Below are 57,671 nucleotides of genomic sequence, written 5' to 3'. Positions count from 1 at the left end.
GGTGCTATATAACATATAAACTAACTTGTAAAAGAGCGATCGCTAATCTGCTAACACGCTACGGCAATAATTTTGTTCCCTTTGTATTGATAGGCTTAGGTGTATTTATTATCTTAGATAGTGCCTCGCTAACTCCAATTACTTTGACAGTTTCTTGTCTATCTTTAATGGGATTTATCAAAATAATTCAAATTTCCAAATTTAGAACTCAAAGTTTGTAAACAAAACAATATGAAAGTCTTTCCTACTTCTCTAGCAATATTAGTACTTTTAATCAACTTAGTAGTTGCATCTCCGTCTTGGGCAGAAACACATCTTTCCTTAGTTAGCAATCCTGAATCCTTTGAAGTTGGACAAAAAGTTATATGGCTCTACAAAGCCCGTGCTGACTCTACTGATGTTCAAAAAATCCCTGCTGAAGTAGTTAAATTAAGCTCTAAGCAAGTACAAATTCAAGTACGCAAGAATAATAACGAATTTATTAATCGATGGGTGAATCCAAGCAGGCTTGAGAATTTTCCCAATCTTAAAGAGCCAAGATTCAAGTAAATGTTAGTCGAGCCAGCTACCAAACTACCTAATAGGTAAAGATTTCAACCTCTTTTCAAAGGTCTTTGGTCAGTTACATCAACCATGTACTTCCAAAATTGAGATATTATCTCAGACAATTAATCAATTATAATTATTTAATCAAAAAATAATCCTATTTGCTTTTATTAATTACTTTGCTTAAAGTAAAGTCATAACAAATGCAGTGAAATTTACACTGACGTTCAGAGACTACAGACTAAATAAACCAATAGCAATATGTAGACAAGCATTAATATGACAATAATTCTGCCTTCATTCTCTCTTACACAACTGATACCAATTCAATTAATGATTGCAACATATCCTTGGGTGAAGACGCGATGAATCGCGCTTCTACAGCATGGTTTATTTGTCAACATTCTTTTTTCAAATTGGTATGACTCATCATATTTCTTGATAGAACGAATGCTAATCTCAAAAAAAGGTAAAAATATGCGGCTTCTCAAATTTTTTCTTGTCGCTCTTGTTTTGCTCGTCAACCTGACAATTGCTCAGCCTTCGTGGGCTAGCAAAAATTTCACCAAGGGGGCTGATTATGCTGAGGTTACTCAGGCGCTCAATGAGCTTCTAATTGTGAAGGATACACCTGAGCAAGCTGGCTATACACCTGAACAATTTCAGCAGCGGCTGGCACAATTGCAGTTTCAGAAGAATGTAATAGAAACTGCTACTAAGCGGGCGCAGTGCCGCAATCAAACTAGAAACACATTGGCTGTCTATGCTAATAAACCAAAAAAATCTCCAACCCAACTCTACTTCTTAGCGGCAGGGCAAATCACAGATGATGATTGGGATTGCGATGGTATCTACTTGCCCGCAGGTACTCAGGTAGTTCTCAGTCCAAATACTCAACCACAAGAGCTGACTGAACCAATCGCTGTGAAGTTTGTTGATGGCACACAGTCTATTGCTAGAGCCAATCCAGCAACTGGTGTGATTGACTTTAATGTTGAACCTGCCAAAGTTTTCAAGGTGGGTGAAACCAACTGGTTACTCCCTAAATTATCTCAAGCAGATATCAATATCCAAACTCCCACCCCACAACTCATTGACTAATCTTTCTTAAGCAATTCAAGTTTTATGCAGTTAACGCATAAAACTTGAATTTTAGCTCTACTCAGTACAACAATTATTCACTTTAAGTATTGTTTAGAGTCGCCTTTCAACTATTAACATCCGTTGATAAGATAACCAACCACCTAAAACCATTAATACAGCGAATACTAATAAAAACCAAAAGTGGAATGCAATTTTATCAATATCATTACCTTTAGCTGAAACTCCTACGAGAGCTTCGTTCATATGATAAATTGGGTTAAATTTAGCAATATTGATTAATGTTTTGGGAAATAGAGAACTCGGCAAAAATGCTCCACCTAAAATTAATAAGGGAACCCCAAAAGCTGCTACTAACGAATTGACATCTTCGATACGACGAGCTAATTGTGTACCTAAAATAAAACCTAAGCCGACATAAGCAATAATACACATTAAAATAATTGTAATTCCTAAGAAAATCGAACCTTGAAAGGTAGCACCCCAAAATGCAGCAATAGTATAAACCAAGAGTGTCTGCCCGATTCCAATGCAACTATGAGCGAGAAAAATCCCCAAAAAATAGGATGCACCACTTAAGGGAGAAAGAAACAAGCGTTTGAGGGTTTGCTGTTCTCTTTCTGCAACTACGGTTGCAACACTACCACCCAAACAGCTAAAAAATAGTGCTGCACCTGCCAAAGTTGAGGGTGCTGCATATTCAAAAGCAACATCTATAGGTAGTTTTGCTCGTTCTGCCAAAATAAATCCGCTGAGAATTAATACTGAAACGGGAAAAATACTCCAAAAAATTAGGCTGCGTCGGCGGCGCAACAGTTCAATTAAAATGCGTTGAGTTACAGCTATGGTTTCACGCCAATATTTCATTAGTCAAGGGTCAATATTTGGACTCTTGTGTAGACGCGATGAATCGCGTCTCTACAATTTTGGACTAATTTCAAAACCTTTGGCCAGTAGTAACTTCAAATCTTACTTCTCCTTGGTCGCTAATTCCGAAGTCACCCCGAATGAGTCCAAAAGGTGAGTTTGCTCGCACTCCTAAGCCGTAACCAAAGCCACTCCCAGGTTTGTCTCGCAGTTCGCCGGGTTCTCCTAGTACTGTTTTACCAGACCCGAAATCTGAGGCGAAGTCAGTAAAGATTACTCCCCCTATTGATTGAAAAACTGGGAAACGATATTCTATAGAAGCCAAACCATAACTCCGACCACTGGCAACTTTACCATAACCGTAGCCTCTTACAGAATCAAGTCCGCCGATATTGAATGCATCAGCTGGCGTAAAATCTCCAATAAATGAGCCAATTTGCAAATTAAAAGCGATCATTTCTGGATTATCTGTTGGGCGACCGTGACCTATCCAGGTGACTGGTAGATATTGGATATAGTCTCCCCGAAGTCTGTTGCTGGAAATATTACCTAGTCCAATAGGAATTGCTTGTTCAGTGCTAAGGGTAAGGATTGATCCTTGCGTTGGATTATCACGGCGATCGCGTTGATCTCTCGATACGGAAAAAGATACTGTAAATAAGTCATCAATGCCAGTACCACTTAAAGAAAGTGGACTTCCTAAACTATCAACTTGTGTAACGTTGTAATCTTTATCCCGAAGGCTAATTCTGGTGTAGTTGAGAGCGATACCTGTATCCCAGTCATCGAAAGACCGTAAAAGTCCCACCGAACCACCAAATCTTCCTTCGCGCACTTTGTCACCGTTGGATAATTTGACATCTTCGTTGAAGGTTGAAGATAAATCTCGACTGCGAAAAGCTCTAATGTTATAGCCTAAACGGTTTGGTTCTCCGGGACGATAAGGGCTAGTAAACTCACCATTAAACTGGACATCTTTACCGCTGATCTGAATATTTGTATCTAGGCGATCGCTCAAACCACTAATATTTGCATCTTTATAGCCTACTTGTCCATAAAGCCCAATATCTTCACTATTGCCACCTCCGAAGTTCAAAGCCGGATAGCGGCGCTCTTGAATATCATAGATAATGTCAACACCAGAAGCATCTTCTTGTTTGAAAACTTCGACTTTATTCAATGACTCTAATCTCCTGAGTCGTTGCAAGTCCGCTTCAAGTGTATCCTCGCGGAATACCTGGCCGGGTTTAAGTCTTAGAAGACCAAGGATAAAATCTCTTTGGGTACGTCCATTAATTGGCTGACCCTGGTCATCGACTGACTTACCTTTGTCATTAACAAAACGAATCTGGATATCTTTGACAACTTGCTGGGAAAACTCAAGAGTTTGGGCGCTTTCTGTTTTCGAGTTCTCTACAAAAGTCGATTCTATATAATCACCGTATTTAGCGTACCCTGATGTCACAACATCACCAGTCTTGTCTTGAGTAGAAGGTTGGGAGTCCGCAAGCGCTTTCTTATTTTCCCCACTCACTAACATCGCCACAATCAAAACTACAGCTATTTGAATACCCATAACTCAAGCTTTGGCATTAGCTAGACTTTGGTAACAGTTAAATTATCCCATTATCATAGTCTGCTGATAATTTAAATCACTGTGAGTAAAAAATATTACTGTGAAATCTTTCCTATTGCTTGAATTATAAGTAATTTACCTGAATCTGAACTGTCATAGTTGGGCCTGCAACGATAAAGACCGAATCGGCAAACTTGGGTGGGCCAGCAACAATAGCTGGATTTCGAGAAAATCCAAAACCTTCGGTCGGGATACCTAAAAAATTAAGATTTGGTTGATTGTCAGTGTTTTCGTCATGCAGAACGCCGATCGCATAGCTTCCTGGTGACAATTGTTCAAATTTAACTTGTAATGGAACATCTGTAATCTTAACGCATTTACTCTGTAATGCATTTGCACTATTACTCGGAAAACCTCGACTATTTAAAAATATACTCAAGCACACCTGCCCTTGACGATTTCTCAATCCATTCACTTCAACAACTAACGTGCTGGATATATCTGCGTTAGCACTCAATGCTGTTGTCAAAATCCCCAGCATGGACAATAGTCCACTCCACATTTGAAAGTGTTGCAGCATGAATTTACCTAAAAGATGACAATTCATTTACCTATCAATTGATAGGTAGGTTTAAATATAGTATAGTTAATCAACAAATTTTGTCTACCTATCAGTTGTTAGTTAAAAAAAGTTTGCTTTAGTGAAGGAAGCATAACTATGAGTCACAGGTCAAGTATCTTCAGTTGTATTATGTCCGCTTATTTTCTTTTATGGCTTGAGTCCATCAAACAGTACAGAAATCATTTCATTCACTATTACTTCTTTGGGTGCAGTATCTGGTCTAGTGGCAACGTAGGGTATACTCTCCATCACATACAAAAAGAATCCAGCCAGTATTTCTGCACGAGTATTGCGGATCTCGCCTCGTTCTTGCGCTTGGACAAATGTCTGTCGAAGTGGCTCAAAGATAGCTTGAGAAAAGCTAGCAGTCAGTCTGTTGATATTTTCTTGATCTAAGGAGGGCATATCTGTATGTACCATGCTTAAAAAATGGATGGGAGGCTGAGAGAGAAACCACTCAGCTGCAACGTGCATTTGCGATCGCAAATCACTACCATTTTCTTGAATTGCCTGCTGTAACCCGATACGATGACGTTCAAATACGCGTTCAGTCACTGCCACAAACAGTTGCTCTTTACTGGGAAAGTGATAGTACAACGATGCCTGACGAATTCCCACTTCAGAAGCAATATCCCTCATTGTCACTGTATTGTAGCCTCGCGCTCTAAATAACCGTTCAGCCTCATCGAGAACGCGATTGCGTCCACTTAAGGACTCTTCGTTGGAAGAGAGGCGATCGCTTGGCATCTCCAAACCTACCTAACGTTTAGTAGTCAATTATTAAATAATATATTACACTGTCAAATAATCTTCTAATTTGTTAACTCAAATTTTACAGCTTGATGTTTTAGTGAATAAAAATGTAGGCTACGAAAGTTGATAGTGTAGTATTTTCAAAAGCTACAGTCAGGTCTTGGCACTAGCTCACGTACTACCAAAATATTTCTGTTTAGGATTAACCTGATATGGGAAAAATCCTCGAAAAAATCTGCTAACTCACAGCCATCATTTCAGGCAATACTTCATTGTGAAGAGTTAATTTTGTAACCAATGAGTCAACTATTTAGTTCATCAGAATCATCTACAATCTCCCGTAGAACTTTGATTAAGTTATTTGGTATTGGTGCGATCGCAGGATTAACAGGTTACTCCCGGCTGATTAAGCCAAAGCCAACAGTTTTTCAAAAAGATACCCTTAATTTGCCAAAAATATTAAATCAAAATAAAAGTGTTGCAGTGATTGGGGGTGGTTTAGCAGGTTTAGCTTGTGCTTATGAATTGAGTCAGCGGGGATTTGCAGTTACTCTTTTAGAAAAGTCCCCACAACTCGGTGGCAAAATTGCTAGCTGGCAAATAAAAGCCGCTGGTGAAACCTTCAAAATGGAACACGGCTTTCATGGTTTTTTTCCGCAGTACTATAACTTGAACAGTTTAGTTAAAGAATTGGAGATTGTTGATAATTTTAAATCGTTAAATTTTTATTCTGTTGTCTACCGTAATCAAAAATATAAACCAGAGGTGTTTCGCCCCAGTCGTTCCGCCTTCCCTTGGAATATTATAGATTTAGCGATCGCTTCTCCCAATCGCTTCCAGTGGGGAATTAATCTGACGAAGTTGAAACATTTACAAGTCTTTCAGGCGATTACTGGTTTTCAAAGAGAAAAGAACTATCAGCGTTTCGATAATATATCTGTTGCTGATTGGGTAAAAACTGAATTTCCTCAAGGTTTATATGACTTGTATTTTCTGCCTTTTGCTAAATCTAGCTTGAATGCACCAGACACGATGAGTGTAGGAGAACTGATGCAGTTCTTTCACTTTTATTTTTTTGGTAACCCTGAAGGACTAGCTTTTAATGGTACGAAAGATGATATGGGAACAAGCCTAGTAGAACCCATAGCTAAGGCAATTCAAAACAATGGTGGTAAAATTATTATCGGTGCAACCGTGAGTGAAATTCCTGCCGAAAAAGGCAAGATTAATGCACTCAAATACTATATAAATGGCAATCAAAATAATGTTCCTTTTTGGGTCAATCGGAATGTAGAGACGTTGCATCCAACGTCTCTACAACATTTCGGTGCGGCTGATGAAGTATTTGCCGTGTCACCTGGAGAAAAAGAAGCAATTTCTCTCACCTGTACGCATCAAGGTTGTACTGTGCAAATAGCGGCAGATGGTAAGTTTCATTGCCCTTGTCATGGAGCAGTGTTTAATGCTGATGGTAAAGTGGTGAAAGGGCCGGCTCAACGAGATTTACCTAAATACCAAATTGTACAAAAGCAAGATGATAAGTTGCAATTGGTAGCAGCAAATCAAGAATCATCATCTCCAGAAATAATTGAAGCAGATTATTATGTATTAGCCACCGATGTACCAGGGGTGCAAAGACTATTTGAACGAGTTACTGGTGATGTAGATCAAAAAGTGCGATCGCAAGTAGCAAAATTAAGTATCGCTGATCCGTTTGCTGTTTGTCGTTTCTGGTTTGACCGCGATTTTGAATGAATACAAAGTAATTTTACTTCTTTATCAGGCTATAAACTTACTGACAGCATTACTCTTTATCATCGCATTCAAGAACAATTTATCGACTGGGCTAAACGCACGGGTGGTAGTGTGGTAGAACTACACGCTTACTGTTACAAAGAAAAAGAATTCCCGACTCAGGAAGCTTTGTTAACGAAGTTTGAGCAAGAACTTTATGAAATTGTCCCAGAGTTAAAGCAAGCAAATCTGTTACATCGAGAATTGGTGAATCAACATAACTTTTCGGGATATCCGCCGAATAGCTATGCACAACGTCCAGAAACTAGCACCAGTATTTCTAACTTATTGTTTGCTGGAGATTGGGTAAAAATGCCCTTTCCTTGCGGGTTGATGGAACGGGCGGTTAGTAGTGGTTTATTAGCTGCCAATGAAATTTTATATCGTGAGGGTTTGCAGAGGCGATCGCTTTTATCGGTGAATCCAGAGGGATTGTTACAAATTTAGTAGTTTGACGATTTGAAATTAGGGAGTTGGGGCTGATGCTTTAGAGATACCAGCAAATTTACATTTTCTATATCCAATTCCCAGCAGCCAGTGTATAAAAAAACTAGCCAAATTGGCTACTCAAGTTAAGTAACCTTTGCTAAAGTATTGGAGATCAATTACTTGTGGGCTTATTTACCAAGGTTTACTATATTTTCAAAGGCATTTAGCAAGGTCTGCTATTTTGTCTAGCTAGCGGAACAACATAAATTGCTGATGTATGCACTGCAACAGCAATAAGCAAAATTAGCAGTTTTAGTTTATTTACCTCGCCTTCATCAAAATCGGCGAGGTATTTTTTATTTTAGGCGATGTCTAACGACAAGCCCTGCTTGTCTATGCTTTCATTTACTTCCCTGAATTTATACCAATTACCCCTGTGATTATTAAAGCGATTGACATGAGCTTTGTTAGCGTTGCAGATTCACTAAACCAAATAATACCAATAATTGCAACTAATACAGTACCCAATCCAGCCCAGACAGAATAAGCCACACTAACTTCAAGCTTTTTTAGACAAAGTGTAAAAAAAGTGAAACAAAGCCCATAAAATATAAATATCAATATCGAAGGAGTTAACTTGGTGAATCCTTGCGATAATTTCATGCAAGTTGTGCCTGAAACCTCAAATATAATTGCTGCGAGCAGGTAAATCCAACTTACTAACATATCTATTATGGTAGGTTAAGAGTCTTTCATTATCTCTATCAAATTAAAAAAATGCAATAAGTTGCATTATTATCATTAAAAATGTTAATGCCTAAATTTAAGTAAGTAGATATAATTAAGCTCAAGATACTTTGTCATTCGTAGTTTACACTAAGTGCAAAGACCGCACAAACTACAAACTTTAAATCATTTGTTTTTTCCTACTTTTTTTTGAGTATCAAAAATATAATAATAAAACATTTAACACTTGTATTAATTAATATAATATACTTTGGGTGTCAGCATTGCAACACTAGCGATGCTATGTAAAATTCCAAATTATTAGATTCGAGCTTAATCATAAAAGCCACATTTTTTGGCACTTAAAGGCATCTCAGCTATCATCAACTAAGTTAAAAACTTTAGCTATTTGTCTATTGCTAAAAAAATTACGCCAGCGCCATAAGGATAGCGGGGCGTAGTTAAATTTAACACTAAATTACTAGACCAATGGTGAGTTTTCGATAATCTTGATTTTATCTAATCTTTCATTCTCTTAATGAGTAGAAATTGCCATCGCACATCATTAGTAAATATGGAAGATTATTTATTAGCTGGATAGAGTTATATTTACATCATTAATAGGTATCTCATCTATTCCTCTTTTATCAAAAAAAAGTTTGAATCATCAAAATAAAGCTATGAAAGAGTGAAATACTGCATACAATCCAAGAGAAGAGTGCAAAACAATTAGTGATGGATCTTTATCCCTCACTTTCTTGTTATGAAGGATTTATTCTGACTTCTGAGTTATTCTTCAATCCTGATGCTGACGAAACTATAAAGAAGACATACATGGCATAACATATTTTACTCTTAAATATAGATGCACTTACCCTGTTTATGTTTTTGCCCAGTATGATTTACTAAGTTTCTGGATCTTTATTCTTCAGCTTCAGCTTGAAGAGAGCGGATTAGCTCCCGAATGACATCAGTTGCTGGTCTACCCGTTGCTGAACAGTATTTTTCAAGCTTCTCTGCTTCACCTGATGTCAAATTGATTGTAAGTCGTTTAACAGCCCATTTCTTATTCATATATTAGCCTAGCTACATATGTAAACTACTTTTCCAATATCAATCATTTAAGCTGTTAAAACAATGGTATAATCAATGACATTTATTTCAAGAGACAATGAAGAATAACGCTATCTTTGACTTAGTAACAGTAAAGAAGTAAAGCATATTCTCAAACATGAAGCTTAGAAATTTTTAGGACAATAATTATAAACATAATGTAAGAGCGGCATTAAACTCTAACTAGATAAAATAAGTAGTCTCACAGAATAGTTATAGCGTTTCCAACTCCAGTGAGGTACAAAATAACCCCTCCCCAACCTTCCCCTTGGTAAGGGGAGGGTGCGCGACAGCGCGGGTGGGGTGTATTTCATATGCCTGGCAATTGCTATAGCAGCAATAATTAACAAGTAAACAATTACAGTAGAATTCAGGTGGCCGCCGAGCGTAGCCGAGGTGAGTCAGAATTGGTAACTAAAACTGGCTTGACGCCAGGATTTGAGACTGGAATCTGATTCCTTTCTACGTATAATAGCTGAGAGATAAGAGTTCAATATAGTTCAAATTAATACTTAGCTCGTACATAATGTGTTAGGTAACTTTAATAGTCCCGATGCTTTACAGAATAGTACCTTAGTGCAATTCAGATATGACTACTTAAAGCAATTTTAGGTTTTGATGCGATCGCTATTGTCAGCTTCGATTTGTTGATCAGTAGCTAGGCTAAATATCAACGGTAAGTAAAAACTCAATACTATAGACCTTGTTATGTAACAGTCCCTACAATAGTTGAATCTCATTTAAAAAAGGTTGTTATGGTAAAGCACTATTTGATTTTCATTCATGGCATAGGTGAACGTAAGCCTAGTGACAAGCCAAATTCAAGCTACGATCAACTTTGGGAGCGATTGATCAAAAAATCGGGAATTAGTAAGGAGGCGTTTGAAAGTAAGTTTGGTCGAATTGATACAAACTGGCACGTCGATCCACTTCAGAAGGCAGCCAATACTATTTTTGATACAGCATTTCCTAACCTACAGAACCAACCTATTAACCCGATGCGTGGCATCCGTGGCTTCATCACCTTTTTTCTTGGAGATGTAGTAGCTTACGTATCTGAGGATGTCAATTTTATTCGTCGTACCGTTTGGAAACAAATTTGGCAAGACCTCGAAAAACCCTTGAAGGAAGGCGCAACCTACAGCATCATCGCTCATTCTTTAGGCACAATAATTGCTTTCGATTATCTATTTCACTTGTTTAAACCCGACCATCCAAATGATTTTTCGTTTATTCCTGAGTCTGACCCCGCTGCTAGACCAGAAGATAGTAACTTAGAGGAGATCAAAATCTCGCCAGAAGAACTTAGGCGTTTGAGGGAACAATTCCGGCACTTCTTTACGATGGGATCTCCTATTGGCTTGTTTATGATGCGTAAAGGCTCGTTATGGATGACAGGAAAGCCATTCACTAAACTTTATAATCCAGTACAAGGTACAGAACGGTCTTGGCATAACTTCTGGGACAGTGAAGATGCAATTGCCTATCCTCTAGCAGAACTATTTAAAATAGATTCAGAAAATCAAAACCAAAAATTAGTTGATGTCCCGGTAGAAACAGGTTTTTTAATCTTGGATTCCCATACTGGTTATTGGACTAATGAAAATGTTGCCCAAAAGATTGCTAATGTTATTGCTTGAAATTTAGTGTATTTGAGAAAGAAGAACCCCGGTTTCTTGAAGAAGCTGGGGTTCTGTGGCTTTCGGATGACCCCGGAATTCTGTTGTAAATAGCAATACCATAGCCAATTTAGGAGGGTTCAACACCTGTAGAAACGGGATGAATACGTCCTTGCATAAGTAAGCTTGGCAAAAATCTGGGCTAATAAAATAGGCTCAGGGATTTCTGGAATTATTTTTAATATTTCACGAACATATCGCAAACCACGATAATACGGATTGGCTGCATGGATTTTACCCAAAATATCGCTAAGGGTGATAGCAAGACGCAAAAAACCAGATAAGGGCATCAGGCAGAAGTCTGGGTGCTTGTGCATCCATTGCTCCAGAGACTCTCCGCCAAAGTCTTCTAAGAGTATCACCAGAGTGCGTTGATAGTTTTGCTAGCTGTATGCCTTGACAACCCCTTCCAAGCTGAGGAAGCGGATGATTTTATATTCCTGTCTGTAGCGAGTTAGTTCTTGAGGTGAGGGATAATCTCGCTTGAGCATTTTTACTATGATCGCTACCCCATCATCTTTGATGCCTCGATATACCAGAGAATTAGAACTTTCGTATATCTTGCTTTGGATAGCAATACTAGGTAGAGCAATTATAGAGCAATTCTTGAGAGTACGATCTGGAATACCCAAACTATACAGCAATTCTCATTCTGAAAATAATTACTTACTATTTGGTAATCGAGAATAAATTTGATGAAATAAAAGATTTAAACTATCTATGATTGAGACTCCAAAACACTTAACAATTTTCTTCCATAGCAGTAAAATAAGCCCGCTTCAGCTTCCTCAGCGATTCCAAAAACCTCTGCACCGACTCCTCCAGCCCACTCGAATTGGTATTTCACTTCTATCAGGCATATCTGGTAAAGCAATACCAACTTCTTTAACCCAATTGATGACTGTAGTATGATGCACTTTTTTGACTCTTTCTATTGCACGGAAACCAGAACCGTTAACGTACATATCGCTTGCACTTGCGCTTGATATCCTCCGTATATCCTTTCTGGTCATAAAACTCAATGAACTGACGTTTGCATTTGACACAAATGTAATGAGAGTTTACCTCGCTGTTGACCATTCTTACGAATGTGAGTTGATGCACACCTTGGACATTTCATGGCGATAGCCGTTCGCGCTAGCGTCTCCATAGGAGAAGGCTTAAGCTTCGCTTATTGCTCTAATTCATATTTATATTCTGCAACGCCGAAATTTTCATTGGTTGACAAGCCATTTTACGTCTAGGCTCATCAAACACAAGAGCAAGAAGTATCCACTTGCCCAACTGCTATCTCAAGTAATCGGTTCTTGGTTGGGTGCTGATGCTCCAATAATCCCTGGACTTGGAGTTAGCAAATTATCAGGATCATAGCGCCGCTTGGCACTTACTAACTTTCGCCAAAACCAACCGAAGTGCTGCTGCCAATCATTTCTAGAAAAAGGAACAGAACTAATTGGATATAGATAACCACCTAAATCACGATTTTGCTCAAACAGCCGACGATTATCATTGAGCATTTTTGTAACTGTAGAACTATCTGGTGGAACTGCTGTTCGCAAAATAGAAAACAGAAACATAACTTTTTCCTTTGGGACGCGGAATAAAGGTAGTTGAAAGCGTTTAGTCTTAACTGGATACAGCAAAATTGGCCCCTGACCAGTGTCAGCTACTGTTAAGCTAGCAGCGACTTTCCCAACAAAAGATTCCACAGCAGAGTTAGGCACAAATAAATCCAGCCAAGGATGTGGAAAAGACCAAACCCCAATAGATTTGAGGAAAGCAACTGTAGATGCTAAACGATTAACAAACTCAAAGTAAGTTTTATCTTCTATCTTCTCTGTACCTTGAGTATAGTTTAAGCCAGCAAGTAAAAAGTTATTATTCGGGATGTTTGGCGGGCTATAAAAGGTAGCTGCTTCTAATAGATAACGCCATCCCCCAGTATCTTTAGCAATCAATTGCCCTTCTACATAGTTAAAACGCTCATCATTGATTAATAAGCGTTGGTCACGCGTAAATATGGCTAAATCGTCGTAGTATAGTTCAAACACACGTGCATTGATAGCAGTTCCAATTAGCCTCACAGTTGCTTGAACAATAATTCCACATTGACCCAACCCCGCGAGTATAGATTTAAATAAATGGCTGTTTTGCAGTGGGGAGCAAGTTTCCAGTTGCCCACTACCAGTTACTACCTTGAGTTCTAAAACATTATCAACTTGTACGCCATAACGATGGGTTGCACCACCAATACCTCCAACTGATAAAGTTCCACCAACAGTAAGTTCTATGTAATCTGTGAGAACAGGTGGGGTTAATCCCTGCTGGAGTGTCTGTTGCAACAACTGACTCCACAAAACTCCTGCATCCACAACGGCACGGTCTGTTCCCACAAAGTGAATCTTGTTGAGGGTACTCATGTTAATAACAATGCCAGCTTCTACTTGTGACTGACCATAAGTAGAGTGACCCTGACCCCGCGCTGCAACTTTAATTTGATGAGTACGCGCAAATTGAATAATTTGAACAATATCTTCAATTGACCCTGGATGAAGTACTGCTATCGGCTGGCGATGTACTATGTTACCGAAGTCTACACTGGCACTAACAAGAGTTTCACTATCCGTATAAAGCGTACCATCCAATTGGGGTATACTTTCAAAGATGGATGCGGCATTGGCAGATGTTACCCAACAACGCTGGACAACATCAAATCCAATCACCATAGCACTGGCAACCAAACCCTCTAAAATAGAGCGGCGCGAAGTATTTAGGTTCATGATTTTCTATCTGAGCCATGAATTTTCAAAATATACAATTATTAGGTTACTAGTATGGTTAAATACTGTTAAAGTTTTTAGCTAGCAGCTAGTTATATCAAAAATAGATAATTTTGGTAATGGTTATTCATCTTTAAGAGGGTGTTTGACAAGTTCTGAGGGGTCAAATTTTATGCTAATCGCCTCACGACGAACCGGATCATCGCAAGGTAGATAAATATAGCTGATTTCATCCTAGTAGCTATTGTGTAGCATTACCTAGTCATTTACATCCTTTTATAAGATTCTTTCTCCTCAATTGGTAAATTTTGATATTCTCGCTGATGTTTATCTGCATAGTTTATAGCTCGACTCCACAGTTTTACCGTGCTTAACCCCAGTGGAAATCCACTCTCACTTCTAATCAATCGTAATTGGAGATTGTCAAACAGTCCGAATTATCTGAGCCGATACTTGGACTTTACTCAATTCGCTCACCAAACGATGTGCTTGATGTTTATAAAGTGGATACTGGAGAGTTCCTGGCAATTGGTTCATTAAAGTTCTGGCTAAGTGCATATCACAACCAGAAACACGAGCGATGACTGCTGCACCTTCAAAGGCTGCTTCTGATGAAAAAGCTTTTTCGACTCGTACCAACCATTGACGAGTTGCCAAAATTCCCCGTTCTACTCGTGCAGTCCTTCAATTGTGGCTAAAACCACTAAGCGATCGCCTACTGTCAGCTTAATATCATCAGAGGGCATAAACTTAGTAGTTTGATATGCAGTCATAGTATAGAGAATTGGTACTAACCCATAACCATAAGCAATTTCCGCTAGTAATTTACCGTTGAGGGTATCATCTGCTTCTATCTGATATTCAGTCACAAGTGTGGTTTGACTGTTTAAGCGAAACAGATTCAGGATGTTTTCACCAAATGCAGCAGCAGCAAAAGCTTCAGCCGCCAATGCATACACGTTTAAAACTCTAGCATAGGGCAACAGTCGTGCTACATTCTCGCTAAAACGCGGGTCGAAGGTACGAATTACTAGGTTGGCTGTAGGATTAACAGCATAAGCTTTTAAGCCAATTTCCAAGTTTGCAACTTCGTCATCGGTGACAACAATCACGCTTTTGGCAGTAGTAATATTAATTCTACTCAGAGCATTTTTGATATTCCCCAGAATTAGCGGCATCTGGGATAATACGCCTGGTTCCAAGTCGGTAGGGTGAACACCGACTAATGTTTGATTGAGTTCTTGTAGCAAAGTTGCCACTCGTTGACCTACTCTTCCCAAACCAATCAGTACCACATGGTCAGCTTTAGGAACTGGGAGACGACGCCGAGAAAACTGGAATCTCGCAGCTAAGATGCGTTCAGTCATGATTGCATAGAGAATTCCCACAAAAACTGTACCCGCTACGGTTAGGCTGATACTAAATAGATGCAGCCACCAAGGAATCGGGAAGGGTATTTGTAATTGTCCAAATAGGTTGTCGTAGCCGCCGACACTCAGAACTAGCGAAACATTCAGAGCATCTTGCCAGCTGATTTTAGGATATTGCAGTTTGTACAACAGCATCCCAGATAAAAAGAGACTAATGAGCAAAATACCGCTAACTATACCGACACGCCGAGTTTGGCTAGCTTCCTCCCAAAATTGCGTCAGCTTGTTGCGGAGATTTTTCCACTTTATGTTAGTGGTGATTCCACTCCAGAATTGCCTGATACTATTAACAGGTCGTGCTGGCCGAGCAACTAGGTTTTCTGTGACTTCAATATAGGCAATGGTGTCTCCTGGGAGGATTTGAGCATTTGGCTCCCATTGATAGAATCCTTTTGGTAGAGGTTTTCCGGCTCTGCTGTGGGTAATAATTCGGCGGGAATTATTATTAATTTCGTAAAGTTGCGGACATTTGCACCAACGATGAGAAACGTCTATTGGCACTCTGATGACTCGTAGTAACCGATTTTCTAAAGTGAATAATCCTCTGGTTTCACTGCTGAAGGCTGCGAGGGCGAAGCTTTTGGCTGGTAACTGCGTGGCTTCAAAGGCGACAAAGTTACCGAGATTTTCACGTAGTAACTCATTGAGATTTTCTTGCGCTGACCGGATGACTAAACGAACGTTGGGATTGAGCGATCGCGCCGCAAATGCCGCTGCAATATTCACGCGCTCATCACTGGTTACAATCAGAATTGCCCGACACTGCCGAATTCCTGCTTGTTCTAATATCTTGAGTTGACGACAGTCACCAATTACCAGCTTGTCTACTAAATCAGGTAAGTCTGGAATCTCCCATTTTTGGATATTGGCAATTTCAATAGCATTTAAGTAGGTAGGCACCGAAATTTTCTACTATGTAACAAAATCTTAAGTTGATAATCTAGAGCTAAATTTTACACGATGTGTGTTGTGATTGTTTTTTTTTCCTCTAGCTTGAACACCATTGATGACGGCGTAAGCGAGATCTAGCTCATCATCAAATGCTTGCCCGGATAACTCATCTTTCTTGAGATGTTGCCATTCCAATTCAATTGGATTCATTTCTGAGCAATATTTCGGGAGAAAAAAGATGTACAAACCCTGACTTTCCCATTTTTTCCACAATTGTTGAACTTCTTGGCAGCGATGTATTGGCCCGTTATCTTGCACAATCACGCTGATACGTCCAGTTTCTTGGGCTTGTTTGGCTTCTTTCTCCATCATTTCTATATAAGATTTACGGTCAACACCACCGATAACTAAACCGTAAACAAAACTGATTAAAGGTTGGAGAAGCCCGATAATACTTAATCTGCGACCACGGCGTTTAGTCTGTTCTAACCGTTTTTGCTCACCTCTAAAGTAATATGTATAACTAGGTTCGCTCCACATACAGAACCCTGACTCGTCTAGGTATTTCAGGTCTATTTCACCAGTGGCAGCAGCTAATTCCAACATGTCTAGGTCTGCTTGCTTGTTTGCTCGTGCTACTGGGTCTTGTTTTCCTTTATGGCTTTTCCTTGTCCGTTTCCAATCGACCCCCTTTTTTTGAGTACCCGTCTTAATCTGTCGGCACTCATCTCAACGTTGCGTTCTGTTTTCAACTTCAAAGCTAACTGAGAACTATTGTATGTGCGTGGCTCGTTTCTGAGGCATTCTTCTAAAAATATCATGTCATCCTCAAGCCACTTTGGTTTCCCCCCTCGCCCAGGAGATTCCCAAAGCCCTTCTGTGCCCAGTTTTTGCCATTGATGCAAAACTTTTGTGACTGTTTTTTTGTGACAATCAAAGTGATCTGCTATCTTCTCTACATACCAACCATGTGCATTTAGCCTGATTATTTCCGCCCTGTCTTTGACTTTCTGTGGTACATCCTGTTTTCTCAGATTTAGTAAAGTTTGGTCTTGCTCAGGAGTCAGAAATACCCTTAAACGCGCACCCATACACCAACTACCTTGTAGATGCATTATCAGTCTTTACATATCTTAACATAGCTGACTTTTTTGGCACCTACCTACTTACTTTCACTCCAAACTCTTTCAGTACGGATACGCAATACTGACCCAGGTTACCTAATCCACAAACTAAGAAAGAATTTGCATTTATTGTTGCATTTTGTCCCATAATATGCAGTTTCTAGTTTTGTGTAAGCGCAAATGCTTAGATGTATTGGTAAAAGACGCTCAGATTGTAAAAGTAGGATTTTGTGGTGGTTTCAGCAGTATCAGTAAAGAGAAAATAGGAATTCACCACTAATCAAGGTTGCTTTTCAGGAAAGAGAGTCAATTTTATCAATTACCAACTAAATGATATTACTGAATATTAAACAGAAACTTTAGCAGTGTTTAACTATATAAGAATATGAATTTCTCACTTATTTTAGGAAGCGAAGCAACTAATATACAGCTATTTGATATTATAAATAAACTAAATAATATTAATTGTTTTTATCATAAAAATTAGAAAATCAATATAGTGAATTTAATTGTCACAGAGAAGGTGTAATGTTAAAATCACTCAGGATTGATTAAGCCAATCTTAAAAATAAACAAACCAAAAATCAGCAATAGAGAAAACCATGACTTCTAACAAAAAACCCTACACTCAGCCGAAACTTGCTACTTATGGTGCAGTCGAAACCTTAACCCAAGGTTTCGGTAAGGGTAATTCTTTGGATAAAGATTTTCCAATCGAAACTCCCAAAGGTAGCCTGACTTTCTCCTAGTAGAAGACAGGATGGGCAACAATTAAACTAGAAATTCTAGTTTTCTAATCTTAAATCTCGCTAATACCTTAATACGGTTCGGCTCAGGTTGACAAATAAAATTACTCTTAATAATTGAGTGTAAAAGTTGACCTATGAATATATCAAAATTCAATGATATTTTTGAATAACCGAACTGTATTGAGGTTGTAATATCAAGTTGATGATTGATTGCGTCCGATGAGATTAGCGATCGCTGTAGCTAACTCCAGCGGATCGACTGGCTTACGAACGTGCTTTTGAAAACCTGCGGCTAATGCTTGGTTGTAGTCAATTTCACCAGCATAGGCAGTCAAAGCGATCGCCGGAATTTGTCCGCCTTGCTCTGGTGACCATGTTCTAATTTCCCGCAGCAACATATAGCCATCCATTATCGGCATACCAATATCACTCAATAATATATCTGGCTTAAACTGGGCTAAAACTTCTAGCGCTTCACTTGCTGATGCAACCGTCGTTACAGTCGCCCCATACTGGTCGAGTGCAAAGCTAAAAAACTCCCGGACATCAGCTTGATCGTCTACGTGCAAGATTTGCACTCCAGCAAGTAAGGAATCTTGTTGACTGCGTTCTAGAGGGGAAGACTCAGCACTCACTAGTTGCAGCTCAGAATTTTTTAATAAAGGCAGCTTGACTGTAAAAGTTGCTCCCTGTCCTTCTCCGGCACTCTCTGCGGTAACAGTACCACCATGCAGTTCAACTAGATGGCGCACAATAGCCAATCCTAGCCCCAGTCCGCCATATGCCCTAGTTGTTTTAGAATCTGCTTGCCGGAAGTATTCAAAGACGTAAGGTAGAAATTCTGGGATGATGCCTTTACCTGTATCAATTACCTGGATTTGGGCATCAAACTCAACTTGTTCTAGACGTACTTCTACCCGTCCTCCTGAAGGTGTAAATTTAACAGCATTTGAGACCAGATTCCAGATTACCTGTTGTAAGCGATCGCTATCGCCCATCACCTGACCGACATTTTCACTCAGGAGCATTTGAATTTGAATTGACTTGGCTTCTGCTGCTAAACGCACCGTTTCTAATGCTGCGGCAATTGTCGCACTCAAATCTACCGCATAGATATTAAGACTGAGCTTACCTCGTAAAATCCGCGAAACATCTAACAAATCTTCAATGAGTTGAGCTTGTAACTTGGCATTGCGCTCAATTGTTTCCAGAGCTTTAACTGTAGTAGGTCGGTCGTACTGACGAGTTCTGAGTAACTTTGCCCAACCAAGGATAGGATTCAGGGGAGTTCTGAGTTCATGAGAAAGGACAGCGAGGAATTCATCCTTAATACGGTTAGTTGTTTCAGCTTGTTCCCGTGCAGTCTGTTCGGCTTCGTAAAGTTGAGCGCGAGCGATCGCTTGGGCGCACTGCTGCCCTAAAGTCAAAATAAATCCCCGTTCTTCTTCATTAAATACTTGTGCAGTAGCAAAGCTTAATCCCATCGCTCCAATCACTTTTCCCTTTACCATTAATGGAATAGCAGTAAAGGCACAATGTCCCATGATTCTTAAAGCATCTGCTAAATGGGGAAATTTGCTCAGCAAGGCTTCTGCATTTTCTAAAAAAATCGGCTGCCCAGTTCTAATTGCTTCTGTTGTTGGCACAGAAATATTCTGAGGGTAACTTGTCCAAGCATCAATAAATAATTCCGGATAGCCAATTGCTTGTATAACTTTCAGGGAAGTGCCTCGCTCACCCAGTAAAACAACTGAACCACCTGTGGCTCGCAAAGCAGCGGTTCCCTGGTTCACGACAACATCAGCTACCTGTTGCGGAGTTATCGCTTCTGAAAGAGCTGCGGTAATTCTTTGTAACAAGGCCGTACGATTGACGGCTCGCTCAGCGGCTTGTATTGCCTGCTGGGTTTCTTGGTAAAGCCTGGCGTTGTCAATTGCCGTAGCAGCGCGGCGAGCAACATCTTCTGCTAAAGCTAAGTCTGCCTGTTCATAGCGACGGCCTGAGACGGCTGTGATAAAAGAAATCATTCCGAATACTTGCCCACGCGAATGCAGAGGAATGATCATTAAAGAACGAATACCCAAGCTTTGCAGCAATTGCTGATGTTCTTCGTCTTGAGCAATTTCTATCAGAGTAGAGTCTAAAAATTCGGGATAAAAAACAGATTGTCCCTGGCGCACCTTCTGCAACAGAGAATTTGCTGCTTCGCATTTGGGTGGATAACGCCGTCGTAATTCTTCTAAGATACTTCGTTTCGCAGGTTCGACAGTTGCAATCTCAATCTGTTGAAGTGACCAATCTTGCTGAAAAATATCAACAATACAAGAATCAGCTAAGGTAGGAACTACCAAGTTAGCCACCTCAGTCAGGGTAATTTCATAATCCAATGAAGCAGCTAGTATGGTGCTGGTTTCAACTAAAAAGTTTTGTGCTACTTCAGCCCGTTTGCGTTTGCTGATATCCTCAATAATGCCCACTGCATACTTCGGTTTTCCATTAGCATCCCAAACGGCTGATGCAGTCAGGTTGATCCAAATGATTGAACCATCTTTGCAGATGTAGCGCTTCTCTAAAGAATAACCACTAATTTCCTTTGCCAATACTCGCCGAGCATAATCCCAATCAGCTCCCAAGTCATCAGGGTGAGTAATTTCCTCAAAATTCATCTGAATTAACTCGTCATAGCTGTAACCAGTAATTTCGCACAGCGCTGGATTAATTTGCATGAATCGCCCATCTAACGCTACCTGGGCAATGCCGACAGCTGCTTGGTTGAACATCGCCCGGAACCTTTCTTCGCTTTCGCGCAGGGCAACTTCTGTTTGCTTTGCCGCTGTCACGTCTGCCATCATAATGCCAATTCCAATTGTTTCGCCCACTGCGTTGTAGACTGGGTAATAGTTACCCAACCAATAGCCGAAGCGTTGAGATTCTTCCCTGGTCTTGCCGCTGATTTCTACGTTTAGTAAAGGTTCTCCTGTCTCTAGCACGCGCTGCAATTGTGGCTCAAACTGAGCCATGATATCTGGTAGTACTTCCCCGAATTTGCGTCCCAGATGCTCTTCTATGCTTAAACCGTTCATGTCAGCTAAAACCTGATTAATTCGGATATATCGCAGTTCCCAATCCAAAAAGCAGACAGCAACAGGAGCTGCTGCTAGCAGTGCATCTATAAGAGACAGCGATTCGGAGTAATGTACCAAAGCTTGGTGGATATCTCGATAAAGTCGGGCATTTTCCACAGCTAATGCTGCGCGGTCAGCAATATCCTTTGCTAAAGCTAGGTCAGATTGATTGTAGTGACGACCTGATTCTGCGGCGACAAAGCTAATGCAACCGAGTACTCGCCCTTGTGCTATCAACGGTACAATCATCACAGACTTAATCCCGATCTGCCGGATAATTTGAAAGTGTTCTTGGCTTTGAGTAGTCGCCATCAGTAACGAGTCAGGTAACTCAGGGATGATTTCTGCTTGCTTGGTTTGTAGTACTCTAGCGATCGCACTCCCACTCTGGAGATTTGGTACATACTGCTCAATTTGATGCGCCAACTCAGCTTTGGAGATATCTGCATGAGCGATAGGTAAGCGCCGGATAGAACCATCTTCATTTAAAATATCGACACAACACCAATCAGCTAATTGAGGAACTGAGATTTGAGCAATCTGTTTTAAGGTTTCCTCGTAATCGAGCGAAGTTGAAAGTGTACTACTAGTTTGGGCGCTATAGCGCAGCGCATCCTCAGCTTGCTTGTGCTTTGTAATATCTAGAACAAAGAAAGCTCCTCCCTCTAAAGTCTCTTCAAAGCGACTAGCACCTACCATAATTGGGAAGCGTGAACCGTCTTTACGGATATATTCCTTTTCATAAGGAGTGCAAAAGGAGCTGTCTTGAAGTTGAGTTAATGCTTGCTCATCTAGTGGTTGGTATTCTGACGGCGTTAGGTCTTTCCAGTTGAGTTTTCCTGCAACTAATTCTTCACGGCTATAACCAACCATATTCAGTAAGGCATCATTAGCTTCTGTAATTTTGCCGTCTTTTTCCCAAAAGCCAATACCAATCATGTTTGACTCTACTACACTACGAAACTTTGCTTCGCTTTCTTGCAAAGCTTGTTGAGTTTGCTTTAGTTGCGTAATGTCAATGGAGCTGATGCCGACTCCTAACAACTTTCCATCCGATAAACATACTGGATAATAACTAACAAGACCATAACGATACACCCCAGGCGGATAAGTTTCACCGCTCACTTGCTGGTTGAGTATTGGTTCTTTTGTCTGCATTACCTGACGCAGAATAGGCTCGACTTGTGATGTCCATTCTGGTAATACCTCTTGCAAGGTGCGACCAATATGTTGATTTCGTGGTACACCATTGATGGTTGCTAAGGCTTCATTAGCATAAACGTAACGGAGTTCAGTATCGAGAAAAGCCAAGGCCACTGGTGAACTAGTCAGCCAAGCATTGAGCAACGCCAAATATTCATCTTTGTACTGAGTGGCTTGCTGAAGTTCCTGATGTAATCTGACGTTCTCTAATTCTGCTTGCTTGCGTTTTGTAATATTCACTGCCACGCTAGTGATACCATAAATCTGGCGATCGCCTGTAGCTTTTAGCGGTTCCACCAGCAAATCATAGTAACGGACTTCTCCACCCAGGGTTACACAAACTTCTTCGCGGCTCGATACTCCTGTTTCTATAACCCTCAGCTTAATTGCCATCAATTGGGCTGCTACTGATTCTGGGAATAATTCATAGTCTGATTTGCCAAGTATTTCTTCAACAGTTTCTGCACCTTGAAGATTATGAATCCACTGATACCGCAAATCTCGATCCTGCTGAAAAACTGTGATCTCTGAACTGCTTAATGCTAATCGAAATCGTTCTTCACTCACTTTCAGCTTCTGTTGATTTGCTTCGGTACAACCTTTAGCTGTTTTTAACGCCTCACATAAGATACTGAATAACAAACCTTGGACTGCAAACAAACCTATGCGTACAACATTAGCTAGGTCAAAACTTAATGTATGTGTCGGAATCAGGAAAAAGTAATTGCTCAGTAGCGCCGACAACAAAGTTGCTAATAGACCAGACTGTAAACCTCCATACCAAGCACTCACCATTACAGCACTAAAAAACAGCAGAAACGGCGTTTTGCTCATACCTAACTGGGTATCTAGTATCAACATTAGCACTAATGCAAGTGCGACCATTAATACAGCAATGCCATAACGCCGTAACTGAGAATGATGAATATGGGGCATGAAAATGCTCTGGGACAACCAATACCTCTAGCAGAGGCTGTACACACCCTAAGCGAGTTTGCAAATTTAAGTAAGTTACCTGGAGATAGATTTTTATTTATTTAAAAAACATCTTTTGCTAGAAGCTAATTCTTCATTAATCTGGTAAGCAAAGCAAAAATTTAATTTTATATTTGAATTTTTATAATGCTAGTCTAATTAGCTAAAAATAAGGTCGTAATTTATATTTACTATAAAATTTCTAGTAATGAATCTAAGAAAAGTTAAAAATGAATTAAGATATGTGTTGACAAAATTTAGACATAGAGAATTAACAAACAACGCTTTAATAGCTTATGCAAAAGAAATCATTTATAGATCATTGTTGACAGCGACACGGCAGTAGCTTCTCCTTACAGAGACCAAGGCGTAGCTTGCTTCCTCGGAGGAGTACAAATCAGCACAGCCGACGTCAGTCACAACAACAGAGAGCCTTCATTTATGGGGTTACCCTACATCCTTATTCTTTGACAACTCGAAGTGACAAAATTCCAAAAAAAGAGATGAGAAAGCAACATCCTTCTCATCTCTCTTATCGTTATCGTAGTTGAGTTACTATCTGCGAGCGCAAATTGGCAATATTAACGGCGTCTGCTGCCAAAACCAGCAGGTGAGCGCCGACTTGTCCCACTACCAAATCTACTACCAGAATTGCGTCTGGTTGAGCTTGAACTGCCAGAGGGTCTTAGTTGACTGCTACCAAAACCAGAACCAGAGGGACGGTTACCCGTAGTAGTACGTGGGGGTGAAGTCCGTACATTTGAATTACCAGGATATGACCTTCTAATATTCCCTGTACTGCGGAAAGCAGTGCGATTTCTCACAGCCGCGGGTGGCGCATTGTAACGACTTTGGTAGCTACTGACTGCTTGAGAGTAGCTGTTACCATATCCACCGTAACCTGTCAAAAATCCTCCTGGTTGATAAGCAGGGGGAACGTAGTACTGGGGCCTAAACAATAGGCTACCAATCGCCTGACCCGCTATACCACCAGCTACAGCCCCAGCAAAAGGCGACCAAAAACTATTTTCTTGGCGAACTACAACTGTTTCTTGTTGTCCTGTTTGGGGATTAGTTTTGTTTTCGGTAACGTTGTGGACGTACCCAATTTTAAAGTCTTCTGTTAGGTATAGAATTGGCTGTCCATTTTCTACCTTTAAGTAAGTTTTCTTACCCTGCTTGATTTCATCATCAGTCAGGCGCGCCATTTGTAAATTTTCAGTTGAAAACCTTGGGGGCGTATTGTTGAGTAAAAACAATGTATATTCCCCAGTTCCATCATCATATTCAGCTTGTTGTATTTGGTACTGACCATCACTTAGTTTGGTACTAGCAGAGGTTTGACTAACGTTCCTACCTGAAGGGTTAGTGGTAGCTTGGTTTCCTCCCCCACAAGCGACAGTTGTCAAGCACAAACTCAGGGTTAAAAAAACGGCTGTAAATTTGCGAACTATGGTCATGAGCATTGCATTATTATCCTATCTCTGAGCTTAACAAGTTCTCAATGTGAGCAGTAGTACGGACTACCCAACAAATTATAAAGGAATCAATTCTGGGTAATGTTGTAACAATTGATCACTGGTGAGTTCATCGCCTAACTGCGCTGGCGAGAAATGTACTTGTATTGCTTTTAAGTTATGTTTGTAGTGTAAATTAATTAAGGCTTTCAAACCTTCTTTTAGTGCTTGGACGTTAGAAAGGTCAGTTTCCAACTCTGGTACTTCTCCTTCATAAGCTACTGTAATCATCACAACTACGTTGCGTGTCACAGGTATAGATAAAGGTTCATCAAATCCAGTGTCAGAAATATAATCTGGTTCACTGAGATATCTTTGGGCAGAATCAGTAAATAATTCATTTACGTAATCTCCGGCTTCGCCTTCGTTCCAAAAGACGTCACCTTCATTGGATGCAGAAAGCCAATATTCATCATATTGCAGGAGAGTTTGGATAATTTCTACTAATGCTTCTCCCAAAACTTCCAAATCTCCATCAGAATCGATCGCATCCCGTCCAGCACTATTTAATACTCCTAAAATTGGTGCTACTTCACCTCCCCCTAAATGCAGAAACAGGCGAAAAACGACGTAGCGAGTTTTGCCAATCATTCTATTAAAGCTATCGCGCATCTTTATCCTCCTAAAGCTTGTTGTTTGTCATTTGGCATTTGTCATTGGTTGGTTGTAACTCCTGTACAGACGCGTAGACGCTCGAAGAGAGGCTTCTCGTAAGAGTATAATCGCGTCTCTCTTGACTACTGAATAATATAGTGAAACCCTTTAACAAAATCTATAACCATATTTAACGAAGGTAGTATGGGTTTTGTCAATTCATTAGATGTATCATCATAAACTGAACTATTCAGAAAAGGGCGTTTAATAAATTTTTTACCAAAGTTGGGATTTTCATGCACAATCAAAGTATCGGCGCTGGAATTTGTTAGAATTATTTGAGTTGGGGTTTTACAAAAATTTAGCTTTGCTGCTACTTCTAGATTTTTTTTAATTTGTTTAATAATTGTAGCCTTACTTATAGCTTGCTCTATAAGAATATTTAATTGTTTCACCATTTGGGATGATTTTAAACTCTGATTAGTAATAACTTCGCTATTAATCATTTCCACCATATTGACAATATTATTTTGGGTGGTTGCTGCATCTAAAAAGGGCATAATTGCAATATAAGCTGTAGGGAATAATGCTTCATCGCTATCTAAACGGAAGGTAAAAACAGTTCGGCGGCTGCCACTTTCCATGCTTGGAGGTTGTTTGAGGCTCTGATATTCTTGAGCAATTTGGTAATAAGTGCCAGCGAGAGCAAAGTTAGCTTCGTGTTCTAGGGCAGCATCGACGACAATACGTATTGTTGGCGGAGTTTCATTAAAAAAGTCTTGATAGTCTTCGGAATGGAACTTTTGAATGATTGAGCGATCGCCACTTGGACTAAGATCAACCCACTCACAAGTCATGCCTTCAGTTTTTAAACCAAACCTGGAGGTAGCATAAAGTTTGGCCCCAGTTAAAATTGCTCCCGTTAAGTCCGCACCAACCCATTCCGCCTTAATTAATTTTGCCTGAGTTAAATCGGCGTGGACTAAACTCGTATTCGTTAAATTTGCATTGCTGAAGTCTGCACCAATTAAGTTAGCACCACTCAATTTTGCTCCGCTCAAATCTGCCCAGCGGAGGTTAGCCCCGCTCAAATCTGCCCAGCGGAGGTTAGCCCTGCTTAAATCCGCTCCGCTGAGGTTAGCATGGCTAAGATTCGCTTGTCTGAGTTCGGCATCTCGCAAATTAGCGCTGCTGATATCAGCGCGACTTAAATCAGTGAAGTTTAAATTAGCCATCTCTAAGTTTGCGCCTGTCAAAGAAACGCCTCTTAATATGGCTTCGCTCAAGTTAGCGTGACGCAGATTCGCTTGGCGGAGTGTCGCTTCGCGTAAATCGGCACTGGTAAGATTAGCCTCAAATAGGTCAGCACGACTGAGTTCAGCACGAATTAACTCAGCGCGGATCAGCGTTGCTCCTCTGAGTTGAGCGCGATTGAGATCCGCTCGAATCAAATTGGCTACGTTGAGGCTGGCGTTGTTCAAGATGGCGCTACTGAGATTCGCACCGCTGAGTCTGGCAACATTCAGCTTGGCATTGCTCAAATTAGCTTCACTGAGATTTGCACCACTCAGGTTGACTACACTTAAATTAGCTTTACTAAGATTCACACCACTGAGTTTGGCCCCACTCAGGTTAGCTTCAGACAGATCAACATCAATAAAGTCTAAAACTCCAGCTGCGTATTTTTCCAGCAATTCCTCTACAGTCATAGATGCTACCCTTGGATGCCAATTTTAATAGTTGGTAAAGTATGCAGAAAATATTTAACAAATAGAATGACAAAATCAAAAATGAAAATTGGGATTTTAGGACTGGGATTGATCGGCGGATCTTTGGGTTTCGATTTGCGATCGCAAGGACATAATGTCTTAGGAGTCAGTCGCCGTGAATCAACCTGTCAAAAAGCAGTTGCCCTCGGCAGTGTTGAGCAGGCGTCAGTTGACCTAAGCCTGTTGGCAAGCGCAGAAGTGGTATTTATTTGTACACCCATAGCACTTATTGTTCCCCAATTTGAGCAGTTAATCGCTTATTTGCCTTCTACTACTGTTGTGACTGATGTCGGTTCAGTGAAAGCACCGATAGTTGAAGCGATTTCTCCTCTTTGGGATAATTTCATCGGTGGTCACCCAATGGCGGGAAGGGCAGATAGTGGAATTGAAGCTGCACAGCGGGATTTATTTGTTGGTAAGCCTTATGTATTAACACCAGAAACTAGAACACCAACCGCTGCTATTTCTGTTGTAGAGGAAATTGTGCGATCGCTTGGAGCGAATATTTACCATTGTCAACCAGAGCAACATGACCGCGCTGTAGCTTGGATTTCTCATTTACCTGTAATGGTCAGTTCCTCTTTAATTGCTGCTTGCATGAGTGAAACTGACTCTGAGGTTTTGCAATTAGCGCAAAAGTTTGCTAGTTCAGGTTTTCGGGATACCAGCCGTGTCGGTGGTGGGAATCCAGAATTAGGCTTGATGATGGCGCGGTATAATCGGCAAGCTTTGCTGCGATCGCTGCAACACTATCGCCACAACCTCGACAAATTGATTCACCTAATTGAACAAGAAGATTGGACAGTTTTAGAAGAAAGGTTGAAATCAACGGGTAAGGCGCGTCCTGATTTTGTTGAATAGTCGGAATTGGGCGAGCGATCGCACTAAGCGCAATGCCGGAGGCGATCGCCGTACACAAGCAAACTGGCGAAAAGTTTGCCAGACCCCATCGGTGAGAAGTTAAAATACTCAAAATATTATCATTTCTGTAAATAGATTTTTTTGAAACCATTTTTGAAGTAATACCAATTTGAAAAAAGAATGTAACAAATAGACCATATTGTAGAGACGCGATGAATCGCGTCTTAAAACTTAAACCAGGGATGTGTTGCAATCATTAATTGAATTGGTATAAGAAACAAAAGTTGTAGCTTATGGAAAATTTAGAAACAGTATTATTAGAGTCTAAAAGATTGATGCTACAAGCGATTTCCTTGGAATACGCAGACAGTGTGTTTCGTGAATTCACAAGTGAAATTACCACCTTTATGTATCCAAAACCAGCCCAGAGTATCAGGGAAACTGAGAAGATAATCAAAGATATGATTCAACAACGAGAAAATAAAACTGACCTTGTGTTAGTGATTCTCAAAAAAGACAATTTAGAGTTTTTAGGAATTTGCGAGGTTGGTGCTATTGATACCGATACACCGGAGTTAGGAATTTGGCTCAAAAAGTTGGCTCATGGTTTTGGTTTTGGTAGAGAGGCAATTTCTGTATTAAAAAACTGGGTAGATAAAAATTTGAAATACAATTATCTTTCCTATCCTGTTGATAAAAGAAATATCCCCAGTCGGAAAATTGCAGAAAGTTTGGGAGGTAGAGTATTTCGAGAGTTTCAACAAATAAACAACAGTGGTAATCTTCTTGATGAGATTGAATATAGAATTTATAAATAAACGGCATCTTTCATACTATTTCATTTTAATAATGATACAAATACCCTGGCAGGGGCATGGCAATGCCCATTAGTGTCAACTTAAGGAAAAAGTCAACAAGTAGAGGTAGAGTAGGGGAGTAGAGACAAAGACAAAAGGAGTTGTCAAAATGGCTACTCCCCGGATGAGAAAAGATGGCAATCCAGACTTAAGAAGACAAACACAACTGCCAGCACCAGCAATAGAAGAAATAGAAGCCCAGATATACGCACTACTAGAACCATCAAACTTTAAACCACTAAGAGATTCACCAGGACTAGACAACAAAAACTTAAGAGAAAGAAAATTAACATTACCAGTGATGATGGCAGTGGTAGTAAGTCTGGTGTATCGACAAATAGCCGGATTAAGCGAAGCAATCAGATTATTAGCCACAGAAGGATTAATGTGGGTAGAACCGATGTTAGTGAGTAAACAAGCACTCTCACAAAGGTTAAAGAAAATACCAGCAAAATTATTTGCACAAGTGTTTGAGCAAGTCATCGAAAAAATCCATGCCACCCCACAGGCAAATAGAATCCCACAGCAGTGGCAACAACTACATCAGACTTTTGGTGCAGTGTGGATAGCGGATGGGTCAACACTAGAAGAATTACGCAAAAAGTTAAAAGCATTATCAGACCAAACAACAGTGTTGGCAGGAAAAATGATGATGGTGGTAGAAGCGTTTACTCATGTACCGACCAAAATCTGGTACACGGAAGATAGCAAAGCTAATGACAAAATTTTTGCCCAGGAGCTATTAGAGCAACTGCCAACTGGCGGACTATTGATTTTCGATTTGGGTTTTTTCAAGTTTGGCTGGTTTGACCAGTTTACACAGCAGCAGAAGTTTTTCGTGACGCGATTGCGCGAAAAAACTTCTTACTTTGTGGTGCGCTGTTTATCAACTGGTGTTTACTATCGTGACGAAATCATCGATATGGGACAATATCGATCCAATCCTTGTCAGTATCCAGTTCGCTTAGTTTCTGTACTCTGGGGTAATAGTTGGTACTACTATTTGACCAATGTGCTTGACCCACAGTTATTATCTGCACAACAAGTGTGTGAACTCTACCGTTGTCGTTGGCGGATTGAAGATGCCTTTAAGCTGACTAAACGACTTCTGGGTCTGGCTTATATTTGGGTTGGCGACCGTAACGGGGTTCAGATTCAAATCTTTGCGACTGTGATTTTCTACACTGTTCTCAACAATTTATCTTCTCAAATCGCGTTCGCACTCGGTCAGCCACTTGAACGTATTTCTGTGGAAATGGTCTTTCGCAGTTTGTATTACTTTGCTGTGGCTGTTTTGCGTCGTGAAACTGATAATGTTGTTGACTATTTAGTTTCACATTACAAGCTTTTTGGTTTGCTTAAAGCCGAGCGCAAACGTCATCGTCAGATTCACTCGCGGTCGGCTCAAGTCTGGGCTGATGCTCCTTAAGTTGACACCAATGGGCAATGCCATGCCCCTACGAGAAATCTATATGTATCAGGATTTTCGTTAATTGGTATCACACAGACCAAGGCGAACAAGTCGGCATAGTCTATAGTCGATTCTTGGTTGGGATCACAATCATCGAGAAATAAGGCACTTGTGCTGGATCAACTTCATCTAAGGGTACAATTCTCTGCTGTGCCATTGTTGCCCGCTCAATATATCTTGCCCGCGATGCTAGTCCTAATTGATGTAAAATATCTCGCACTTTTGTAAAATGACGACCTAGCTTCATAATTGCCGCTGCATCGGTTGTCAGTAGTTGTGTGATTAGTTCTTCTGCTGGCATTGGTGCGGGCAGGACTGTCAAAATATCGTTGTAGTAAGTGAATGGTACACCCAATGCTACCGGACAAGCCATCAGTGAAGAAATTCCAGGGACAACTTCTGTTTGGTACTCCTCAGATAACCTAGTGAATACATACATGAACGAGCCGTAGAAAAACGGATCACCCTCACACAGTACTACTACATCCCGCCCTGCGGCTAAATGTTCAGCAATTGGTTTAACTTCCTGGTCGTAAATAGAATTTGCCTTTTCTGGCTCTAATGCGCGGGGGAGATGAAACGATACCTCAATTTGATTGCCAGGAAGATACTGCGAGACGATCGCGCGTGCAATACTTTCTTTATCTACTGCCGATTGATAAGCTATTACAGGAGCCGCACGTAATAGCCGCAACGCTTTCAGGGTCAATAATTCAGGATCGCCTGGCCCAACACCAACTCCATAAAGACGACCTTTAGTTGCCATAATCATTCTTCCTCCGTTGCCAGGGCGTTAACTGCTGCTGCTGCGATCGCACTACCACCGCGCCGCCCATGTAAAGTTAAAAATGGGACATTTCTATTGTCTGCTGCCAGTGCTGCCTTCGACTCTGCCGCACCCACAAATCCGACGGGGAAACCCAAGATCAGCGCAGGTTTGGGCGCTCCTTCATCTAGCATTTCTAACAGTCGAAACAGTGCAGTAGGAGCATTTCCAATTGATACCACTGCCCCTTCTAAGTGCGATCGCCATAATTCTAAGGCAGCAGCCGACCTTGTAGTATTTAGATCCTGGGCGATTTCTGGTACTTCTGGATAGTTGAGAGTGCAGATTACTTCGTTGTTTGCGCTCAATCGCCGCCTTGTAACGCCTTCAGCAACCATCCGGCAATCACACAGAATCGGCGCTCCGGCTGCCAGTGCTGCTCGTCCAGATTGCACAGCTGTTGGTGAATATCCCAAGTCAGTCACAATATCCGTCATTCCACAGGCATGGATGAGACGTACAGCAACTTTAGCTACATCTGGTGGTAGCACATCTAAGTTTGCTTCCGACCGAATGATTGAGAAGGAATTACGGTAAATTTCGTTAGCATCTCGGATGTAATCGGGCATTGGGGATTGGGGACTGGGGGCTGGGGATTGGAGACTGGGGATTGGGGATTGGAGACTGGGGAAAAACTTTTTATATCTTAGAGAGTGAGCAATGAATTTTACTTAGATTGCAAGTATCTGCTTGTTTGCTGACTTTTGAGAGAATAACTGCTTTAGTCGGTCAACTGCATATCGATTGGCAAATTCTCCAAAGGACTCGTTGGAATTTTGGCGTTGTTTTTTATATACTTTCAGCATCTGCTCTAACAGAGCAGGGAGTTCGGCAAAAGTTACATATTGGTAGAGTTCACGACCGAATTTATGGTCGCTTTCACCGTCGTCACCAACATAAATGTGATAACCCTCCACAGTTCCCTTTTCCACCTCAACGCTGACACCAATTAGGGCGATATCACTCTTAGTATGCTGAGCGCAAGATTTTTCACAACCGCTGAAGTGGATATTTACTGGGCTATCCAGAGACAGATGAGCTTTGAGATACTCTGCTAATATCAATGCATGACCCTTGGTATCCGTAGCAGCAGAGGCACAACCCTTGTTGCCAGAACAGGCAACCAATGCACTTTTGATGTTGGTTGCTGAGGAATCTAAATTTAACAACGCAAGTTCACTCTGGACATCAGCCAAACATTGCTGGGGAATATCTGTTAATAGCAAATTTTGCCAAGGCGTTAGCCTGAGAGTGCCACTACCGTATTTTTCTGTCAAATCAGCCAAACCTCGCATCTGCCGACTCTCTAATCGACCGAGGGGTAAGACAACACCAATATAGAATAAATCTTGCTGACGCTGGGGATGAATACCTATATGTTGATATTTAGCATCTAACTTCTCCCCCTTCTCTTGTAAGGAAGGAGTTAGGTTTTTATTTCCGATTTGATTTTGACACTTTTCCCTCCCCATCCTCGCCAAGGGAAAAGCTAAACGTTGCTCAACTTCTTGGAGATAATTTTCACAACCCAAAGTATTCAATAACTCTCGCAGCCGTGGCTTACGCTTAGTAATAGTGTTGAGATAATCCAGGTAGACATTTGCTAAAGCTGCCAAAACAGGTAAGCATTCGTCTGGTGACAATACAATTCCCATATCGTTGGGTGGTTCTCCCTTCTCGCCGACACTCAGATGAAGGCGGAAGTAAACTTTAGCATCAATTAAGACAGCAACAAAGGTGATATCATTTAGGCGATCGCACACCGATACTGCCCCGCCACCATCAAAGCAAACGCTAAATTTTGCAGGTAGTCCCGCAAGTACTGGATGTGTAGTTATGTACTCATCCCAACTTTGCACAAAAGGGCGAGTATCAATCAATTCCTGCGGGTCGATACCAGCAGTTGGACTCGTCATGATATTACGAATGTGGTCTACAACAGCACTACGAGAACCCAATCCGATATCCTGTAGCTGCTGGAGAACTTCAGTATTTATGCCTGTACGAATTTCGCGGACTTGCAGATTAGCTCGATTAGTCACATCCACATAGCCGCCTCCATACTGGTTTGCTATATCTGCGATCGCACGGCACTGTTCGCTAGTCAAAATTCCACCAGGTATTCTCAGACGAGATAATATACCATCTGCGGCAGATGTAGCGTAAAACAAGCCAGGACAACTGGCAAATCCAGACAGCAAAGCTATAACTCCTTCCCCGTGTTACGCAGGGAGTAGATGGTGAGTGTGCCTTAAAGACATAGCTTGAGTTGGCATTCTGACTTGGGTAATCCCATCACAGCTGCGGCACAGTCCCGGAATTTCACCGGAGTTTCCCCACTCCAAGCTTTAGTAATGTAGCACGAGAAGGCAGCCAGACTGCTGGAGAATATTTTTTTTAACTTAATTATTTAGTAACTTAAACATTCACATCAATTAAGTTATCGCTTCAATTTGAATCGAGCAAAGAATATGCGAACATGAAGACTTTATAAAAATTAATATATGAAGCTTGCTTGTTTGCGGCAGTTATAAACATTATAAAGTAGTTTTCATACCGTATTATCACATAAAAGTAGAGTGCTAATTAAATGAAACAAATAACTCAATTCGGTGTTGCGATTGCAGCTTATGCTGTAACCTGGGTGAGTGTTGCATTGCAAGCTCAAGCAGCTACTGTTAACCTTGACAACCAAGGAAATATTACGAGTGTCTCAAGCGTGGTGGTCAATGACTCAACATACAATGTAAGTTTTGTGTATGGTAGATTTCGCTCTGTGTACGATGTACCTGAGCCTAACAGCTTATATCCCACGATGCTCAATAGCGACCTATTTGGCGGTTCTCCACCATCAGACGCAATTAACCAAGCATTAAATCAATTAATGCCTATCCCCGGATACATATCACCGTTTAATGCTGGGGTGTTATCGAGAAGCTATTTTATCCCTTTTCGTTTCAAAGAATTTGATGGTTCTTATTCCGTTGATGGTGACGAAGGAAATTATATTTATGATCCTGACTCTCCTCCTAATGAGCAACCATTTGATAATTATTGGTATGGGAATTACAACGTGATCAGCGACGACTCTTCTGAAACCTACGCAGTATTCACTCCTGTACCAGAACCTGCTGATATTCTGGGTAGCCTGACGGCGCTTGGCTTGGTTGTGGCAATGAAAAAAAAGATTACCATCTAAACTAACGAATTAAGTTAGTATATGCACCACTGTTAAAAATCTTATCTCTTCTATCATGAATGGTTACCATAGCAATCTTAAATGATTCGTGATCAACAAGATACAGACTTCTTTAAAAAGCAGTCTAGCTGCGGCGTTCAGCAAATAGTCTGATAAAAATATTCCGATTATTTAAAAGGAAAAGGTAAAAACTTTGTGTTTGTCTTTGACTTTTTGGTGTTAATGTTTACCACTTACAGATGTAACGATAAATAAAATATTATATGAATTATAGATTTATTACTATCCAATAGCACTTGCTTAGACAATTGACTGCGATATATAAACTTTTACTTATACCTGCAATCTAATATTTATTTAATAATTTCCCTTTTATAGTTAACCACTTTGATTTAAAAGCAAGTAAACTAATTTCAACAAGAAAAAGTTACCTACTCGGTAGACTTCAATCAATTAACATACGTCATCAAGCTAATTAAAGACAGTTGATACTGCTTGTTCTCCAACTAAAGGTTGAATTGGCGCGACTGTTATAGCTTGATATACCCATTGATGATGCAAGAAAAATCTATTTTTCCTTGCCTAATTTGTCGTTGCTAAAAACAATAAAATTCATTTTGAAGGAGATTTTATGACAGAATTTTTAAATCAAATTTCTCGCCGTAAATTTATCTTAACTGCCGGAGCATCTGCGGGTGCTGTGTTTCTTAAAGGCTGTTTAGGAAATCCTCCTGAAAACCTTACAGGTAATAACTCTAAAGCCGCTCCAACGGCTCAAACAGTTGCCAATATTAGCCCTGAGCAAAAACCAGAAACTACGAAAGTCAAGCTGGGATATATCCCGATTGTGGAAGCTGCTCCTTTAATTATTGCTCAAGAAAAAGGCTTTTTTGCTAAGTATGGGATGACTGATGTTGATCTTTCTAAACAAGCTTCTTGGGGTTCAGCACGGGACAATGTAGAAATTAGTTCTACGGGTGGTGGTATTGATGGCGGTCAATGGCAAATGCCAATGCCGCATTTAATTACAGAAGGTTTAATTACCAAAGGCAATCAAAAAATTCCTATGTATGTGCTGTGTCAGCTAATTACACATGGTAACGGAATTGCGATCGCCAACAAGCACCAAGGTAAAGGTATCAGTTTGCAGCTTGCTGGTGCTAAGTCTGTGTTAACCCAACTCAAATCTTCAACACCTTTCACCGCTGCATTTACCTTCCCCCATGTCAACCAAGATTTATGGATTCGCTACTGGTTAGCTGCTGGTGGGATAGATCCTGATGCAGATGTCAAGCTGCTTACAGTACCTGCGGCTCAAACTGTCGCCAATATGAAAACAGGAACAATGGATGCCTTCAGCACAGGCGACCCCTGGCCATATCGTCTTGTGCAAGACAAAATTGGCTACCTAGCAGCATTAACCGCAGAGATTTGGAAGAATCATCCTGAAGAATACTTTGCCATGAGAGCCGACTGGGTTGATAAAAATCCCAAAGCAACGAAAGCAATACTCAAAGGCATTATAGAAGCACAGCAATGGCTGGATAATTTTGATAACCGTAAAGAAGCAGCGCAAATTCTGGCTGGACGAAATTATTTTAATCTTCCCTCACCTGAAATTCTTGCTGATCCATATCAAGGTAAGTATGACATGGGAGACGGACGCAAAATTGATGATAAATCAATGGCAGCTTATTACTGGAAAGATGGAAAAGGCAATGTTTCTTATCCCTATAAAAGTCATGACTTATGGTTTATAGTCGAGAACGTTCGCTGGGGATTTTTACCACAAGATTATATCGCTAATAATGCTGCTAAAGCTAAAGAACTAATCAATAAAGTCAACCGCGAAGATATTTGGAAAGCAGCTGCTAAAGAAGCTGGTATCGCTGCTGCTGATATTCCGACAAATACATCTCGCGGTGTAGAGGAATTTTTTGATGGCATCAAATTTAACCCCGAAAAGCCAGAAGAATATCTCAAGAGTCTCAAAATTAAGAAAGTTAATGTTTAGTAGAGACGCGATGAATCGCGTCTGTACAAGAGTCAAGAGTAGAGATGCGATGAATTGCGTCTGTACAAGAGTCAAGAGTAGAGATGCGATGAATCGCGTCTGTACAAGAGTCAATAAAATTCCAAGTTGGAATGGTTGATGACGAATAATGAATTTTCTGGAGAATACAGTCTATGACACTCGCCCAAAAACGCCCTGTAACCCCTAGATTTAATAACAGTTTTATATCCAGTCTCCAGAAGCAATTTCCTGACTTGATACCGCCAGCGATCGCGATCGCCATCTTCCTCATTCTGTGGCAACTGTTCGCTTTGACTCCCGGTGCAACATTACCAGGCCCAATACAAGTTATTCAAGATACCTGGGTATTAATTTTTTGGCCATTTTATGACCGAGGTGGCATTGATAAAGGTCTATTTTGGCAGATTCTCGCCAGTTTACAACGAGTCGCCATCAGTTATACCTTAGCTGCAATCGTTGGAATTGGCTTAGGTATTTTGATTGGCGTCAACAGAACCATGTCTAAAGCTTTAGATCCCATCTTTCAACTATTGCGGACTGTACCACCTTTAGCTTGGGTTCCTATTTCTTTAGCAGCCTTACGACAAAACGAACCAGCTGCCTTATTCGTAATCTTCATCACCGCTATTTGGCCCATCTTAATTAACACTGCTGTCGGCGTTACCCAAATTCCTCAAGATTACAACAACGTTGCCAAAGTCCTGCAACTTAGCCGCAAAGAATATTTCCTTAATATTCTGATTCCTTCCGCTTTACCTTACATTTTTACCGGTTTGAGAATTGCGATCGGTTTAGCTTGGTTAGCAATTATCGCGGCAGAAATCGTCATGTCCGGTATTGTCGGAATCGGCTTTTTTATCTGGGATGCCTATCAAAATAACAACGTCAGCGAAGTGATTCTAGCTCTAATTTATATCGGCGTTGTTGGGTTGGTGCTAGATAAAATGATGGGTTGGCTTCAAAACAAGATTTTACCAGCAGAGCAAAAATAGTCATTAGTCATTAGTCATTAGTCATTGGTCATTTGTAGAAAGCTAAGGACTAATGACCACGTACTAAGGGCTAATGGCGAAAGACAAAAGACTAATGACAAAGGACTAATGACAAAGGACAAATGAGTATGTTCGTTGCTGTTGACCAAATTGACAAAGTTTTTGAATTAACTGGTGGTGGCAAATATATCGCCCTCAAAGGAATTGACCTCCAGATTAAAAAAGGAGAATTCGTCTCTCTAATCGGTCACTCCGGTTGCGGTAAATCCACTTTATTAAATATGATTGCTGGTCTGGATTTACCCAGTGAAGGCCTTGTGACTTTAGAAGGACAAAAAATCACCAAACCTGGCCCAGATAGGATGGTGGTGTTTCAAAATTATTCGCTACTACCCTGGCGGACAGTTAGAGAAAATATTGCCCTGGCTGTGGATTCGGTAATGAATGGGTTACCAGCTGCTGAACGCAAAGCTATTGTCGAAAAACATATTAATATGGTGGGCTTGCGTCCCCATGCTGATAAACAGCCGGGAATGTTATCAGGTGGGCAAAAACAGCGAGTTGCGATCGCTCGCGCTTTAGCAATTCGCCCCAAGTTGCTACTATTAGATGAACCCTTCGGTGCATTGGATGCACTCACACGCGGTAATTTGCAAGAACAACTCATGCAAATTTGCGAAGAAAATCAAGTCACTGCTGTGATGGTTACCCATGATGTTGATGAAGCGGTGCTGTTATCTGACCGAATTGTCATGTTAACTAATGGCCCCGAATCCAAAATTGGGGACATTTTAGAAGTCGATATTCCCAGACCCCGCAAGCGGATGGAAGTTGTAGAACATCCCAGCTATTACAGCTTGCGAAGTGAGATGATTTACTTCCTCAATCAGCAGAAACGCATCAAGAAAATTCGGGCGCGGAAAACTGCGGATATTGCTCGTCATGGATTGGAAAAAGTTAATTTAGAAATTGGCTTTTTGCCGCTGACTGCTTGCGCCCCGTTAGCTGTTGCCAAAGAAAAAGGTTTCTTTACCAAGCATGGTTTAGATGAAGTTAACCTCGTGCGGGAAAGTAGCTGGCGGGGTATAGAAGATGGCATAAGTGGCGGTTATTTGGATGCGGCTCAAATGCCTTCGGGGATGCCCATGTGGTTAACATTAGGAGGGCATAATAACCAACCATTGCCTGTTGTCACTGCCCTCACCATGACTCGCAACGGCAACGCCATCACCTTAGCAAAACGCTTTTATGACCAAGGTGTACACACTTTATCAGATTTCAAAAGATACCTGCTTCACACCCGTGAGCAAAGGCACACAATGGGGGTAGTGCATCCCGCATCTATGCACAATTTGCTACTGCGTTACTGGCTAGCTGCTGGTGGTATTGACCCCGACAGCGATGTGGATATGAAGACCATTCCCCCAGCACAGATGGTAGCTGACCTAAAAGCCGGAAGTATTGATGGTTACTGCGTAGGTGAACCTTGGAATTACCGCGCTGCTGTGGAAAATGTCGGCTTTACCATCGCTACCGACTTAGAAGTTTGGTTAGGACACCCCGGTAAAGTTCTTGGTGTGCGAGAAGATTGGGCAGAAAATTATCCAAATACACATATCGCCTTGACTAAAGCTTTGCTAGAAGCTTGTCAGTACTGTGCAAATCCCGAAAATGCCCAAGAAATTCGCCAAATTTTAGCAGGGCGAGATTACGTCAGCACTGATTTAGAGTACATTCAACTCGAAGATCCAGATAGTCTCACCTGTGACTTAGACCATCCGTTGCGGGACTATGCCCATCACCAGTTTTATTCTGAGTCTGCCATCAACCGCCCCAGTCGCACAGAACAAATTTGGATTATGAGTCAATTGGCGCGTTGGGGTGACACTCCCTTCCCCAGAAATTGGGTGGAAGTTGTGGAACGAGTATGCCGAGTTCGTGTCTTCAGTACCGCAGCACGAGAATTAGGTTTAGATATTAGCTACATTCGTCAACCCATCAAGCTGTTTGATGGTACTCCCTTTAATGCGGATGATCCGATCGCCTATCTTAACAGCTTGCAGATTAAGCGTGATTTCTCGGTGGCGGAAGTTGTTCTTGATGCACCAAGAAGAAAACTCGCCTCATAAAAAAATGGTGAGAGAAAGAGGTAGTGGAAGAAGTAGCACATCATTAATGAGGCTTTGAGCTTCATTAATGAGCTTCGGAACTTTAACAGGTCGCAGCGATAGCGAGTATTTGAGCGTCCGAGTCCCCAATTCTCTAATCCCTATAGCGTGTTTTCAAAGTCTTAGATCCCCCTAAATCCACGCCAGTCGCTCATGAGGGAAACCCCCTTGGCGCTAGCCTCTCCCTTTGGGAGAAGACCGCGCTGCCTCCCCTTAAAAAGGGGGACTTTAAAAGACTCTTAGCCCCCCTCTTTTTAAGGGGGGTTGGGGGGATCTAAAAAGTTAAGAAGCTAAACAAGTAGTTTGAAAACACGCCCCAGTCCCCAGCCCCCAATACCCAATCCCCAAATCGCCATGCAAAACCATAACTGGATAGCTACCAACATTGCTACAGACTTACAAGGAAAACCATTAGCCGCTGCAACCAGCAGACTCCAGCCTTTCCTAGAGATTAAAGATGTTTCTAAAGTATATGCCACAAAAAACGGCCCCTTCACTGTACTCGACGGTGTTAACCTCAACGTAGACCAGGGCGAATTTATTTGTGTCATCGGTCACTCTGGCTGTGGTAAATCCACCTTGTTAAATATGGTATCGGGTTTCAACTTTCCTACCTCCGGGCAAGTACTGCTAGAAGGACAGCCAATCACCAAACCCGGCCCAGACAGGATGGTTGTCTTTCAAAACTATGCTTTGCTACCTTGGCGGACTGCTTTTGAAAATATTTATTTAGCTGTTAACGCCGTTTATCCCAACAAGCCACAAGCTGAGAAAAGAGCGATCACACGAGATCATCTGGCAATGGTGGGACTAGCTGACGCGATGGAAAAGAAACCAATGCAAATGTCAGGCGGTATGAGACAAAGGGTTTCTATCGCCCGTGCTTTGGCGATTCGTCCCAAAGTCTTAATTCTAGATGAACCCTTTGGGGCTTTGGATGCCATTACCAAAGAAGAATTACAAGAAGAATTGCTCAAAATTTGGAATGAGAATCGCTGCACAGTGCTAATGATTACCCACGACATCGATGAGGCATTATTTTTAGCAGACAAATTAGTAATGATGACTAATGGGCCTCATGCAAAAATTGGCGAAGTTATGGAAATTCCTTTTTCTCGTCCACGCGATCGCGCCCGAATCATGGAAGACCCACAATACTACCAACTGCGTAATTATGCACTAGATTTCCTCTTTAATCGCTTTGCTCACGATGATGTAAACTAACAGCTTTTCAATTTTACAAACGTTAGCACAATGGCAAAAGGTAAAAATTGACATTTTTTACCTTTTGCTTTTTTTTATCTATAAAAAAAATCACAGTCAAACTCTTTTTTTTACATATAATACTAATTCTCTAAATGAAAGCAACACATCGTTTGTAGTAGCGCTTAAGCGCAATTCCTTGCCTGATTTAACCCAGTGTCCTATTTTAGAGAATCGATTTAACATCGATAAGAAATGTTTTTTATGACAAATTATATCGAAATATGCGCTTAATCCACCCTACAGTAAGTTGTAAAAATTACTGATTTAACCAATCGTTCAGGACGTTAAGAAAACCAAGAAAAGATATCACAAATCATTTAGTACTGCTATAAATTAAATTATTGGAAACTGCCATTACAGCTTAGGCACTTTCTGATAGTAAACTGCAAGCATAATATATAGATAGATGTGAATAATTTGACACATGAACTACAAAAGGGGCTACCCATGAGTTGCCGCGCACTGCTGCTAGTAAATCCTCATGCCCGCCAAGGGGAAAAGGGTCTATCGGAAGCGATTCATTATCTTGAAACACTCGGTTTTGAATTAGTTGAGGAGTCAACTGAAGACCCCAAACATCTTTCTGAAGTCATACTTCGCTACCAAGATCAAGTTGACTTAGTAATCGTTGGCGGTGGAGATGGTACTCTCAATGCCGCAGTTGATGCTTTAGTTGATACTCAACTGCCTTTGGGAATCTTACCTTTAGGAACTGCTAACGACCTAGCGAGAACTTTAGGAATCCCCAACTCCCTATCTGAAGCTTGCAAAATTATTGCCCACGGAGAATTGCGACGCATTGATTTGGGGTGGGTAAACGGCAAACACTTTTTCAACGTTGCTAGTCTGGGACTGAGTGTGAAAATCACCCAGCGACTTACTAAAGAAGTTAAACGCCGTTGGGGAATATTCGCTTACGCCGCTACTGCATTGCAAGTAATTTGGGAAGCGCGACCGTTTAGTGCAGAAATTGTAATTAACGGCCAATCAGTTCGTGTAAAAACCGTACAAATTGCTATAGGGAATGGTCGTTATTATGGCGGCGGCATGGCAGTAGCTCCTGATGCCACAATAGACGATCAAAGACTGGATCTTTATAGTTTAGAGATTAAGCATTGGTGGCAGACCATACTATTACTACCTGCAATGCGACAAGGACACCACATACATTCGCAAAGTGTCCGCGCCCTTCAAGGTCAAAATATAGAAGTTTATACCCGTAAACCGCGTCCTATAAATACCGATGGTGAAATCACTGCTTACACTCCTGCTCATTTCCGGGTGATACCTAAAGCTGTAACTGTTTTAGTACCGCCCGAAGACAGAAGCTAGGAGTAGAGACGCGATTATACTCTTACGAGAAGCTGCTCTTCGAGCGTCTACGCGTTTGTACAAGAGTCAAAGTTATTAATTATTTATTCTCCATCTCCTCCCTTCACTCTCCTAACTTACCTAATAAAAATCTGATATTTTAAGGATTAGTTTTGGCTACACTTGTATTTATATTCACATTAATTTAGTTAGGTGAAGCTGGGTACTGTAGCAACTTCCATGAACTCCCGCCAAACACATCTGAGATTTTCTCAAGATATTAAGTCCCTGCTGCAACGCCTAGCACAAGAGCCTCTGACTCTAGGTGATATTCTGGCAGAAACCTCCGAACGAGGATTTAGCTTAGTAATTGTATTATTAGTTTTGCCTTTTTTGTTTCCCATGCCACCAGGATTAGCTGGCCCTTTTGGTGCTGCTAGCCTGATATTATCAATACAGATGGTTTTAGGTAGGCGATCGCCTTGGCTACCTAAAAGAATTGCCAACTACAAATTCCCTCGCCCGTTTGCCCAGTTACTGTTACAAAACCTGCGCCGTCTCACTAAAATATTAGAGAAAATTGCCCGTCCCAGGTTAGCCAAAATAGCCGATAATCCTTTGATTTGGCGCATCAATGGACTTTGTATATCTTGGTTGACACTATTACTAATGTCACCAGTTCCCTTTACTAATCCTATTCCCACTGTAGGCATTTTACTTTTAGCAGTTGCCACCATCGAATCAGATGGTTTACTGATTTGTATCAGCTACTTTATCACTGCCTTAATTACCTTACTATTTACATTTATTGGTTATGCTCTATGGTTAGCTCCCAGTTGGCTCCCATCTATATTTAGATAAGAAAAGCCCCCAGCCAAAGACTGAGGGCAATAATTTTTTAGGGTGCATCTACCATTTATTGATCCACTTTAAATACGGCTAAATCCGGAAAATTTGAGTTTTTACAAAAGTTTTTTATATATCACTAATTTATAAATGCTAGGAATTACAACTTGATATAAAAAAGCCTCCAGCCAAAAGCTGAAGGCAATAATTTATTAAGGTGCATCTACCATTTATTGATCCGCTTTAGTTTTCATAGCATCAGGACAAATTCGACTTTTAACAAAATTGTTTTTAGGACAAAATTACAAACATTGAAAAATGAATAACTTGTAAAAAAAAAAGCCTCCAGTCCAAGACTGGGGGCTGTGGTTTAATTAAGGTGCATCTACTATCTATATATCCGTCTGAGTTCTCGCTGCATCAGGAAGAATTGAAAAAAACGTTGATGCACAGCCACGAGCAAAAGACAACGCTTTTTTTATTCATTCGATGATGTTAAACCCTTTTGTCCTTCTTATACTCCCAACTTTTAGCACTTTGTAGTAAAAAAATATATTGATTTAATTCAGATTACAACTCAATACCGTTCACTTAAATCTACAAATCGTGTAAAGTACAATACTGTTCAATACAGTTCAGTTAAGGTGCATAGTTTATGGTTGGCGAATTGATAAATCTCAAACAAGAACTGATTTCTATTTCAGAAGCTAGTGACATTGGGTTTAACTATACTCCCACAGCCAAGGAGCAAATCGAGACATTAGCGCGATCGCTTGAGGCTGTAAATCCTACTACTGAACCAACAAACCATCTTGAATTGATTCAAGGGCGCTGGCGGCTTTTGTACAGTACATTTGGCTTAGAACGAGAAACTACTCTGCAACGTGTTTCTTTTGGTAAACTACCGAATGTAGGTATCAGCGTTACTGGTATCTTTCAAGAAGTTTATACAGATACTCAGCAATACAATAACCTAATTGAATTTACTCTAGGTTCTGGTATTAATGGTATTACTATAGTTAAAGGGCGTTACACAGTAGAAGATTCTAAACGTCTCAATATTGATTTTCTAGAAACATCCGTTAAAAGCGTAAGCAATGATTTGACTGACTCTAGTTTTCGTAAGGCTTTAGGAGTCGAGAATCAGTTGCCTTTGGAATCAACACTTTCCTTTAATGGCTGGACAGATATTACCTATTTAGACGAAAATTTTCGCCTCATGCGTGGTAATCAAAAAAATTTGTATGTGCTACTGCGATACGAGTAAAAAGATCAGAGTCTCCTTACTCGTAAATAAAGCCAAAACTATTGCCTAGACTGAATTTGCTTCACTAAATCATTGAAAGGTTGCCAATTATCTTCTTGGGCGATCGCTTCCCAAATAGATTCAATTACAGGCCTTAATAATACAGTTTTCGGATTATGATCAGCCAATGTTTGAGCAATTCCATCAATACTGCTGAGGTCAAAATCATTCAAAATTTTATGGTACAGTATGCACCAATTATCAAAAATTGCTGAAGCTCCTGGTACTGGCACAATATCTGAAGCATTCAGCACAAAAGCTGGTTCATCTCGCCATTTGGATGAAAAAGTGCGAGCCATTTCATAAAAGAACTGGTGATAACCTATTTGGCTATCTTGTAAAAAATCAAGCGTTAAATTCACAAGTTCTTCTGTTTGTGGATGTTGTAACTCTTTAAACCCCAACTTTTTCAACATCAAAGACCTGTATTCAGCTTGATAGTACTCATCAAATCTGGCTAATCCAGCCTCCAAATCACCTTGATCAATAATCGACTTTAAAGGTTCTTGGAGCATTTCTAAATTCAACTTGCAAATGCTTGGTTGATAGCTGTAAGAATAGCGTCCATAATAGTCAAAATACGCAGCTATAAAATAAGGGTCATAAGTAGGGATAAACGCATAAGGGCCATAGTCAAAACTTTCCCCCGTAATCGACATATTGTCAGTATTGAGGACTGCATGACAAAAGCCAGCAGCCATCCACTGTGCTACTAATTCGGCAATCCGTTTAACTAATTGGGCGTAAAACAGGGCATATTTATCTTTTTCAGTGCTTAAGTCTTGGTAATACTGCTCAATTACGTGATTTAATAGCTTTTGAATCAAATCTGGGCGCTGGAAATAGTGCAGGCGCTCAAACGTGCCAAACCGAATATGAGAACTGCTCATCCTGATCATCACAGATGAGCGTGTAGGTGAAGGTTCATCGCCTCGCCAAAGGGATAAACCTGTTTCAATCATCGTTAGACAGCGGGAGGTACGTACACCCAAGTAGTGCAGGGCTTCTGCTGCCAAAACTTCCCGCACGCCGCCTTTAAGTGTGAGCATACCGTCGCCACCACGGGAGTAGGGCGTCCTACCAGAACCTTTTGTGCCAAAGTCGTATAATTCGCCATTAGTGGCGCGTACTTGCCCATAGAGAAAGCCTCTGCCATCACCCAACTGCCGATTATATTCACCAAATTGATAGCCGTGGTAACGTAGCGCTAATAAGGGTTTGCGCCCTTCAAATTTGCCAAAGGCTGTGATGAAATCTTCGTCTGTGACTGCTTGGGGGTCTAGCCCCAAAATGGGTAGCAATTCATCGTTGCGCCAACGTAGGAGGTGTTGGGGAAATTCTGCCGCTGCAACTTCGTCGTAGTAGTCATCGCCTAGAGATTCTAAGGCTGGTTCGTAGTTGAGGGTAAGAAAAGGATTGCTAGAATTCTTGTCGTTTGGAGTTTCAGCCAGAGTCATTACGAGCAAAGCTTAATTCATTCTTCCCTTAATACTACCTCTAGCGCCACCATAGACGCATAAAGTAACTCATATAGCAAAATTCTGGATTTAGAGGAAGCTGTATGGTGAACGAGTCCGCTTTTATAGGGAATTTCCACGCCTGTTATCCTTCCTTAAGCCGCGCAAAGCGCATCTACGGGTGTCTATAAGTCGGCAGAGCCGCCCTCAACTTTCCAAGACAGAGGCGCAGAGAAAAAGTCTCAAATTAAGACTTTTACAAGATGTCCAAATATTAAAAAATTTCTTAATTTTCAATTATTATCAAGAATATTTGTCTGCTTGCCACTTAGGATTTGTCAGACTTGTAAGAATATGATCTTCCCATTGTCCATTAATCAACAAATAGTCTCTAGCATATCCTTCAACAACAAAACCGAGCCTTTTAAGTACATTACCACTTCGCCGATTGTGGGGCATATAATTAGCCATAATCCGGTGAAGATTTAATTCTTGAAATACATAATCAGTAGCTACTTTTAATGCTTCTGTCATATAACCTTTGCCTTGCTTGGACTCAGCAAGGCTATATCCTACGTAGCAAAAATGAGCAGCACCTTGAATAAAATTACTAAAGTTGATAGTTCCAATAATTTTACTTGGAGCTTTTTTAGTACAAATAAATAATTTTAATGATTGGTCATTAATAAATTCTAGAAAGCTGTTCTCTATTTGATACTGCCAATACTCTTCAGTAAAAAAACTCTCAGCCCAACGTGGGTAAAATGGAGTAAGATAGGTTTTGTTCTCTGTGAAGTATTTGACAATTTGGGGTATATCTTCTTGGATTGCTACTCGTAATAATAGGCGATCGCTAGTAATTAGTGGCAGTTCTGATTTCATAGACTACATCATTAACGGGATGTGTTCCAGGCACATTCTTGGGATTTTGTAACTTCTCTCATCCCTACGGCGCTGGGCTGAAATTCTTTGTCAAAAATAGTTAGGCTATTATAGCAGGATTTATTCAGGTTAGCATTAGTAAAATTCACGTCCCGTAAGTCTGTACCACGCAAATCTGCACCAGCTAGATTAGTACCTTGTAAGTTTGCAGACCTTAAACTTATACCTTGTAGGTTAGCACCGACAAGATTTGCTCCCAAAAGTAAAGATGGTTGCTTTCTTGATGAGATTTGTAATAAACCTGTATCTTGCAAAAACATGATAATATAACGTTTGCGTTTTGAGTCTAGCTCTTGTAAGGTCGTCTGAGTCATTGCCCGAAAAATTGGTGATTTGTCTTTAATTTGTTTAGAATTTTCTTCGGAAATTACCTGCGTCATCATCTTTAGGTAATCGGTTAAAATAGCTTGACGATGATAATCAACAGTTACATCAAAATTACCTGCTAATCCTGACAATTGGTATATTGGTTGGCTTAATCCGTATGTGAAATTTCCCACAATCAGTAAGAAAAATATCGCTGAAGCAGTAATTAATGCTGCAATGACCGCAACTATTGCTGCCTTCGGTATTTCACTGGAAACAATAATTGATTTTACAATTTCTTTAATTTTGGCAACGCATCCGTCAAGGTCTGCGGATTTTTTGGTAGAAGAGACTTCATGAATTTTAAGGATTTCCTTACGCTCTGTTTTCATTTATTTGGTAATTTGTAGAGAAATGTGATGCAGTTTACAAAAATAAAATAAGCGTTATCCATAACTCATGAATTTAGGAACGCTCGATTTTGTTGTATTGCAATTAAAAAAAATTAACTAAATAGATATAAGTATTTTGTCAAAATCGTTACGCTTTTGCCTACTTGCAACTGTAAAAGCGAGTATTTTTCTTATTAATCTGCCATACAACCAAAATCTTGATAAGCTGATTTCTAATATCTAGAGCGAAAGGATTCAGACCTAATGAATGATAAAACACAGTCTGTGGCATAACTTCGATGATATCGCTTTGCTCAAACGCTGTATTTTAAAAGATTTAAGCAAAAGATAGCTCTTGATAAATCCAATCTACAAGAAGGATAGATATCGGTGGTAATACGCTACGATTGGCAGGAAGCAGAGATTAGGGCGATATATGATACGCCATTGCTAGAGCTTATTTATCAAGCTGCTAGTGTACATCGCCAATATCATGACCCAAAAAAAATCCAAGTCTGTAAACTAATCTCTATTAAAACAGGAGGTTGTCCAGAAGATTGTAGCTACTGCGCCCAATCTTCTCGTTATAAAACAGAGGTAAAGCCGCAAGCACTCCTAGAAAAAGAAACTGTAGTTAGCATCGCCCAAAAAGCCAAAGAAACGGGAATAAGTCGCATCTGCATGGGTGCTGCTTGGCGTGAAGTTCGGGATAACTCACAATTTGAGGAAGTCCTGGAAATGGTCAAGGACGTAACTGCAATGGGTTTAGAAGTATGTTGCACCTTGGGTATGCTAACGGCAAATCAGGCAAGGCGATTAGAAGAAGCGGGGCTGTACGCCTATAACCACAACTTGGATACGTCCCAGGAATATTACAGCACGATTATTACTACAAGAACATATGGCGATCGCCTAAACACAATTGAGAATGTCCGGCAGACAAATGTTACTGTATGCTCTGGCGGTATTCTCGGTTTGGGCGAAACTGTCAATGACCGTGTATCTATGTTACACACTCTGGTAAATTTAGCTCCGCATCCAGAGTCAGTGCCAATTAATATTCTCTCCCAAGTATCAGGTACACCCTTAGAAAATCAGCCCGATGTCCCCATTTGGGATGTTGTACGGATGATTGCCACAGCAAGAATTTTAATGCCAGCTTCCGATGTCCGTCTCAGCGCTGGTAGGGCTAGACTTTCCCAAGTAGAACAAGCTTTTTGCTTCATGGCAGGAGCTAATTCTATATTTTCCAGCGACGACAACAAGATGTTAACAGTGACTACACCCTGTCCAGATTATGATACCGACCGGGAAATGCTGAATTTACTTGGTTTAGAAATGCGTCCTCCTTCCCAAAGGCCAGAAAAGGTAGTAAGTCCGGCTGTTGTGGGATAAAGGGAGTAATAGAGCGGAGACAAGAGAGAAATGATTAATAACTCCTGTAAAGACGCGTAGACGCTCGAAGAGCGGCTTCTCGTAAGAGTATAATCGCGTCTCTCTTAGTTGAACTATGTAAATACTATTTTTCTGGGATGGGCATCTCGCCTATCCCTATTTATTTGAGGGCAAGCAGGATGCCTGCCCCACGAGAATCACAGGTTAAACGTATCTCTCGACTAAATTATCTTGGCAGTACGCAGACCGAAGAATAGACCGAGAGCTAACCCAAAGAACAAACCTAAGAAGCCAATATAAGCGATCACTGCAAACATTTATCTTTCTCCACAATACTTCACTAAATCTATTGAATCATTAGTTATTGGTCATTTGCCATTTGTCATTGGTCATTGGTCATTGGTCATTGGTCATTTGTCAGTAGTTATTATCCCTCTCTCCCCTGCTCCCCCTTGTCTCCCACTCCCCACTCTCCCAGATTGCGATAGAATACCAGCGCACGGGCGCTATGGGGTTGGGTAATGAGTTCTGTAATTAAGGTAAATCTACCAGAGCAGTCTTATGAGATTGCGATCGCATCTTCAAGCTTAGATCAACTGGGCCAACAGATGGCTGCTTTGAATCTAGGCAAGAAAGTACTGCTGGTTTCTAATCCGACGATTTTTAAACATTATGGAGCAAGAGCGATCGCATCGCTGAACTCTGCTGGATTTGAAGTTGCTACTTGCACTCTTCCACCAGGAGAACGCTACAAAACTCTCAACTCAATTCAAAAAATCTACGATGCAGCCCTAGAAAACCGCCTAGAACGTTCTTCGACGATGGTGGCTTTGGGAGGTGGTGTAATTGGCGATATGACTGGCTTTGCAGCGGCAACTTGGTTACGAGGAATTAATGTAGTACAAGTGCCTACCACTCTCTTGGCAATGGTGGACTCGGCAATTGGTGGCAAAACAGGCGTGAATCATCCCCACGGCAAAAACTTGATTGGGGCATTTCATCAACCGCGTTTGGTATTAATTGACCCAGAAGTGTTAAAAAGTTTGCCCATGCGCGAATTTCGGGCGGGAATGGCGGAGGTCATCAAGTACGGCATAATTTGGGATGCCGAATTGTTTACCCAATTGGAAGATAGTAAACGTCTTGACCAACTCCGCTATCTAAAAACCGACCTGATAAACCTTATATTAACGCACTCTTGCCAAGCTAAAGCCGATGTTGTTAGTAAAGATGAAAAAGAAGCTGGATTAAGGGCGATTCTCAACTATGGACATACCATCGGTCATGCAGTCGAAAGCTTGACTGGTTATCGTTTAGTCAATCACGGTGAAGCAGTTGCTATTGGCATGGTAGCAGCCGGGCAGATTGCTGTAGATTTGGGAATGTGGCAAAAAGAAGATGCAGAACGTCAAAACGCCCTGATTCAAAAAACGGGTTTACCGACTCAGTTACCAGATGGGCTAGATATAGAAGCAATTATTGAGGCTTTGCAATTAGACAAGAAAGTTAAAGCAGGTCAAGTACGATTTGTTTTACCAACCCAGATTGGTGTAGTAACAGTCACCGACCAAGTGCCATCTGATACAATTCGGCAGGTTTTACAGAAGATGTAATTTGTATGGGGCATTGGGCATGGGACATTGGTTATTTTCTTTGTACCCCTAACTCTCTGCTCTCTGCTTTTCTTCACCTTCTCCACAAATTTGCTACATCTTACGAGAATTTACGCATTGTGTTTCTGTGATTTTTCTGCGATTATCCTTAACATGGATTTTAAATACAGTATTCCGATAGATTTACCGTATTTTAGAACAACCTTAAAAAGGAGAATCTCCATGAGATTAAGATCCAGTCGGGCAAAGTTGAAGAACCCAAAGTTTCTTCACCCCAAGTTTTTTACCTTGGTAGTAGTGTTCCTTGACTGTGCGATCGCTACGGAGAATTAGTATGATGTCTCCTAATAAAGCTATAAAACCTGAACCAGTTCATAGTCGAATTCTCGTACCTCAGCGGTATCACAGACAACCTGTAATTTCCCGGCTAGTTTCTCGATATGGTTTAACTGTCAATATCAAAGCTGCATTCCTAGTATCAAATAATGATAGTGATGGCTGGTTTGACTTGGATTTATCAGGCAACGCGCAAGAAATTACAAATGGTCTATCATATCTGCAAGGATTGGGAGTGAATTTAGTGCAACTTGCGATCGCCAACCACATTCAACCTAAGCAAAACTCGCAGCCTTTCCCCAATTTGGGTAGCAAATTGACACCTAGAGAATCTGCATGGTTAACAAATCAATGGCAAGAAGAATTTCAGCGATGGATTTCTATAGGTCAAACCAATCGACTACGCTTGCAGCTTTGCATCTCAAAAACCTATCATGAGAAACCTGTAATTTCTGAGTTAGTTTCTGGTTATGGATTAACAGTCAATATTACCAGTGCGCTGTTAAATCCTACTATTCAAGATGATGGCTGGTTTGGATTAGATTTGTGGGGCAAAACGAAGCAACTCCACTCCAGTCTGTGTTACCTAGAAAAATTGGGGCTACCAATTTGGCTGGATTTTTCTAGTGTATATACTGAGGTTTTGCACCATTATAAACAAAATTAAAGTAAATATTATAGCTTGTAGCGATATCTGTATAAATTATTTTCACAGTTGTATAATAACTTTAGCTGACGAGCAGACATCATTCTGAGAAAAGGCAGTGATATTTTAGATATGTGTCAAAGTTTCCAGCAGCTTATAAAATAGCACGGAAATAGTAGCTGTAAAATAGAATGCACAACATCAAAAATTGAAGTAGATAATTAGATATAAGGTGTCAACCAGTAAGTGTTTTTCAGCCAAGATGAAATTTAGCAGCCCAAAAGCTTATCCTCTCTAGCTTTGAACTCTTTTAAAGAATTTTGTGGTTGACACCCAACCTCTAAACCCTTATCAGAACAGCTTTTGAGTTGATTTGTCTCTCTTGCTCTCTTGACGAGCAAACTGCTGAAAAGCTATATTATCTCCAGGTTGATACCTTTGAACCTTGAAAACTAAACATAGTAAGGCTTGTAGACCCCAGCGTTCCAATTACTTAAAATCCCTATTAGGGATTGAAACTAAGCGTATAGCTTTCTTTTGCTCGCATGAATAAGTTCCAATTACTTAAAATCCCTATTAGGGATTGAAACTATCGATGGGATTTATGGAGCATTTCTACTTAAAAGTTCCAATTACTTAAAATCCCTATTAGGGATTGAAACCAATATATTCGACACTCTGAATTACTGCGTCAGGGCGTCCCAGTTCCAATTACTTAAAATCCCTATTAGGGATTGAAACAAAGGAGCTTACCTGAGAGGCACTAGGGGAGAGGGTTCCAATTACTTAAAATCCCTATTAGGGATTGAAACTAACAATGTTTTTCAATCCGGGAACGGAATTAATGTTCCAATTACTTAAAATCCCTATTAGGGATTGAAACTCGGTGCGCCGTAAATATTGCGGAATTGCTTTTTGTTCCAATTACTTAAAATCCCTATTAGGGATTGAAACACAATTTAAAAGTTGATCGGCTCTACCCTGGTAGGTTCCAATTACTTAAAATCCCTATTAGGGATTGAAACCCACTTGTAAAACTATCAAATGGTGTAGAAGAAAGTTCCAATTACTTAAAATCCCTATTAGGGATTGAAACAATTGCAGCAATTGAAAAAGCCTCATGTATGACCCGTTCCAATTACTTAAAATCCCTATTAGGGATTGAAACCTTGCCATCTTTGCCTGGTTTACCATCCTTGCCCGGTTCCAATTACTTAAAATCCCTATTAGGGATTGAAACTAATTTAAGACGAAGTAGGAATTATGTCTATGACGTTCCAATTACTTAAAATCCCTATTAGGGATTGAAACACAATTAATTAATTGATCCGCTCTGCCTTGGTAGGTTCCAATTACTTAAAATCCCTATTAGGGATTGAAACCTCTAGCCCTGCCTGCTTGCCCTTGGGCGGCATTGTTCCAATTACTTAAAATCCCTATTAGGGATTGAAACCCGACAAGGTAATGGAAGGCTTCTACAAGTCCCTGAGTTCCAATTACTTAAAATCCCTATTAGGGATTGAAACAAGCAGGATTATGTTAAGGCTGTTGTTGCTCAGGTTCCAATTACTTAAAATCCCTATTAGGGATTGAAACCTACATTTCTCCTGAATACATCAAAATCCAAAAAGTTCCAATTACTTAAAATCCCTATTAGGGATTGAAACACCGAGTACTTAGAAAGCAATGGTATCATTGCTGGTTCCAATTACTTAAAATCCCTATTAACCCAAGTTGCGAGTAATAGGGATTGAAGCCAACTTACTGACCACTAAGTTTACACGCTATTGTCTTTTGTTTATACTTACACTGGCTTGGGTTGAAACCAACTTACTGGCCACTAAGTTTACACCGTTAAGCCAGCTGATGATATATCATCAAACTTTAGCCAGTATTAGGAGTAGCTCTGATGCCGACGATTCATTTAATAGATGGGGAAAAAGGCGGAGTAGGGAAGTCTCTAGTAGCACGGACAATGATTCAGTACTATCTGGATAAAAAAATTCCCTTTGTACCAGTAGAAACCGATAGGTCAAATCCAGATGTAGCGGGAGTATATAAGGAAATATGCCAGTATGCAGTATTTAGTGAGAACGAACGGCAGGCTGATAAAGCAGATAGAATTTTTGAAATAGCAACAACTAAGCCAGTAGTGGTGAATCTAGCAGCACAATCTCATAGAGCAGTAAAAGAGTGGATAGAGAGAAATCAGTTAATTGAATTAGGAAATATAGAGGGAGTAACTTTTTGTAAGTGGTTTGTATCTACTGGGGGATATGACAGTCTAAACCTCTTTGGGCAGTCGGTGAATAACTACGGAGAGAAAATCCCTCATGTGATGGTACGCAACTTTGGGCTATGCGATGATTGGTCACACGTAGAATCAGATGCAAGTTTACAGAATTTAATAAAAAAGTATAAAGTAAACGTCATAGATTTTCCGAAGCTAGCGTATAAAGAAAGAAACATAATAGACCAAAACCGAATGACATTTGCAGAGGCAAGAGAGAATAAAGAATTTGGAATTATAGGAAGACAGAGAGTAGTAAACTTTTTGAAACTTGCCTATGCTGCATTTGAAAAGGTAGGAATTTGGTATGAAGAAGTTAAATAAGAAAGAAATAAAATGTCAGTTTCTGAGGGCGAATGGAGAACCCAGTTCAAAGTCTCCAGAGCGCAACAAAACAAGCTTAAAAAGCAATACGGTTCAGATGAGACCAAAACACTCGTAGAGACGGCGATTTATCGCGTCTCGAAAACCCAAAATTTTGTATGAGTAGCCCTTAACTGAACCGTATTGGCTTAAAAAGCTTCTGGGTAAATTGGAAAACTTAAAACCAATACAATTTTACTAAAAGTTTTCGGATTGTGATGCCGAGCTACTTAGTACATTAAGTAAAAATAATACAGTAACTTAATCTTTGGAATGGGAGTTTGAAGGTTTTTCAGCTTGGTGATCGCTTTCCACACTACCCCAGCATAATAACTTACGGCGCTTACACTATCGAATAACACCATAACAGAACAGCTTGAGTCATTTCAAGACACTGACCTTCATACTGCCCCAAATTCTGGTAGTTCAATCCAAAAGCGGCTACCTTGACCGACTTCTGACTCCATGCCAACTTGGCCGCCCATACGTTCAATGCCTTTACGGACGATCGCTAATCCAATTCCTGTACCAGGATAAGCTTCCATGCTGTGCAGACGCTCAAAAACGCCAAAAATTCGCTCCCAATACTGCGCTTGTATACCTATTCCATTGTCTTCTACCCACAAACGTACAGAGCGTTCGCGGTGTTCAGTCCATATCCGGACTTGGGGTTGTACTCCAGGCGCTACAAATTTGATGGCATTAGTTAGTAGATTTGTAACAATTTGCTCAACGGTGCGGTAGTTTCCTACTACTTCCAGCAGGGGTTGAGCGATGGTTACTTGAGCTTGCTTTTCTTGCAGAGATGACTCTAGTTGCGTCAGCACCTGCGTTACCAAGGAGTTGAGGTTAATTGGCTGGAGTGGTAAATCAACGCGACTCAAGCGGCTGTAGTCTAACAAGTCTACAAGCAGGTTATCCATCCGCTCGACGCTACTGGCGATGCGATGAAGTAAATCTTGCCCGACTGAATTTAATGCCGTATCATAGTCCTCTAACAAAATAGTGGCAAATCCCCGCATAGCACGCAAAGGCTCTTGTAAGTCATGGGAGATAGAGTAGGCAAAAGCTTCTAAAGCACTATTCGCTTCTTCAAGCTGATGTGTGCGATTATGAACTAATAGTTCGAGTTGTTCTGTGTATTGCTGTAATTCCTCACGTAGCCGGGATTGCTGAATTGCGATCGCTAGCTGATTTGCAACCTCGTGGGCAATTTCCACATCTTCATCATTTAATGATTTTGGCTCAATTGCTCCTACATTCAAAGAACCGATGAGCTGTCCTTGAGCAATCACAGGCACATTCATGATGAAGCGAATGCCTTGATCAAATAATAGTTGCCAAACACGATAGGGTCTGGGATGCTCAGCTAGATTTTCAATGATGATCACCTCGTTTTTTTGCAAAGTTTCAATGTCGCCAAAATCTTGCAACGAGAAAGTTTCACCGATGCCAAAGCCAATTTCATCGTTAGAGTGAACAGCCAGTACAGTTGCTTGCTGACGCTCCCAATCAAACAACATCACATCTAGCAGCTGACAAGGAAGTAATGGATAAGTAAAAGTCAGAGCCGCTTCGGCAATTCCAGGGGGAGAGATGGCTCGCAGAATCGAGCGGTCTAGCTCTTGTAAGGTCTGTAATCTGGTAGCATAACGTTTAAGCGCTTGTTCCGCGCGTTTGCGTCCAGTGATGTCTTCTACTAGCCCATCAATCACCGGATCTCCATCAGTGGTACTTAAGGTTTCATTTACTGAAACCCAGATGGTAGAACCATCTGCTCTGCGTAGCTTTAATTCTCGTTCTCGTCTTTGCTTTGGTGTAATCTCACTCAATGTCGAAAAAATTTGCTCAAACCCACTATTAGACTTCAGCTCGTCTAAAGTATTCAGTCCCAAAACCCTGAGAAATGCGCTGTTGACTTCTAGCTCTCGTTTGTCGGGAATTGCCCGAAACACGCCGACGTTGAGTTGATTGAGTAGAGATTGGAGACGGTTCTCTAAAAAGCTGGCTCTACGTCGAGTTTCGTTGCGTTCTAAGACAGACCTGACAGTTGCTGATAGCCGAAGCAGATGCTTAGGTGACTTGAGGATATAATCATCGAGTCCATTTTTCATTGCCTCAACAGCAACCTCCTGAGTGCCTGTATTCGTAAACATAATCACAGGGCGTTCAGGGTAACGTTCCTTCAAAATACGTAATATATCGATACCAGTAGTCCAACGGAGTTGATAATCGGTAATCGTTAAGTCAAAGTCACCTGCTACTGCTTGCTCAAACTCTTCTGGTTCACCCACCTCCACAACCACTACACCAGGAAACTCGCGGCGCATCTCTCGAATAATCATGAAGCGGTCATTTGTATCGTCGTCAATGATCAGAATATGCATGAGCAAAAATAGATACTTGAAAGCTATACCCGCAGGGTGTGGTAAAGGATGCGTACTCTAGAGTAAACCATTAGTCAGTGTAAACCATCGGCCGCTGGTTCAAATTAATCCAGTAGGCATCAAGCAACTTTATCATTGCTGTCAAATCAGTGAATGAGACAGGTTTGACTAAGTAGGAGTTGACACCCAAGTCATAGGCTTTGTGAATGTCGGCTGTTTCTTGAGAACTTGTCAGCACAACGACTGGTAGGCGTCTGAGTTCCGGTTGCTGCTTCAGCCATGCCAACACTTCAAACCCAGATTTCCGGGGCATTTTCAGGTCTAACAAAATCAATGTTGGCAGAGGGTAAGATTCCCGGTTGGCATAATCTCCTTCACCACAGAGGTAAGATATGGCAGTTTCGCCGTCGCTGACAACATGGAGCGATTGTGTCAGATTAGCTTTTCGTAGGGCGCGACGAATTAGCAGGACTTGATTAGAGTCGTCCTCTGCCAGCAAAATAGTCTGTTGGTCTGTGTTCATCTTTCCATAGTGCTTTTCGTAATTCAATCCAAAAGCGGCTGCCTTGCCCTAATACTGACTCTACACCGACCTGTCCCCCCATGCGCTCGACTCCCTTGCGAACAATTGCCAAGCCAATGCCAGAACCCGGGTAGCTCTCTTCACCATGCAATCTTTCAAATACGTTGAAAATTCGCTGTTGATGCTCTGGTGCGATGCCAATGCCGTTATCTTCGATCCAGAGGCGAACTCGTTGATGAACAGGGGATGAAAGATTAATTTCTCCTCTTGCTCCCTGCCCCCCTGCTCCTCGGTCACTGAGCGGCTTGCCTTGAGCGTTCGCCTCCGGTCTCGTAGAGAAGCCGAAAGGAGCCGTTGGCGCAGCCTCTCGTAGAGAAGTGCTGCTCCCCTGCTCCCCCTCTTCTCCCCCAACTATCTCTGCCCATACACGCACTTGGGGTTGCCTGTCAGGAGGATGAAATTTTATTGCATTACTGAGTAAATTAGTCAAGACTTGGATCAAAGTTGTACGATGACCAAT

The 57,671-nt window shown here is 40.9% G+C and carries 47 protein-coding genes, 2 pseudogenes, 1 CRISPR repeat array and 1 riboswitch (2 of these 51 running past the window's edge); of the genes and pseudogenes, 22 read left to right on the top strand and 27 right to left on the bottom strand.

Annotated elements, in window-relative coordinates; all coding sequences use genetic code 11:
- The 3 genes from WKK05_RS05485 to WKK05_RS05475 all read left to right on the top strand — a co-directional run.
- Positions 1-221, top strand: the 3' portion of a protein-coding gene (locus tag WKK05_RS05485) for a cadmium resistance transporter (protein ID WP_341528759.1). It extends 484 nt beyond the left edge of the window; the window shows 221 of its 705 coding nt (coding positions 485-705); its start codon lies off the left edge, out of view; its stop codon occupies positions 219-221.
- 10 nt (positions 222-231) lie between these two features.
- Positions 232-549, top strand: a complete 318-nt coding sequence (locus tag WKK05_RS05480) for a hypothetical protein (protein WP_341528758.1) — start codon at positions 232-234, stop codon at positions 547-549.
- A 474-nt stretch (positions 550-1,023) separates the two neighbouring features.
- Complete coding sequence (locus tag WKK05_RS05475; protein ID WP_341528757.1) at positions 1,024-1,647, top strand: hypothetical protein; 624 nt, start codon at positions 1,024-1,026, stop codon at positions 1,645-1,647.
- Positions 1,648-1,740: 93 nt separating this feature from the next.
- Here the strand turns inward: WKK05_RS05475 and WKK05_RS05470 are convergent, their stop codons facing one another.
- The 4 genes from WKK05_RS05470 to WKK05_RS05455 all read right to left on the bottom strand — a co-directional run bounded on the left by WKK05_RS05470 (position 1,741) and on the right by WKK05_RS05455 (position 5,459).
- Positions 1,741-2,514 (bottom strand): ABC transporter permease, encoded by a 774-nt coding sequence (locus WKK05_RS05470; protein ID WP_341528756.1) that lies wholly within the window; start codon positions 2,512-2,514, stop codon positions 1,741-1,743.
- A gap of 70 nt (positions 2,515-2,584) precedes the next feature.
- Positions 2,585-4,090, bottom strand: coding sequence for a BamA/TamA family outer membrane protein (locus WKK05_RS05465; RefSeq protein WP_341528755.1), 1,506 nt, complete (start codon positions 4,088-4,090; stop codon positions 2,585-2,587).
- A 124-nt stretch (positions 4,091-4,214) separates the two neighbouring features.
- Positions 4,215-4,670 (bottom strand): DUF2141 domain-containing protein, encoded by a 456-nt coding sequence (locus WKK05_RS05460; protein WP_341528754.1) that lies wholly within the window; start codon positions 4,668-4,670, stop codon positions 4,215-4,217.
- Positions 4,671-4,859: 189 nt separating this feature from the next.
- Positions 4,860-5,459 carry a TetR/AcrR family transcriptional regulator gene (locus tag WKK05_RS05455; RefSeq protein WP_341528753.1) on the bottom strand — a complete coding sequence of 200 codons (600 nt, stop codon included), beginning with the start codon at positions 5,457-5,459 and terminating at the stop codon, positions 4,860-4,862.
- Between the two features lie 303 nt (positions 5,460-5,762).
- On the opposite strand from WKK05_RS05455, the pseudogene WKK05_RS05450 reads away from it, so the two are divergent.
- Positions 5,763-7,706, top strand: a pseudogene (locus WKK05_RS05450) (FAD-dependent oxidoreductase).
- A gap of 387 nt (positions 7,707-8,093) precedes the next feature.
- Here WKK05_RS05450 and WKK05_RS05445 read toward each other — a convergent pair.
- On the bottom strand, positions 8,094-8,414 hold the full coding sequence (locus tag WKK05_RS05445) for a multidrug efflux SMR transporter (RefSeq protein ID WP_341528752.1): 321 nt from the start codon (positions 8,412-8,414) through the stop codon (positions 8,094-8,096).
- Between the two features lie 921 nt (positions 8,415-9,335).
- A complete protein-coding gene (locus WKK05_RS05440; protein ID WP_341528751.1) occupies positions 9,336-9,488 on the bottom strand; it encodes a CopG family transcriptional regulator in 153 nt (50 codons plus the stop codon).
- A gap of 794 nt (positions 9,489-10,282) precedes the next feature.
- Between WKK05_RS05440 and WKK05_RS05435 the strand changes: the two genes are divergently transcribed.
- Positions 10,283-11,167: a hypothetical protein gene (locus WKK05_RS05435; RefSeq protein ID WP_341528750.1), complete on the top strand. Its 885-nt coding sequence runs from the start codon at positions 10,283-10,285 to the stop codon at positions 11,165-11,167.
- Positions 11,168-11,286: 119 nt separating this feature from the next.
- On the opposite strand, the gene WKK05_RS05430 is transcribed toward WKK05_RS05435, so the two are convergent.
- From WKK05_RS05430 to WKK05_RS05400, 7 genes and pseudogenes are all read right to left on the bottom strand, one after another.
- Complete coding sequence (locus WKK05_RS05430) at positions 11,287-11,568, bottom strand: hypothetical protein (RefSeq protein WP_341528749.1); 282 nt, start codon at positions 11,566-11,568, stop codon at positions 11,287-11,289.
- A gap of 21 nt (positions 11,569-11,589) precedes the next feature.
- Positions 11,590-11,850: a hypothetical protein gene (locus tag WKK05_RS05425; protein ID WP_341528748.1), complete on the bottom strand. Its 261-nt coding sequence runs from the start codon at positions 11,848-11,850 to the stop codon at positions 11,590-11,592.
- Between the two features lie 216 nt (positions 11,851-12,066).
- A pseudogene (locus tag WKK05_RS05420) lies at positions 12,067-12,326 on the bottom strand (IS1 family transposase); the annotation flags it as partial.
- A 172-nt stretch (positions 12,327-12,498) separates the two neighbouring features.
- Positions 12,499-13,986: an FAD-binding protein gene (locus tag WKK05_RS05415; RefSeq protein ID WP_341528747.1), complete on the bottom strand. Its 1,488-nt coding sequence runs from the start codon at positions 13,984-13,986 to the stop codon at positions 12,499-12,501.
- 423 nt (positions 13,987-14,409) lie between these two features.
- Entirely contained in the window at positions 14,410-14,643 is a 234-nt protein-coding gene (locus WKK05_RS05410) for a hypothetical protein (RefSeq protein WP_341528746.1), read from the bottom strand.
- 11 nt (positions 14,644-14,654) lie between these two features.
- Positions 14,655-16,316, bottom strand: coding sequence for an NAD-binding protein (locus WKK05_RS05405; protein ID WP_341528745.1), 1,662 nt, complete (start codon positions 16,314-16,316; stop codon positions 14,655-14,657).
- A gap of 27 nt (positions 16,317-16,343) precedes the next feature.
- Positions 16,344-17,398, bottom strand: a protein-coding gene (locus tag WKK05_RS05400; protein WP_341525019.1) for an IS630 family transposase whose coding sequence is annotated in 2 segments (ribosomal slippage) — positions 16,344-17,003 and positions 17,006-17,398 — 1,053 coding nt in all. Because the reading frame shifts where the segments join, the coding sequence is not laid out codon by codon here.
- A gap of 635 nt (positions 17,399-18,033) precedes the next feature.
- On the opposite strand from WKK05_RS05400, the gene WKK05_RS05395 reads away from it, so the two are divergent.
- Entirely contained in the window at positions 18,034-18,180 is a 147-nt protein-coding gene (locus WKK05_RS05395) for a hypothetical protein (protein WP_341528744.1), read from the top strand.
- A 194-nt stretch (positions 18,181-18,374) separates the two neighbouring features.
- Here WKK05_RS05395 and WKK05_RS05390 read toward each other — a convergent pair whose 3' ends face one another.
- The 4 genes from WKK05_RS05390 to WKK05_RS05375 form a co-directional block, all read right to left on the bottom strand.
- Entirely contained in the window at positions 18,375-23,444 is a 5,070-nt protein-coding gene (locus WKK05_RS05390) for a PAS domain S-box protein (RefSeq protein WP_341528743.1), read from the bottom strand.
- A 620-nt stretch (positions 23,445-24,064) separates the two neighbouring features.
- Positions 24,065-24,949, bottom strand: a complete 885-nt coding sequence (locus WKK05_RS05385) for a hypothetical protein (protein ID WP_341528742.1) — start codon at positions 24,947-24,949, stop codon at positions 24,065-24,067.
- Between the two features lie 69 nt (positions 24,950-25,018).
- Positions 25,019-25,612, bottom strand: a complete 594-nt coding sequence (locus WKK05_RS05380; protein ID WP_341528741.1) for a DUF1517 domain-containing protein — start codon at positions 25,610-25,612, stop codon at positions 25,019-25,021.
- Between the two features lie 125 nt (positions 25,613-25,737).
- Positions 25,738-27,303, bottom strand: coding sequence for a pentapeptide repeat-containing protein (locus WKK05_RS05375; protein ID WP_341528740.1), 1,566 nt, complete (start codon positions 27,301-27,303; stop codon positions 25,738-25,740).
- 81 nt (positions 27,304-27,384) lie between these two features.
- Here WKK05_RS05375 and WKK05_RS05370 point away from each other — a divergent pair, with 81 nt between their 5' ends.
- The 3 genes from WKK05_RS05370 to WKK05_RS05360 all read left to right on the top strand — a co-directional run bounded on the left by WKK05_RS05370 (position 27,385) and on the right by WKK05_RS05360 (position 30,510).
- Positions 27,385-28,224 carry a prephenate/arogenate dehydrogenase gene (locus WKK05_RS05370; RefSeq protein WP_341531029.1) on the top strand — a complete coding sequence of 280 codons (840 nt, stop codon included), beginning with the start codon at positions 27,385-27,387 and terminating at the stop codon, positions 28,222-28,224.
- 293 nt (positions 28,225-28,517) lie between these two features.
- Entirely contained in the window at positions 28,518-29,042 is a 525-nt protein-coding gene (locus WKK05_RS05365; protein WP_341528739.1) for a GNAT family N-acetyltransferase, read from the top strand.
- 148 nt (positions 29,043-29,190) lie between these two features.
- Positions 29,191-30,510, top strand: coding sequence for an IS4 family transposase (locus WKK05_RS05360; protein ID WP_341528245.1), 1,320 nt, complete (start codon positions 29,191-29,193; stop codon positions 30,508-30,510).
- Positions 30,511-30,613: 103 nt separating this feature from the next.
- Here the strand turns inward: WKK05_RS05360 and WKK05_RS05355 are convergent, their stop codons facing one another.
- The 3 genes from WKK05_RS05355 to WKK05_RS05345 form a co-directional block, all read right to left on the bottom strand.
- The gene (locus tag WKK05_RS05355; protein ID WP_341528738.1) at positions 30,614-31,318 is read right to left on the bottom strand and encodes a precorrin-2 C(20)-methyltransferase; all 705 of its coding nucleotides are present in this window, start codon (positions 31,316-31,318) and stop codon (positions 30,614-30,616) included.
- Positions 31,319-31,320: 2 nt separating this feature from the next.
- A complete protein-coding gene (locus WKK05_RS05350; RefSeq protein WP_341528737.1) occupies positions 31,321-31,947 on the bottom strand; it encodes a precorrin-8X methylmutase in 627 nt (208 codons plus the stop codon).
- Positions 31,948-32,049: 102 nt separating this feature from the next.
- Positions 32,050-33,579, bottom strand: coding sequence for a NirA family protein (locus tag WKK05_RS05345; RefSeq protein WP_341528736.1), 1,530 nt, complete (start codon positions 33,577-33,579; stop codon positions 32,050-32,052).
- A gap of 48 nt (positions 33,580-33,627) precedes the next feature.
- Positions 33,628-33,760, bottom strand: a riboswitch (cobalamin riboswitch).
- A gap of 208 nt (positions 33,761-33,968) precedes the next feature.
- On the opposite strand from WKK05_RS05345, the gene WKK05_RS05340 reads away from it, so the two are divergent.
- The 8 genes from WKK05_RS05340 to WKK05_RS05305 all read left to right on the top strand — a co-directional run bounded on the left by WKK05_RS05340 (position 33,969) and on the right by WKK05_RS05305 (position 44,462).
- Positions 33,969-34,577, top strand: a complete 609-nt coding sequence (locus tag WKK05_RS05340; protein WP_341528735.1) for a PEP-CTERM sorting domain-containing protein — start codon at positions 33,969-33,971, stop codon at positions 34,575-34,577.
- A gap of 631 nt (positions 34,578-35,208) precedes the next feature.
- Positions 35,209-36,591, top strand: a complete 1,383-nt coding sequence (locus WKK05_RS05335) for a CmpA/NrtA family ABC transporter substrate-binding protein (protein WP_341528734.1) — start codon at positions 35,209-35,211, stop codon at positions 36,589-36,591.
- Positions 36,592-36,764: 173 nt separating this feature from the next.
- Positions 36,765-37,604, top strand: coding sequence for a nitrate ABC transporter permease (ntrB, locus tag WKK05_RS05330; RefSeq protein WP_341528733.1), 840 nt, complete (start codon positions 36,765-36,767; stop codon positions 37,602-37,604).
- A gap of 122 nt (positions 37,605-37,726) precedes the next feature.
- Positions 37,727-39,733: a nitrate ABC transporter ATP-binding protein gene (locus WKK05_RS05325; RefSeq protein WP_341528732.1), complete on the top strand. Its 2,007-nt coding sequence runs from the start codon at positions 37,727-37,729 to the stop codon at positions 39,731-39,733.
- Between the two features lie 393 nt (positions 39,734-40,126).
- Entirely contained in the window at positions 40,127-40,996 is an 870-nt protein-coding gene (locus WKK05_RS05320) for a nitrate ABC transporter ATP-binding protein (protein WP_341528731.1), read from the top strand.
- A gap of 489 nt (positions 40,997-41,485) precedes the next feature.
- Positions 41,486-42,370 (top strand): lipid kinase, encoded by an 885-nt coding sequence (locus WKK05_RS05315; RefSeq protein WP_341531028.1) that lies wholly within the window; start codon positions 41,486-41,488, stop codon positions 42,368-42,370.
- A 219-nt stretch (positions 42,371-42,589) separates the two neighbouring features.
- A complete protein-coding gene (locus WKK05_RS05310) occupies positions 42,590-43,210 on the top strand; it encodes an exopolysaccharide biosynthesis protein (protein ID WP_341528730.1) in 621 nt (206 codons plus the stop codon).
- Between the two features lie 640 nt (positions 43,211-43,850).
- Positions 43,851-44,462: a PAP/fibrillin family protein gene (locus WKK05_RS05305; protein ID WP_341528729.1), complete on the top strand. Its 612-nt coding sequence runs from the start codon at positions 43,851-43,853 to the stop codon at positions 44,460-44,462.
- A 38-nt stretch (positions 44,463-44,500) separates the two neighbouring features.
- Here the strand turns inward: WKK05_RS05305 and WKK05_RS05300 are convergent, their stop codons facing one another.
- The 3 genes from WKK05_RS05300 to WKK05_RS05290 form a co-directional block, all read right to left on the bottom strand.
- Positions 44,501-45,958, bottom strand: a complete 1,458-nt coding sequence (locus tag WKK05_RS05300) for a YdiU family protein (protein ID WP_341528728.1) — start codon at positions 45,956-45,958, stop codon at positions 44,501-44,503.
- Positions 45,959-46,261: 303 nt separating this feature from the next.
- Entirely contained in the window at positions 46,262-46,840 is a 579-nt protein-coding gene (gene rimJ / locus WKK05_RS05295) for a ribosomal protein S5-alanine N-acetyltransferase (protein ID WP_341528727.1), read from the bottom strand.
- Between the two features lie 11 nt (positions 46,841-46,851).
- On the bottom strand, positions 46,852-47,598 hold the full coding sequence (locus tag WKK05_RS05290) for a pentapeptide repeat-containing protein (RefSeq protein WP_341528726.1): 747 nt from the start codon (positions 47,596-47,598) through the stop codon (positions 46,852-46,854).
- A gap of 384 nt (positions 47,599-47,982) precedes the next feature.
- Between WKK05_RS05290 and bioB the strand changes: the two genes are divergently transcribed.
- Positions 47,983-48,993 (top strand): biotin synthase BioB, encoded by a 1,011-nt coding sequence (gene bioB / locus WKK05_RS05285; protein ID WP_341531027.1) that lies wholly within the window; start codon positions 47,983-47,985, stop codon positions 48,991-48,993.
- A gap of 221 nt (positions 48,994-49,214) precedes the next feature.
- On the opposite strand, the gene petL is transcribed toward bioB, so the two are convergent.
- A complete protein-coding gene (petL, locus tag WKK05_RS05280) occupies positions 49,215-49,310 on the bottom strand; it encodes a cytochrome b6-f complex subunit PetL (RefSeq protein ID WP_341528725.1) in 96 nt (31 codons plus the stop codon).
- Positions 49,311-49,514: 204 nt separating this feature from the next.
- On the opposite strand from petL, the gene aroB reads away from it, so the two are divergent.
- The 4 genes from aroB (at position 49,515) to WKK05_RS05260 (ending at position 54,364) form a co-directional block, all read left to right on the top strand.
- Complete coding sequence (gene aroB / locus WKK05_RS05275) at positions 49,515-50,606, top strand: 3-dehydroquinate synthase (protein ID WP_341528724.1); 1,092 nt, start codon at positions 49,515-49,517, stop codon at positions 50,604-50,606.
- 337 nt (positions 50,607-50,943) lie between these two features.
- On the top strand, positions 50,944-51,609 hold the full coding sequence (locus WKK05_RS05270) for an NIL domain-containing protein (protein WP_341531026.1): 666 nt from the start codon (positions 50,944-50,946) through the stop codon (positions 51,607-51,609).
- 461 nt (positions 51,610-52,070) lie between these two features.
- Positions 52,071-53,326: direct repeats of the CRISPR family, unit length 37 nt; unit sequence GTTCCAATTACTTAAAATCCCTATTAGGGATTGAAAC.
- Between the two features lie 171 nt (positions 53,327-53,497).
- Positions 53,498-54,202: a mobilization protein gene (locus WKK05_RS05265; protein WP_341528723.1), complete on the top strand. Its 705-nt coding sequence runs from the start codon at positions 53,498-53,500 to the stop codon at positions 54,200-54,202.
- A gap of 12 nt (positions 54,203-54,214) precedes the next feature.
- Positions 54,215-54,364: a hypothetical protein gene (locus WKK05_RS05260; protein ID WP_341528722.1), complete on the top strand. Its 150-nt coding sequence runs from the start codon at positions 54,215-54,217 to the stop codon at positions 54,362-54,364.
- Positions 54,365-54,642: 278 nt separating this feature from the next.
- On the opposite strand, the gene WKK05_RS05255 is transcribed toward WKK05_RS05260, so the two are convergent.
- From WKK05_RS05255 to WKK05_RS05245, 3 genes are all read right to left on the bottom strand, one after another.
- Positions 54,643-56,628, bottom strand: coding sequence for an ATP-binding protein (locus WKK05_RS05255; protein ID WP_341528721.1), 1,986 nt, complete (start codon positions 56,626-56,628; stop codon positions 54,643-54,645).
- Between the two features lie 70 nt (positions 56,629-56,698).
- Positions 56,699-57,151 carry a response regulator gene (locus tag WKK05_RS05250; protein WP_341528720.1) on the bottom strand — a complete coding sequence of 151 codons (453 nt, stop codon included), beginning with the start codon at positions 57,149-57,151 and terminating at the stop codon, positions 56,699-56,701.
- Positions 57,105-57,671: the 3' end of a PAS domain S-box protein gene (locus WKK05_RS05245; protein ID WP_341528719.1), read on the bottom strand. The gene runs 2,511 nt beyond the window's last position; the window shows 567 of its 3,078 coding nt (coding positions 2,512-3,078); its start codon lies beyond the right edge, outside the window; the stop codon is at positions 57,105-57,107. Before WKK05_RS05245 ends, WKK05_RS05250 begins: the two co-directional genes overlap by 47 nt.

The sequence above is a fragment of the Nostoc sp. UHCC 0302 genome (genome assembly GCF_038096175.1).
Classification (GTDB): Bacteria; Cyanobacteriota; Cyanobacteriia; order Cyanobacteriales; family Nostocaceae; genus UHCC-0302.
This window is presented reverse-complemented; position numbering and strand designations above follow the sequence as displayed.

Bases quoted from the DNA above. Each gene is read 5' to 3' on its own strand.
- WKK05_RS05480 (WP_341528758.1), top strand. From the start codon at position 232: ATGAAAGTCTTTCCTACTTCTCTAGCAATATTAGTACTTTTAATCAAC.
- WKK05_RS05475 (WP_341528757.1), top strand. From the start codon at position 1,024: ATGCGGCTTCTCAAATTTTTTCTTGTCGCTCTTGTTTTGCTCGTCAAC.
- WKK05_RS05470 (WP_341528756.1), bottom strand. From the start codon at position 2,514: ATGAAATATTGGCGTGAAACCATAGCTGTAACTCAACGCATTTTAATT.
- WKK05_RS05465 (WP_341528755.1), bottom strand. From the start codon at position 4,090: ATGGGTATTCAAATAGCTGTAGTTTTGATTGTGGCGATGTTAGTGAGT.
- WKK05_RS05460 (WP_341528754.1), bottom strand. From the start codon at position 4,670: ATGCTGCAACACTTTCAAATGTGGAGTGGACTATTGTCCATGCTGGGG.
- WKK05_RS05455 (WP_341528753.1), bottom strand. From the start codon at position 5,459: ATGCCAAGCGATCGCCTCTCTTCCAACGAAGAGTCCTTAAGTGGACGC.
- WKK05_RS05445 (WP_341528752.1), bottom strand. From the start codon at position 8,414: ATGTTAGTAAGTTGGATTTACCTGCTCGCAGCAATTATATTTGAGGTT.
- WKK05_RS05440 (WP_341528751.1), bottom strand. From the start codon at position 9,488: ATGAATAAGAAATGGGCTGTTAAACGACTTACAATCAATTTGACATCA.
- WKK05_RS05435 (WP_341528750.1), top strand. From the start codon at position 10,283: ATGGTAAAGCACTATTTGATTTTCATTCATGGCATAGGTGAACGTAAG.
- WKK05_RS05415 (WP_341528747.1), bottom strand. From the start codon at position 13,986: ATGAACCTAAATACTTCGCGCCGCTCTATTTTAGAGGGTTTGGTTGCC.
- WKK05_RS05395 (WP_341528744.1), top strand. From the start codon at position 18,034: ATGACTTCTAACAAAAAACCCTACACTCAGCCGAAACTTGCTACTTAT.
- WKK05_RS05390 (WP_341528743.1), bottom strand. From the start codon at position 23,444: ATGCCCCATATTCATCATTCTCAGTTACGGCGTTATGGCATTGCTGTA.
- WKK05_RS05385 (WP_341528742.1), bottom strand. From the start codon at position 24,949: ATGCTCATGACCATAGTTCGCAAATTTACAGCCGTTTTTTTAACCCTG.
- WKK05_RS05380 (WP_341528741.1), bottom strand. From the start codon at position 25,612: ATGCGCGATAGCTTTAATAGAATGATTGGCAAAACTCGCTACGTCGTT.
- WKK05_RS05375 (WP_341528740.1), bottom strand. From the start codon at position 27,303: ATGACTGTAGAGGAATTGCTGGAAAAATACGCAGCTGGAGTTTTAGAC.
- WKK05_RS05370 (WP_341531029.1), top strand. From the start codon at position 27,385: ATGAAAATTGGGATTTTAGGACTGGGATTGATCGGCGGATCTTTGGGT.
- WKK05_RS05365 (WP_341528739.1), top strand. From the start codon at position 28,518: ATGGAAAATTTAGAAACAGTATTATTAGAGTCTAAAAGATTGATGCTA.
- WKK05_RS05360 (WP_341528245.1), top strand. From the start codon at position 29,191: ATGGCTACTCCCCGGATGAGAAAAGATGGCAATCCAGACTTAAGAAGA.
- WKK05_RS05355 (WP_341528738.1), bottom strand. From the start codon at position 31,318: ATGGCAACTAAAGGTCGTCTTTATGGAGTTGGTGTTGGGCCAGGCGAT.
- WKK05_RS05350 (WP_341528737.1), bottom strand. From the start codon at position 31,947: ATGCCCGATTACATCCGAGATGCTAACGAAATTTACCGTAATTCCTTC.
- WKK05_RS05340 (WP_341528735.1), top strand. From the start codon at position 33,969: ATGAAACAAATAACTCAATTCGGTGTTGCGATTGCAGCTTATGCTGTA.
- WKK05_RS05335 (WP_341528734.1), top strand. From the start codon at position 35,209: ATGACAGAATTTTTAAATCAAATTTCTCGCCGTAAATTTATCTTAACT.
- ntrB (WP_341528733.1), top strand. From the start codon at position 36,765: ATGACACTCGCCCAAAAACGCCCTGTAACCCCTAGATTTAATAACAGT.
- WKK05_RS05325 (WP_341528732.1), top strand. From the start codon at position 37,727: ATGAGTATGTTCGTTGCTGTTGACCAAATTGACAAAGTTTTTGAATTA.
- WKK05_RS05320 (WP_341528731.1), top strand. From the start codon at position 40,127: ATGCAAAACCATAACTGGATAGCTACCAACATTGCTACAGACTTACAA.
- WKK05_RS05315 (WP_341531028.1), top strand. From the start codon at position 41,486: ATGAGTTGCCGCGCACTGCTGCTAGTAAATCCTCATGCCCGCCAAGGG.
- WKK05_RS05310 (WP_341528730.1), top strand. From the start codon at position 42,590: ATGAACTCCCGCCAAACACATCTGAGATTTTCTCAAGATATTAAGTCC.
- WKK05_RS05305 (WP_341528729.1), top strand. From the start codon at position 43,851: ATGGTTGGCGAATTGATAAATCTCAAACAAGAACTGATTTCTATTTCA.
- WKK05_RS05300 (WP_341528728.1), bottom strand. From the start codon at position 45,958: ATGACTCTGGCTGAAACTCCAAACGACAAGAATTCTAGCAATCCTTTT.
- rimJ (WP_341528727.1), bottom strand. From the start codon at position 46,840: ATGAAATCAGAACTGCCACTAATTACTAGCGATCGCCTATTATTACGA.
- WKK05_RS05290 (WP_341528726.1), bottom strand. From the start codon at position 47,598: ATGAAAACAGAGCGTAAGGAAATCCTTAAAATTCATGAAGTCTCTTCT.
- petL (WP_341528725.1), bottom strand. From the start codon at position 49,310: ATGTTTGCAGTGATCGCTTATATTGGCTTCTTAGGTTTGTTCTTTGGG.
- aroB (WP_341528724.1), top strand. From the start codon at position 49,515: ATGAGTTCTGTAATTAAGGTAAATCTACCAGAGCAGTCTTATGAGATT.
- WKK05_RS05270 (WP_341531026.1), top strand. From the start codon at position 50,944: ATGTCTCCTAATAAAGCTATAAAACCTGAACCAGTTCATAGTCGAATT.
- WKK05_RS05265 (WP_341528723.1), top strand. From the start codon at position 53,498: ATGCCGACGATTCATTTAATAGATGGGGAAAAAGGCGGAGTAGGGAAG.
- WKK05_RS05260 (WP_341528722.1), top strand. From the start codon at position 54,215: ATGTCAGTTTCTGAGGGCGAATGGAGAACCCAGTTCAAAGTCTCCAGA.
- WKK05_RS05255 (WP_341528721.1), bottom strand. From the start codon at position 56,628: ATGCATATTCTGATCATTGACGACGATACAAATGACCGCTTCATGATT.
- WKK05_RS05250 (WP_341528720.1), bottom strand. From the start codon at position 57,151: ATGAACACAGACCAACAGACTATTTTGCTGGCAGAGGACGACTCTAAT.